The sequence below is a fragment of the Deinococcus terrestris genome, from assembly GCF_009377345.1.
Lineage (GTDB): Bacteria > Deinococcota > Deinococci > Deinococcales > Deinococcaceae > Deinococcus > Deinococcus terrestris.
On sequence record NZ_WBSL01000001.1, the window covers coordinates 551,052 to 605,979 of the forward strand.

Annotated in this window: 54 protein-coding genes and 1 other RNA gene (2 of these 55 only partly in view); 30 read left to right on the forward strand and 25 right to left on the reverse strand. The window is 69.7% G+C overall.

The window, feature by feature from the left end:
- On the forward strand, positions 1–475 hold the 3' end of the coding sequence (gene secA / locus F8S09_RS02765; RefSeq protein ID WP_152868722.1) for a preprotein translocase subunit SecA. The gene continues 2,141 nt to the left of window position 1, outside the view; only the last 475 of its 2,616 coding nucleotides appear in the window; its start codon lies off the left edge, out of view; it ends in the stop codon at positions 473–475.
- Between the two features lie 185 nt (positions 476–660).
- Here the strand turns inward: secA and F8S09_RS17565 are convergent, their stop codons facing one another.
- Both F8S09_RS17565 and F8S09_RS02770 read right to left on the reverse strand, forming a co-directional pair.
- On the reverse strand, positions 661–810 hold the full coding sequence (locus tag F8S09_RS17565; protein ID WP_194165190.1) for a hypothetical protein: 150 nt from the start codon (positions 808–810) through the stop codon (positions 661–663).
- A gap of 4 nt (positions 811–814) precedes the next feature.
- Entirely contained in the window at positions 815–1,132 is a 318-nt protein-coding gene (locus F8S09_RS02770) for a hypothetical protein (RefSeq protein ID WP_152868724.1), read from the reverse strand.
- Positions 1,133–1,322: 190 nt separating this feature from the next.
- Between F8S09_RS02770 and F8S09_RS02775 the strand changes: the two genes are divergently transcribed.
- The 3 genes from F8S09_RS02775 (at position 1,323) to F8S09_RS02785 (ending at position 4,417) form a co-directional block, all read left to right on the forward strand.
- Positions 1,323–2,570 carry an ABC transporter ATP-binding protein gene (locus F8S09_RS02775; RefSeq protein ID WP_152868727.1) on the forward strand — a complete coding sequence of 416 codons (1,248 nt, stop codon included), beginning with the start codon at positions 1,323–1,325 and terminating at the stop codon, positions 2,568–2,570.
- A gap of 151 nt (positions 2,571–2,721) precedes the next feature.
- A complete protein-coding gene (locus tag F8S09_RS02780) occupies positions 2,722–3,477 on the forward strand; it encodes an ABC transporter substrate-binding protein (protein WP_152868729.1) in 756 nt (251 codons plus the stop codon).
- 157 nt (positions 3,478–3,634) lie between these two features.
- Positions 3,635–4,417: an amino acid ABC transporter permease gene (locus F8S09_RS02785; protein WP_322618466.1), complete on the forward strand. Its 783-nt coding sequence runs from the start codon at positions 3,635–3,637 to the stop codon at positions 4,415–4,417.
- Between the two features lie 67 nt (positions 4,418–4,484).
- Here the strand turns inward: F8S09_RS02785 and F8S09_RS02790 are convergent, their stop codons facing one another.
- Complete coding sequence (locus tag F8S09_RS02790) at positions 4,485–6,647, reverse strand: TRAP transporter permease (RefSeq protein ID WP_194165191.1); 2,163 nt, start codon at positions 6,645–6,647, stop codon at positions 4,485–4,487.
- Between the two features lie 72 nt (positions 6,648–6,719).
- Positions 6,720–7,685, reverse strand: coding sequence for a TAXI family TRAP transporter solute-binding subunit (locus F8S09_RS02795; protein ID WP_152868734.1), 966 nt, complete (start codon positions 7,683–7,685; stop codon positions 6,720–6,722).
- Between the two features lie 225 nt (positions 7,686–7,910).
- Between F8S09_RS02795 and F8S09_RS02800 the strand changes: the two genes are divergently transcribed.
- Entirely contained in the window at positions 7,911–8,666 is a 756-nt protein-coding gene (locus F8S09_RS02800; RefSeq protein WP_152868736.1) for an amino acid ABC transporter ATP-binding protein, read from the forward strand.
- A gap of 71 nt (positions 8,667–8,737) precedes the next feature.
- On the opposite strand, the gene F8S09_RS02805 is transcribed toward F8S09_RS02800, so the two are convergent.
- The 5 genes from F8S09_RS02805 to F8S09_RS02825 all read right to left on the reverse strand — a co-directional run bounded on the left by F8S09_RS02805 (position 8,738) and on the right by F8S09_RS02825 (position 16,809).
- Positions 8,738–9,976: an MFS transporter gene (locus tag F8S09_RS02805; RefSeq protein ID WP_322618467.1), complete on the reverse strand. Its 1,239-nt coding sequence runs from the start codon at positions 9,974–9,976 to the stop codon at positions 8,738–8,740.
- An 81-nt stretch (positions 9,977–10,057) separates the two neighbouring features.
- Complete coding sequence (locus tag F8S09_RS02810; RefSeq protein ID WP_152868738.1) at positions 10,058–11,698, reverse strand: chloride channel protein; 1,641 nt, start codon at positions 11,696–11,698, stop codon at positions 10,058–10,060.
- A 58-nt stretch (positions 11,699–11,756) separates the two neighbouring features.
- Positions 11,757–13,208: an alpha-amylase family glycosyl hydrolase gene (locus tag F8S09_RS02815; protein WP_152868740.1), complete on the reverse strand. Its 1,452-nt coding sequence runs from the start codon at positions 13,206–13,208 to the stop codon at positions 11,757–11,759.
- Positions 13,209–13,535: 327 nt separating this feature from the next.
- Positions 13,536–16,016: a phosphoenolpyruvate carboxylase gene (locus F8S09_RS02820; RefSeq protein WP_152868742.1), complete on the reverse strand. Its 2,481-nt coding sequence runs from the start codon at positions 16,014–16,016 to the stop codon at positions 13,536–13,538.
- Between the two features lies 1 nt (position 16,017).
- On the reverse strand, positions 16,018–16,809 hold the full coding sequence (locus tag F8S09_RS02825; RefSeq protein ID WP_152868744.1) for a TIGR00282 family metallophosphoesterase: 792 nt from the start codon (positions 16,807–16,809) through the stop codon (positions 16,018–16,020).
- Between the two features lie 90 nt (positions 16,810–16,899).
- Here F8S09_RS02825 and F8S09_RS02830 point away from each other — a divergent pair, with 90 nt between their 5' ends.
- Positions 16,900–17,640, forward strand: coding sequence for an HD-GYP domain-containing protein (locus F8S09_RS02830; protein ID WP_152868746.1), 741 nt, complete (start codon positions 16,900–16,902; stop codon positions 17,638–17,640).
- Between the two features lie 46 nt (positions 17,641–17,686).
- Here F8S09_RS02830 and F8S09_RS02835 read toward each other — a convergent pair whose 3' ends face one another.
- A complete protein-coding gene (locus F8S09_RS02835; protein WP_152868748.1) occupies positions 17,687–18,319 on the reverse strand; it encodes a hypothetical protein in 633 nt (210 codons plus the stop codon).
- 113 nt (positions 18,320–18,432) lie between these two features.
- On the opposite strand from F8S09_RS02835, the gene F8S09_RS02840 reads away from it, so the two are divergent.
- The gene (locus tag F8S09_RS02840) at positions 18,433–19,548 is read left to right on the forward strand and encodes an N-acetylmuramoyl-L-alanine amidase family protein (RefSeq protein WP_322618468.1); all 1,116 of its coding nucleotides are present in this window, start codon (positions 18,433–18,435) and stop codon (positions 19,546–19,548) included.
- Between the two features lie 16 nt (positions 19,549–19,564).
- On the opposite strand, the gene F8S09_RS02845 is transcribed toward F8S09_RS02840, so the two are convergent.
- The 8 genes from F8S09_RS02845 to F8S09_RS02880 all read right to left on the reverse strand — a co-directional run bounded on the left by F8S09_RS02845 (position 19,565) and on the right by F8S09_RS02880 (position 27,147).
- Positions 19,565–20,119 (reverse strand): cob(I)yrinic acid a,c-diamide adenosyltransferase, encoded by a 555-nt coding sequence (locus F8S09_RS02845; protein ID WP_152868750.1) that lies wholly within the window; start codon positions 20,117–20,119, stop codon positions 19,565–19,567.
- Between the two features lie 64 nt (positions 20,120–20,183).
- Positions 20,184–21,692: a 4-alpha-glucanotransferase gene (malQ, locus tag F8S09_RS02850; RefSeq protein WP_152868752.1), complete on the reverse strand. Its 1,509-nt coding sequence runs from the start codon at positions 21,690–21,692 to the stop codon at positions 20,184–20,186.
- 143 nt (positions 21,693–21,835) lie between these two features.
- The gene (locus F8S09_RS02855) at positions 21,836–22,306 is read right to left on the reverse strand and encodes a transcription elongation factor GreA (RefSeq protein ID WP_152868754.1); all 471 of its coding nucleotides are present in this window, start codon (positions 22,304–22,306) and stop codon (positions 21,836–21,838) included.
- A gap of 44 nt (positions 22,307–22,350) precedes the next feature.
- Positions 22,351–23,427 (reverse strand): type IV pilus twitching motility protein PilT, encoded by a 1,077-nt coding sequence (locus tag F8S09_RS02860; RefSeq protein WP_152869992.1) that lies wholly within the window; start codon positions 23,425–23,427, stop codon positions 22,351–22,353.
- Positions 23,424–24,290, reverse strand: a complete 867-nt coding sequence (gene panC / locus F8S09_RS02865; protein WP_227978435.1) for a pantoate--beta-alanine ligase — start codon at positions 24,288–24,290, stop codon at positions 23,424–23,426. Before panC ends, F8S09_RS02860 begins: the two co-directional genes overlap by 4 nt.
- Positions 24,287–24,646: a phage holin family protein gene (locus F8S09_RS02870; protein WP_152868755.1), complete on the reverse strand. Its 360-nt coding sequence runs from the start codon at positions 24,644–24,646 to the stop codon at positions 24,287–24,289. The genes panC and F8S09_RS02870 overlap by 4 nt, the downstream gene beginning before the upstream one ends.
- A 98-nt stretch (positions 24,647–24,744) precedes the next feature.
- Positions 24,745–26,358 carry an alpha-amylase family glycosyl hydrolase gene (locus F8S09_RS02875; protein WP_152868756.1) on the reverse strand — a complete coding sequence of 538 codons (1,614 nt, stop codon included), beginning with the start codon at positions 26,356–26,358 and terminating at the stop codon, positions 24,745–24,747.
- Positions 26,359–26,538: 180 nt separating this feature from the next.
- The gene (locus F8S09_RS02880) at positions 26,539–27,147 is read right to left on the reverse strand and encodes a septum site-determining protein MinC (protein WP_152868757.1); all 609 of its coding nucleotides are present in this window, start codon (positions 27,145–27,147) and stop codon (positions 26,539–26,541) included.
- Between the two features lie 102 nt (positions 27,148–27,249).
- Between F8S09_RS02880 and F8S09_RS02885 the strand changes: the two genes are divergently transcribed.
- The 4 genes from F8S09_RS02885 to F8S09_RS02900 all read left to right on the forward strand — a co-directional run bounded on the left by F8S09_RS02885 (position 27,250) and on the right by F8S09_RS02900 (position 31,271).
- Positions 27,250–27,642: a S1 RNA-binding domain-containing protein gene (locus F8S09_RS02885; protein WP_152868758.1), complete on the forward strand. Its 393-nt coding sequence runs from the start codon at positions 27,250–27,252 to the stop codon at positions 27,640–27,642.
- Positions 27,643–27,728: 86 nt separating this feature from the next.
- Entirely contained in the window at positions 27,729–29,390 is a 1,662-nt protein-coding gene (locus tag F8S09_RS02890; RefSeq protein WP_322618469.1) for an FAD-binding dehydrogenase, read from the forward strand.
- 23 nt (positions 29,391–29,413) lie between these two features.
- Positions 29,414–29,959: a hypothetical protein gene (locus F8S09_RS02895; RefSeq protein ID WP_152868760.1), complete on the forward strand. Its 546-nt coding sequence runs from the start codon at positions 29,414–29,416 to the stop codon at positions 29,957–29,959.
- A 55-nt stretch (positions 29,960–30,014) separates the two neighbouring features.
- Positions 30,015–31,271: a S1C family serine protease gene (locus F8S09_RS02900; RefSeq protein ID WP_152868761.1), complete on the forward strand. Its 1,257-nt coding sequence runs from the start codon at positions 30,015–30,017 to the stop codon at positions 31,269–31,271.
- Positions 31,272–31,329: 58 nt separating this feature from the next.
- Here the strand turns inward: F8S09_RS02900 and F8S09_RS02905 are convergent, their stop codons facing one another.
- The gene (locus F8S09_RS02905; protein WP_152868762.1) at positions 31,330–32,007 is read right to left on the reverse strand and encodes an HAD family hydrolase; all 678 of its coding nucleotides are present in this window, start codon (positions 32,005–32,007) and stop codon (positions 31,330–31,332) included.
- A gap of 666 nt (positions 32,008–32,673) precedes the next feature.
- Between F8S09_RS02905 and F8S09_RS02910 the strand changes: the two genes are divergently transcribed.
- Together F8S09_RS02910 and F8S09_RS02915 are read left to right on the forward strand one after the other, a co-directional pair.
- Positions 32,674–34,245: a hypothetical protein gene (locus F8S09_RS02910; protein ID WP_152868763.1), complete on the forward strand. Its 1,572-nt coding sequence runs from the start codon at positions 32,674–32,676 to the stop codon at positions 34,243–34,245.
- Between the two features lie 166 nt (positions 34,246–34,411).
- Positions 34,412–34,636, forward strand: coding sequence for a hypothetical protein (locus F8S09_RS02915; protein WP_152868764.1), 225 nt, complete (start codon positions 34,412–34,414; stop codon positions 34,634–34,636).
- A gap of 283 nt (positions 34,637–34,919) precedes the next feature.
- On the opposite strand, the gene F8S09_RS02920 is transcribed toward F8S09_RS02915, so the two are convergent.
- Entirely contained in the window at positions 34,920–36,140 is a 1,221-nt protein-coding gene (locus F8S09_RS02920; protein WP_152868765.1) for a type II secretion system F family protein, read from the reverse strand.
- Between the two features lie 72 nt (positions 36,141–36,212).
- Between F8S09_RS02920 and F8S09_RS02925 the strand changes: the two genes are divergently transcribed.
- The 4 genes from F8S09_RS02925 (at position 36,213) to F8S09_RS02940 (ending at position 40,007) form a co-directional block, all read left to right on the forward strand.
- Entirely contained in the window at positions 36,213–36,836 is a 624-nt protein-coding gene (locus F8S09_RS02925; protein WP_152868766.1) for an L-threonylcarbamoyladenylate synthase, read from the forward strand.
- Positions 36,833–37,363 (forward strand): SMC-Scp complex subunit ScpB, encoded by a 531-nt coding sequence (gene scpB / locus F8S09_RS02930; RefSeq protein ID WP_322618470.1) that lies wholly within the window; start codon positions 36,833–36,835, stop codon positions 37,361–37,363. Before F8S09_RS02925 ends, scpB begins: the two co-directional genes overlap by 4 nt.
- Before the next feature lie 63 nt (positions 37,364–37,426).
- Positions 37,427–38,887, forward strand: a complete 1,461-nt coding sequence (gene gatA / locus F8S09_RS02935; RefSeq protein WP_152868767.1) for an Asp-tRNA(Asn)/Glu-tRNA(Gln) amidotransferase subunit GatA — start codon at positions 37,427–37,429, stop codon at positions 38,885–38,887.
- On the forward strand, positions 38,877–40,007 hold the full coding sequence (locus F8S09_RS02940) for a S41 family peptidase (RefSeq protein WP_152868768.1): 1,131 nt from the start codon (positions 38,877–38,879) through the stop codon (positions 40,005–40,007). The genes gatA and F8S09_RS02940 overlap by 11 nt, the downstream gene beginning before the upstream one ends.
- 4 nt (positions 40,008–40,011) lie before the next feature.
- Here the strand turns inward: F8S09_RS02940 and truB are convergent, their stop codons facing one another.
- Positions 40,012–40,944: a tRNA pseudouridine(55) synthase TruB gene (truB, locus tag F8S09_RS02945; protein ID WP_152868769.1), complete on the reverse strand. Its 933-nt coding sequence runs from the start codon at positions 40,942–40,944 to the stop codon at positions 40,012–40,014.
- A gap of 67 nt (positions 40,945–41,011) precedes the next feature.
- Between truB and F8S09_RS02950 the strand changes: the two genes are divergently transcribed.
- The 4 genes from F8S09_RS02950 to rnpB all read left to right on the forward strand — a co-directional run bounded on the left by F8S09_RS02950 (position 41,012) and on the right by rnpB (position 43,961).
- Positions 41,012–42,235, forward strand: coding sequence for an MFS transporter (locus F8S09_RS02950; protein WP_152868771.1), 1,224 nt, complete (start codon positions 41,012–41,014; stop codon positions 42,233–42,235).
- Between the two features lie 47 nt (positions 42,236–42,282).
- Positions 42,283–42,660: a hypothetical protein gene (locus tag F8S09_RS02955; protein WP_322618471.1), complete on the forward strand. Its 378-nt coding sequence runs from the start codon at positions 42,283–42,285 to the stop codon at positions 42,658–42,660.
- The gene (locus F8S09_RS02960) at positions 42,657–43,436 is read left to right on the forward strand and encodes a pseudouridine synthase (RefSeq protein WP_322618472.1); all 780 of its coding nucleotides are present in this window, start codon (positions 42,657–42,659) and stop codon (positions 43,434–43,436) included. The genes F8S09_RS02955 and F8S09_RS02960 overlap by 4 nt, the downstream gene beginning before the upstream one ends.
- Positions 43,437–43,536: 100 nt before the next feature.
- Positions 43,537–43,961: RNase P RNA component class A (rnpB, locus tag F8S09_RS02965), an RNA gene on the forward strand.
- Between the two features lie 40 nt (positions 43,962–44,001).
- Here the strand turns inward: rnpB and F8S09_RS02970 are convergent.
- Positions 44,002–44,352 carry a DUF423 domain-containing protein gene (locus F8S09_RS02970; RefSeq protein WP_152868777.1) on the reverse strand — a complete coding sequence of 117 codons (351 nt, stop codon included), beginning with the start codon at positions 44,350–44,352 and terminating at the stop codon, positions 44,002–44,004.
- 246 nt (positions 44,353–44,598) lie between these two features.
- On the opposite strand from F8S09_RS02970, the gene mraZ reads away from it, so the two are divergent.
- From mraZ to F8S09_RS03005, 7 genes are all read left to right on the forward strand, one after another.
- Positions 44,599–45,027, forward strand: a complete 429-nt coding sequence (gene mraZ, locus F8S09_RS02975; protein WP_152868780.1) for a division/cell wall cluster transcriptional repressor MraZ — start codon at positions 44,599–44,601, stop codon at positions 45,025–45,027.
- Positions 45,028–45,032: 5 nt separating this feature from the next.
- Positions 45,033–45,956, forward strand: coding sequence for a 16S rRNA (cytosine(1402)-N(4))-methyltransferase RsmH (gene rsmH / locus F8S09_RS02980; RefSeq protein WP_152868782.1), 924 nt, complete (start codon positions 45,033–45,035; stop codon positions 45,954–45,956).
- Positions 45,953–46,333 (forward strand): hypothetical protein, encoded by a 381-nt coding sequence (locus F8S09_RS02985; RefSeq protein ID WP_322618473.1) that lies wholly within the window; start codon positions 45,953–45,955, stop codon positions 46,331–46,333. The genes rsmH and F8S09_RS02985 overlap by 4 nt, the downstream gene beginning before the upstream one ends.
- Entirely contained in the window at positions 46,324–47,691 is a 1,368-nt protein-coding gene (locus F8S09_RS02990) for a peptidoglycan D,D-transpeptidase FtsI family protein (RefSeq protein WP_152868784.1), read from the forward strand. The genes F8S09_RS02985 and F8S09_RS02990 overlap by 10 nt, the downstream gene beginning before the upstream one ends.
- A gap of 413 nt (positions 47,692–48,104) precedes the next feature.
- Positions 48,105–48,695 (forward strand): 3D domain-containing protein, encoded by a 591-nt coding sequence (locus tag F8S09_RS02995; protein ID WP_152868786.1) that lies wholly within the window; start codon positions 48,105–48,107, stop codon positions 48,693–48,695.
- 141 nt (positions 48,696–48,836) lie between these two features.
- Positions 48,837–50,006, forward strand: coding sequence for an ABC transporter permease (locus tag F8S09_RS03000; RefSeq protein ID WP_152868788.1), 1,170 nt, complete (start codon positions 48,837–48,839; stop codon positions 50,004–50,006).
- 158 nt (positions 50,007–50,164) lie between these two features.
- Complete coding sequence (locus F8S09_RS03005) at positions 50,165–51,187, forward strand: PEGA domain-containing protein (protein ID WP_152868790.1); 1,023 nt, start codon at positions 50,165–50,167, stop codon at positions 51,185–51,187.
- Positions 51,188–51,244: 57 nt separating this feature from the next.
- Here the strand turns inward: F8S09_RS03005 and F8S09_RS03010 are convergent, their stop codons facing one another.
- Together F8S09_RS03010 and F8S09_RS03015 are read right to left on the reverse strand one after the other, a co-directional pair.
- A complete protein-coding gene (locus F8S09_RS03010; RefSeq protein ID WP_152868791.1) occupies positions 51,245–51,829 on the reverse strand; it encodes an NUDIX hydrolase in 585 nt (194 codons plus the stop codon).
- Positions 51,826–52,455 (reverse strand): MazG family protein, encoded by a 630-nt coding sequence (locus tag F8S09_RS03015; RefSeq protein WP_152868793.1) that lies wholly within the window; start codon positions 52,453–52,455, stop codon positions 51,826–51,828. The genes F8S09_RS03010 and F8S09_RS03015 overlap by 4 nt, the downstream gene beginning before the upstream one ends.
- A 138-nt stretch (positions 52,456–52,593) precedes the next feature.
- Between F8S09_RS03015 and F8S09_RS03020 the strand changes: the two genes are divergently transcribed.
- The gene (locus tag F8S09_RS03020) at positions 52,594–53,058 is read left to right on the forward strand and encodes a hypothetical protein (protein WP_227978436.1); all 465 of its coding nucleotides are present in this window, start codon (positions 52,594–52,596) and stop codon (positions 53,056–53,058) included.
- Between the two features lie 115 nt (positions 53,059–53,173).
- Here F8S09_RS03020 and F8S09_RS03025 read toward each other — a convergent pair whose 3' ends face one another.
- A complete protein-coding gene (locus tag F8S09_RS03025) occupies positions 53,174–54,526 on the reverse strand; it encodes an acyl-CoA dehydrogenase family protein (protein ID WP_152868795.1) in 1,353 nt (450 codons plus the stop codon).
- A gap of 115 nt (positions 54,527–54,641) precedes the next feature.
- Here F8S09_RS03025 and F8S09_RS03030 point away from each other — a divergent pair, with 115 nt between their 5' ends.
- Positions 54,642–54,928, forward strand: the 5' portion of a protein-coding gene (locus F8S09_RS03030; RefSeq protein WP_322618474.1) for a hypothetical protein. 226 nt of this gene lie beyond the right edge of the window; 287 of the gene's 513 nt are visible here — the first part of the coding sequence; its start codon is at positions 54,642–54,644; its stop codon lies off the right edge, out of view.

Below are 54,928 nucleotides of genomic sequence, written 5' to 3' on the forward strand. Positions count from 1 at the left end.
CATGATCGCCGACTTCGCGGACATGCAGCTCGCCTACTACGCGCCCCTCGATCAGGCGCCCGAAAGCTGGGACCTCGACACCCTGCGGACCAACATGGCCGACGCGGTGCCGCAACTGGAGACCTACGACTTCGAGGCCCTGCGCGGCATGAGCCCTGACGCGGCCCACGCGCACCTGATGGAAGCGGTGGCCGACGCCTTCGACGCCCGCAAGGACGAGCTGAGCCCGACCATGCTCAACAGCCTGAGCCGGTACGTGCTGCTGCAACTCGTGGACCAGCACTGGAAAGAGCACCTGCACGCGATGGACGTGCTGAGGCAGGGCATCGGCCTGCGCGGTTACGGTCAGCGCGACCCCTTCACCGAGTACAAGTTCGAGGCCACGAACATGTTCAACGACATGATCGACACCCTCAAGGGCGAGGTCACGAAGTACATCTTCCGGATGCAGTTCGGGCAGCAGGGCGCGGCGTAAGCGGAGCTTCAGCCGCAGCAGAGAGCACAGGGGAGAGGCAGGGGGCGGTCACCGGAAGCGGGTGGCCGCCCCTTTCCCCTAGCTCACCACCAGCCGAAGGCCAGCGCCGCCGGATCGGCCGTGGCGTACAGCAGCAGCAGACACGCTGCTGTCATGACCAGGGCCGGGAACCGCGACCCGGTACGCTAGAGTCCCCAGGCGTGGGCGGAGAAGTAGACCGTGATCAGCCCCGACATGAGGACCGAGCCTGGAAGCTGTGCCTGTGGGCTGGAGCGGGCGAAAGCGAAGGCGGCGAGAAGGGCAATCAGCCAGAGCCAGGGACGGGAGAGGGACACGGCGTCAGCCTCCCGCGCCGCGCCGCAGCAGCTCGGCCTGCCAGGCGTACCAGATGGCGGCCAGGAAGAAGAAGGTCGCCAGGCCGAACAGCCCCCAGAGAATGATGGCCAGGGCCGGGTGCTTCCTCCGCCGCCGGATGTTCCGGCCCGCTCCCCAGGTCATCAAACCCAGGCCCAGGATTTGACCCAACGGACCCCAAACATCCCAGACAAAGCCCGGCGATGTACTCAGAACGCTCGCCGCCAGATACAGCAGCGTCCCTGCGAGCGTGGTCCAGGCATCCGCCCACTGGTTTCCCGAGGTGTGGTGGGGCGGAGGCATGGCCCTGTCATACCGCATTTCATGACGCTCCTGTCACGATTTCGCCCCGCCCGGAGTACACTACCCGTGTCCGTTTCCGCGTCAGCGTTCACCCAGGTTCTAGGCGAACCCCGGTCGCCCGACCCGCTGCCCTGACCTACGGGCAGCACACTCACGGGTGAGAGCAGGGGCGTAAGGAGAAGAGAGCGTCATGGCAGAAGTCGTTCTGGAGAACATCAACAAGCGCTACGGCACCAAGCACCACGCGGTCAAGGACTTCAACCTGCACATCGAGGACCGCGAGCTGATGGTGTTCGTGGGGCCGTCGGGCTGCGGCAAGTCCACCACGCTGCGGATGATCGCGGGGCTCGAGGACATCAGCAGCGGCGTGCTGAGCATCGGCGGGCGCGTGGTCAACGACGTGCCGCCCAAGGACCGCGACATCGCGATGGTGTTTCAAAACTACGCGCTCTACCCGCATATGAACGTCTACGAGAACATGGCCTTCGGCCTCAAGCTCCGCAAGACGCCGCGCGACGAGATCGACCGCCGGGTGCGCGACGCGGCCCGCATTCTCCAGATTGAGCACCTGCTGGGGCGCAAGCCTAAGGAGCTCTCGGGCGGGCAGCGCCAGCGTGTGGCGATGGGCCGCGCCATCGTGCGCGAGCCGTCCGTGTTCCTGATGGACGAGCCGCTGTCCAACCTCGACGCCAAGCTGCGCGTGGAGATGCGCTCGCAAATCTCCCAGCTTCACCGCCGCCTGGGCGCGACCATCGTCTACGTGACCCACGACCAGGTCGAGGCGATGACGCTCGGCAACCGCATCGTGGTGATGCGCGACGGGTTGATCATGCAGGTCGACACGCCGATGAACCTCTACGACTTCCCGCAGAACAAGTTCGTGGCCGGGTTCATCGGCAGCCCCTCCATGAACTTCCTGACCGCGCGGGTGGAGGGCGGCGAGTTCGTGATCGGCGGCAGCCGGGTGGCCGCGATGGGCCGCCTCGCGCAGAGCCTGAAGGCCTACGAAGGCCGGGAGGTTCACCTGGGGATTCGGCCCGAGCATGTGGGCGTGATGGGCCACAGTGACCTGCCGCAAGGCCGGAACGTGCTGCGCGGGCAGGTCGTCGTCGTGGAGCCGCTGGGTGCCCAGACCGACCTCGTGATTGACGTGCAGGGCCAGCACCTGATCGCCAAGGTGGAAGGTCAAGCCCCCCTCGAAGTGGGCGACGACATCGACCTGCTGATCGACCAGACCCGACTGCACGCCTTCGACCAGGAGACCGAACTCGCCATCGACCGGGGCACCCCGACCGGCAAGCGCGGTCAGGCCGACACGCAGGGCCTGGGATACGAGTACCCGGTGACCGGGCAGGCCCCCATGGGCACGTCCATGCCCGCCGGCACCCAGGTCGCCCCCGGCCCCGCGACCGTCACTGTGATCTCCGCCGAGGATTGAGCCCTTCCAAACGCCGGACTGCTCTGCACCTTCCATCTGGGGGGTGTGCGGAGCAGTCTGGCTTTCAAATGGCTGAGACAGACCGCATTCTCTTCATAAAGAAACGCTAGAGTAGGCCACACCATTTTCGAGCTTCCCTGGAGGTCCACCCATGAAACGAGCCCTGCTGACCCTGACTGCCCTCGCCCTGCTCGCCGCCAACGCCGAGGCCCGCACCTGGGCCGAGATCAAGAAGTCCGGCACGGTCAAGATCGCCACCGAGGGGGCCTTTCCGCCCTTTAACGTCCTGAAGGGCAAGCAGCTCACGGGCTTCGAGGTCGAGCTGGCTGAGGCGCTGGCCAAGCAGCTGGGCCTGAAGGTGCAGTGGACCACCCAGCCCTTCGACAACCTTTTGATCGGGCTCAACCAGGACCGCTACGACTTCGTGATCGCCAGCCACGGCATCAACCCCGAGCGGGCCAAGGCCGTGGACTTCAGCACCCCGCATTACTGCACGGGCGGGGCCATCGTCGCCAAGCCGGGCGGCCCGATGACCGCCGCCGCGCTGAAGGGAAAGAGCGTGGCCGTGCAGGTGGGCACCACGTACCTCGAAAATGTTCGCAAGGTGCCCGGCGTGGGCGACGTGAAGACCTACCCCACCGACACGGCGGCGCAGGCCGCGCTGATGGCGGGCCGGGTGGACGCCTGGGTGGGCGACAAGTTCACCGGGATTGACCTCGTGAAGGCGCAGGGGGGCAAGGTCAAGCAGGGCGACTTGCTGTTCAACGAGCGGGTGGCGATGGCCGTGAAAAAGGGCAACAGCGGCCTGCTCAAGGAGCTGAACGCCGCCCTCGCCAAGGCGCAGGGCAACGGTACCTACGCCAAGCTCAGCCAGAAGTACTTCGGGCAGGACGTGCGCTGCCGCTGAATCTCGGGGTTGGTTGCGCGGGGGAGAGGGCCGGTCGGCTCGCCTCCCCCTTTCTGTGGATGGCTTCCGCCGCCAGCGGCTGTGGCATCATCGGCGTAATGCGACAAGTGTTTCATTCCCTGTCCGGCCCCTGGTCTGACCGCTGCCGGAGCGCCGCGTGACCGCTCCCGCCCGCAGACCCCTGGGGGGGCTGGCTCTGCTGGGGTGGGTGGTGGGGGCCGTCGCCGCCTTCTTGCTGCTCTTTTACGTCATCACCCTGATCCTGCGCCAGATGCCCGACCCCATCGGCCCCCGCGCCGACCTCTTTGTGGAGGGGGCGCGGGTCACGCTGCAACTCACGGTGGTGAGTGGTCTGATCGGCCTGCTGGTCGGCATCGTGGCGGGCATCATGCGGACGAGTGCCCTGTGGCTGGTGCGGGCGCCCGCCAGCCTCTTTATCTGGCTGATTCGCGGGACGCCGCTGCTGGTCCAGATCCTGTTCGTGTACAACGCGCTGCCGCTGATCTTGCAAGGCGTCGGCATCGACCTTGAACTCAACGAGTTCTGGTCGGCGGTGATCGCGCTGTCGCTCAATGTCGGGGCGTACAACGCGGAGGTGGTCCGCGCCGGGATTCTGGCGATTCCGCGCGGGCAAACAGAAGCCGCCCGGTCGCTGGGTCTCAGCGGCGCCCAGACGATGCAGACGGTCGTGCTGCCTCAGGCGATGCGGGTGGTCGTGCCGCCCCTGGTCAACAACCTCGTGGCCTTGCTCAAGGACTCGTCGCTGGCGTCCTCCATCGCGCTGCTGGAACTCACGCTGGCCGGAAACCGCGTCTCCAGCGAGACCTTCCAGCCTATCCCGGTGCTGACGACGGTGGCGTGCGTGTACCTCGCCCTGACCACTGTGATGACGCTGTTCACCGACCAACTGGAGAGGCGGGTGAAGATCGCGACGCGGTAGGGCGTCCACAGTCAGCAGCACAAAGCCCCCGGCGCACAGGCTGGGGGCTTTCTGCTAGACGACTCCTTTACGCCACCGCCACCCCCGGCGGCTCGTTGCGGCTCCCCGCCTTCTGCCAGAAGTACACCCCGGCCACCAGCGCGAGCGCGGCGAGGTTCCACACCAGCGCGGTGGGGATAATCAGAATCAGGGAGGCGGTCAGCAGCGCCAGCGTCTGCACGGGGTTGGTGCGGCGGTGCAGGTAGCGCAGGGTGGCGGCGCTGAAGGCGACCAGCCCCAGGAACGCGAAGAGGATCATCGGGACCGCCTCGGTCCAGGGCAGCCCGCCGATGCGGTTATTCGCGATCAGGAGCAGCGACGGATTGAAGAACATCATGTACGCCAGCAGCGCCGTCCGCAGCTCGTACTGAAAGGCCTGCACGCCCGTCGCCACCGGATTCCCGCCCGAGATCGCGGCGGCGGCGAAGGCGGCCAGCGCGACCGGGGGCGTCGAGTCCGCCATGATCCCGAAGTAGAAGACGAACATGTGGACCGGGAGCATCTGCGCCGGGTTGCTCGTATCCAGCCCCGCGATGCGGGCGATGATGGGCACGATCAGCGCACTCATCAGGATGTAGTTGGCGGTCGTGGGCAGGCCCATCCCCAGGATCAGCGCGATCAGTTGCGCCATCAGCAGCACGACGAGCATGGTCCCCACCGTCACCACCGAGGCCGTGTCCACGCCGGGCAGTAGCCCCCCCAGCGCCGTGAACAGCCCCCGGAACGCCCCGCTGACCGTCTCCACGATGTCGGCCAGCCCGAAGCCCAGCCCGGTGATGGTCACGATGCCCACGATGATCCCGGCGGCGGCGGTGGCGATGGCGATGCCGATCATGGACCGGGCACCGCCCTCCGCTGCCTCCACCAGCCGCCGCCCGCCGTCCAGCAGGCCGTGCCCGACCCCGCGCCCGTCCTGCCGCCCCCGCCACGCCTCCTGCACCAGCAGCATGGCGATCATCAGGAAGATGGTGTTCAGCGCAACCCGCTCGGGAGTGGCTTCCGGGTTAATGGTCAGTGTGCCGATCAGGTAGACCAGCGGAATGAGGTAATACCAACCTGCCCGCATGGTGCGGCGCACCGAGGGCAGTTCATTCTTCGGAAGGCCGCGCAGCCCCAGCTTGAGGGCCTCGATATGGGTGACCACCAGGAGCGCCCCGTAGCACAGGAAGGCGGGAATCGCCGCCGCGAGAATCAGCGTGCGGTACTCGATGTTGAGGTTGTTCGCCATGATGAAGGCCGCCGCGCCCATCACCGGGGGCATCAGTTGGCCGTTGCTGGAACTGGCGACCTCGATGGCCCCGGCTTTCTCGGCCGAGTAGCCCACCCGTTTCATCGTGCCGATGGTGATGTTGCCGCCCGTAACCACGTTGCTGACCGACGAGCCGCTGATGATGCCGTTCAGGGCGCTGCTCAGCACGCTGGCCTTGGCCGGGCCGCCCCGAAAGCCGCCCAGCAGCCCCTGCGCCACGTTCATGAACCACTCGCCCGCGCCCAGCTTGTCGAAGATCGCCCCGAACAGCACGAACAGGAAGACGATCTGCGCCGAGACGCCGATGGCGGTCCCGAAGATGCCCTCCGTGTTGGCGAACAGTTGCCCCACGACCTGCGGCCAGGTCTGCCCCGCGTGAAGCTGTAGCTGCGGCCCCAGGTCGCCCCGGATCAGGCCGCGTGGCCCGGTCAGGGCGTACAGCATGAACACGCTCGCCACGATGGGCATCGCGATCCCGACCGTGCGCCACGCCGCGAGCAGCAGCAGCACGATCAGGGCACTTCCTACCCACACGTCGGTGGGGTTGAGTGCTCCGCCCTGCACGTTGGCGATGGTGGGGTACTGGGTAATCAGGTAGACGGTCGTCGCCACCGCCCCCGTTCCCAGAATCCAGTCGTACCAGGGCACTCCCCGCTGCGCGTGCCCCGGCGTCTTGCGCGGGGTGAAGACCAGGTAGGCCAGCGCGAAGGCGAAGGCGAGGTGCGTGGCCCGCAGCAGCAGGGTGTCCATCGTGCCGACCTGCGCGGCGTACATCTGAAAGCCGCACCACGCCAGCGCGATCAGGGTCACCAGCAGGCGGGAGAAACCGAACAGTTGCCGCCCACCCGTCTCGTTCGCCTCCACGATCTCCAGGGCGCGGCGCTCGCCCTCCGTCATGTCTAGGGCCGGGTCCGTGGAAATCGGCCTTGTGGGGTCGCTCATAGTTTCCTCATTTCAAGGGGAAAAGAGAGGGCCAGCCGCGTCAGTTTGGGCGGCTGGCCCCAGGATCAGAGGTTAGCGGACGTTGACGCCCTTCTCGCGGAAGAAGCGCACGGCGCCGGGGTGCAGCGGGGCGGGCAGGCCCTTGACCGCCTTGGCGTAGGAGAAGTTCTGCGCCAGGGTGGGGTGCAGCGCCTTGAGAGCCTCCTCGTTGCCGAAGGCGGCCCGCATCGCCCGGTACACGGCGTCGGTGGACACGTCGGAGGTCGTCACCAGGGTGGCCTGCACCGCCACGCTGGGAACGGTGGCGCCTACGCCCTTGTAGGAGCGGGCAGGCACGTTGTAACGCACGTAGAAGGGGTACTTCTTGATCAGTGCGGCAGCCTGGTTGCCCGCGACGGGCACCATTTTGATGTCCACCGTCTGGGCGATCTGGCTTATGGCGCTCGCGCCCACGCCGACCGTGTAGAACAGCGCGTCGGCCCGCTTGTCCTGCATCAGCGTGATGCCCTGCGCGGGCGAGACGCGCAGCGCCTGCCCGAGGTCGTCGAAGGTCAGCCCGTAGGCTTCCAGCACCTGCCGCGCCGTCTGCTCGGTGCCCGAGCCGAGGTCCCCGATCACGACCCGCTTGCCCTTCAGGTCTGCGATGGAATTGATGCGGGCGTCCTTGCGGGCGACCACATGCAGCACCTCGGGGTAGAGGACCGCCATCGAGCGGATCTTGCTGTTGGCCTTGCCCTGGAAGGCTTGCAGGCCGGTGCCCCGGTAGGCGTAGTAGGCGACGTCGTTTTGCGTGACGGCGGCGTCGAGTTCCCCGGTGCCCAGCGCCGTCATGTTGAAGACGCTGCCGCCGGTCGAGCGGGCGTTGGCGCGGACGCCGGTGTTCGCGTCGGTGATCAGCTTCGCCATGCCGGTAGCGACCGGGAAATACACGCCGGTGGTGGCGCCCGACCCGATGGTCAGGAAGGTGGTGCCCTGCGCGGCGGCGAGGGCGGCGGTGCCGAGGACGGCGGCGGTCAGCAGTCGCTTGCGGTGCTTCATGGGGTCTCCTGTGGGGTCTGCGCTGCTGGAGGGCAGCCCGCTGTGAAAGGGGAATGTGCGGGCAGCTTATCTCAAATGGCGGCGCCTCCTGCGAATCCTCCTGGCGGGGCGAACACTAGACCGGGACGGGGGGACGGCGGTGGACGACCCTCTGGCTCCTTTCTGGCTCTCCGGGTGTGGACTCCGGGCACTCCCCCGGCCCGCCGTCCCCGCTACACTGCCCCCATGACCCAGCCCGCTTCCTCCCCCGAGCCGATCATCGTCGCGCAGGACGTGCACAAACATTTCGGCACCTTCCACGCCCTGCGCGGGGTCAGCGTGACCGTGCAGACCGGCGAGGTGGTCGTGGTGATCGGGCCGTCGGGCAGCGGCAAAAGCACTTTTATCCGCACGCTCAACGCGCTGGACCCCCACGACGGGGGCAACATCGTCGTGGACGGCATCCCCCTGCAAGGTGCACGCAACCTCGACGCGGTACGGCGCGAGGTCGGGATGGTGTTCCAGTCCTTCAACCTCTTTCCGCACCTCACCGTGCTGGACAACGTGACGCTGGCGCCCACCCGCGTGCGCCGGACGAGCAAGGCCGAGGCGCAGCAGCGTGCCCTGGACCTCCTGCGCCGGGTCGGGATCGAGGAGCAGGCCCACAAGTTTCCCGCCCAGCTTTCCGGCGGGCAGCAGCAGCGCGTTGCCATCGCCCGCGCCCTGGCGATGGACCCCCGCGTGATGCTCTTTGACGAGCCGACCTCGGCGCTCGACCCCGAGATGATTAAGGAAGTGCTCGACGTGATGAAGGAACTCGCCCGCTCGGGCATGACCATGCTCGTCGTAACCCACGAGATGGGTTTCGCCCGCGAGGTGGCCGACCGCATCCTCTTTTTCGACGCCGGGCAGATCGTGGAGGACACCACGCCGGAAGCCTTTTACACCAATCCCCAGCACGAGCGGGCGCGGGTGTTCCTGAGCAAGATTCTGGGGCATTAGGGGTCGCCAGTCGCCAGCAGCCAGTCGCCAGGGCCACCACGCTTTCTGGCGACTGGCTGCTGATGACTCCCCTACGCGTCCCGCCGCAGCCGCCCGCACGCCCACCATGCCACCGCGTACAGAACGGCGCTGAGCACGAAGACGGCCGGGTAGCCCGCCGCGTCCGCGAGCAGGCCGCCCGCAACCGGGGCGAAGAGGGCCGCGCCCACCAGCGTGTTGAGGGTGCCGATATAGCGGCTGCGCGACTCGGGCGGCGAGATGTTCAGCAGGTGGTTGGTGTGCCCGAGGTTGAAGCCTTGCAGGGCCACGCTGGAGAGCACGAACACCAGCAAGTACGCGAGGCTGGGCAGCCCCAGCGCCCCCACCGTGAGGGCCGTCAGCGGCGCGAGGCCCGCGCTGACGCTGGCGTAGCGGATGATGCGGCGCGACCCCTTGCGCTCGGCCACCCGGCGCCAGACCAGGTTGGAGAGGGGCGCGGCCCCGGTCAGCGCCATCACGAACGTCCCCAGAGTGGCCGCCGGGTAATTCAGGTCGCGCAGCGCGTAGACTGCGTAGAAGGGCTCGGCCATACTCGCCGCCGCCAGCAGCAGCCGCACCTGCAAGAAGGCCCGGAAATGGGCGTCCCCCAGTGTCTGTGGAATCGCCCGCAGCTCGTCCCGCAGGTTGCCGGGCGGGAGCGGCTCGTCCGGCGGCTCCTCCACCCGCCCGAAGACGCCGTAGCCCACCGTGAAGGCAACCGTCCCCAGCAAGAAGAGCAGCGCGTAGTTGTAGGGGAAGGCGAGGTCCGACCCCAGGATGCCGCGCACGGCCAGCCCCGCCCCGAAGGCGAGCAGCCCGCCCCACAGGTTGCGGGTGGCGAAAAAGCGCGGGCGGCGCTCGGAGGACACCGTCTTGCTGACGACCTCCAGAAAGGGGAGGCCTGCCACCCCCGACGCGAGCGCGTTCACCATCATCGCCAGCACGAACAGGGTCAGACACAGGGCGGGGCGGTCGGCCAGGGTCGCGGCGACCACCACCATCGCCAGGTAGGTCAGCAGCCGCACCAGCGCCGCCGAGCGGTAGACGGGCAGCTTGTATCGCAGGGGCCGCACCCGCGCGGCGACGAGGAGTTGCGGCAGCATCCACCCGCCCCCCGCGATGGCCGGAAGCAAGCCGATCACGAAATTGGGCGCTCCCAGCCGTGCCGCAAAACCCGCCACCACCACCGACACGCTCAGAAAGCCGTCGCCCACCGACACCAACCAGCCGTTAAGGATGCCGAGGCGTTCGTTGGGAGTCCAGGGAGCGCGGGAGGGGGGAGCGGCCGTCACCGGGGCATTATGGGGGAGCCCGCCCCGAACAGCGCTCCGCCAGATGGCTGAAGCCGGGGTGTCTGTCGTGGCGGCGGAAGCTCAGACCCCCGGCAGCCGGAGCACACCCTCCAGCGCCGCATACGCGTCGGGCCGGGCCAGGAAGACCAACTCGTCGTCGGCGGTCAGGCGCATCTGGGGGCGCGGCACCGTCACGGCGCCGCCCCGCACCACGCCCACAACCTCCACGCCGGGGGGCAGCGAGAGCACCGAGAGCCGGGCGCCCGCCCAACTGCGCGGCACCGGGCGGCGGTAAAGTTCCTGCTCGGACTCCAGCGGGGCCAGGCCTGTCTCCGGCTCTCCGGGCGGGGCGGCGTGCAGGGGCAGCAGGGGGGACGGAACGGCGGGAGCGCGGCGAATCGTGACCGGCCCCGCCCCCGGCAAGAGCACGGGCAGGGGTGCGGGGCTCTGTGCCCGCGAGCGCACCTGCGCGGGCAGCAGGCCCGTCTCGCCGCTGATGGCGTGGGCCAGCCCGGCGGTGACCAAGGCGGCGGGCAGCAGCGCGTCCCCACCCCAGGCCACCACCAGCAGTGCGGCGGCGAGGGGAGCGTTCAGCGTGACCGTCACGAAGGCGACGATGCCCACCAGCGCGGCCAGGCTGGGGTCGGCGCCCAGCACCGAGCCCAGCCCCACGCCCAGCAGTCCGCCCACCCCCACCGACGGCAGCACCCCACCCCCGAAGGCCAGCCGCGCCCCCAGCGCCAGCAGCAGCCAGCGCCACGCACCCTCACCCAACGCCGCCTCGTCGAGGAAGCCGGACAGGCCCACCTGTGCCCAGCCGGAGCCGTCGCCCAGCACGCCGGGGGTGCCCCACCACGCGATGGCTGCCGTGAGCAGCCCGAAGGCCCCACCCAGCGCCACCCGCCGGGAGCCCCGCGTCCAGGCGTCAGGGAAGACGCGGCAGATCAGCAGCGCCGCCCATCCCGCCAGCGTGACGGCCAGCGCTACCCCGACCAGCGGCCCCACCCCCGCCAGCGTGGGTACCCCCACCTCCGGCACGCTCAGCAGCGGCAGGAACCCGAAGGCCAATCCATACACCGCATACGCCGCAACCGAGGCGAGCACGCAGGGCATCAGCACCTCGAACTCGAACTCGAAGCGGCGGTAGAGCACCTCGGCCACGAGGACCGCTGCCGCCAGGGGCGCGTGCAGCACGGCTCCCAGGCCTGCCGCCGCCCCGGCCAGGGTCAGGCTGCGCGTCTCCACCGCGTCCAGCCGGGTGGCCCGCCCCAGCAGCCGCGCCCCCAGCCCGCCCAGCACGGTGTAGGGCGCGTCCCGGCCCACCAGCAGCCCCGCGCCGTGCCCCAGCAGCGTGGCAGCCAGCGTCCGCAGTTGCGTGGGCAGGGTGGGCGTGTCGCCCCGCGTATGGGCACCGCGCACGAGTTGGTTCAGGGGATCACCGTCCTCGCGCGGAATCAGCCAGACGTAGGCAGCCCCGATCAGCGGCAGCGCGAGCAGGCCCCAGGGCAGCGCCTCGCCAAAGGCCATCAGCAGGCCGCCCTCGCCGGGGGTGCCGGGGGGCGAGAAGCCGGTGAGCCAGGCGCCCAGTTCCAGCAAGCGTTCCAGCAGTAGCCGCAGCCCCACGCACAGCGCCCCCACCAGCCCGCCCAGCAGCACGCTCAGCACCACCAGCCGCCCGGTTTCCAGGCGGGTCAGGACGGCGCGGGGCAGGGGAGAACGCATCGCGCTGCATGGTAGTGCAGGGGACCGCGCTTAAGCGTTTGGACTTATGCCCGCCGCTTTACTTCAGCGCCAGCGTGAAGGCCGCCGCGTCCCGCCCCGGCAGGCTGAGGTGCAGCCACCCGCCGCTCACGCTGACCTTGGCGTCCTGCCCCGCGTACAGGCTGCGGGTCACGGCCTGGGTGCCTGTGCCCAGCCCCAGGGTAGTCAGGCGGATGGAGTACGTCTTGCGCTCGCGGCCCCCGTGCCAGGCGGCCAGGACGCGCTCACTGCCGCTCTGACGGGTCAGCAGCAGGAGGTCATCTTCCAGTCGGGCGGGCACGGGCAGCAGTTTCTGATCGCCCACGCTCAGTGCCCGGCTGGCCTTGCGGGCCGCGATCGCGCCCTGGGCGGCCCCGAACACCTCGCGCTCGGCGGCGGTCCACTCGTTCTCGAAGCGCATGGAGCGGCGGTTGTCGGGGTCGCCCGCGCCGCGCATGGCGATCTCGGTGCCCTGCCAGATCACCGGGACCCCTTTGAGGGTCATCAGCGCCCGCAGGCCGTAGCGGGTGCGGGCTTGCCCCTCGTCCTCGAACAGCGACCCCTGGGCAAAGCGCGGCACGTCGTGGTTGTCGAGGAACAGGGCCACCTCGCCGGGGCGTGGCAGCTCATCCTGCCGGGCCAGCACGTTCGCCACGTTCGTCAGGCTGCTGCTCCCCATCACGCTCTGGCGCATCGCCCCTTGCAGGCTGAAGAGAAAGAGGCTGTCGAAGCCCGCCTTCTGCCAGTCGGCCACCGTGCCCGTGTCGGCGTCGTACCACTCGCCCAGCGTCCATGTCCCGGCGGCGCGGTCGCGGGCCAGCAGGTCACGCAGGAATGGCCCCTCCACATGCTTGATCGCGTCGTAGCGGAAGGCGTCCACCCCCTGCCCCCGCCAGAAGTCGGCGTTCTCCAGCAGGAACTGCCGCACCTCCGGGTTGCTCTGGCGCAGGTCGGGCAGGCCGGACAGGGGGCAGTCCACGTCGCGGTTCTGGCTCGCCGCGCACTGCGCTTCCCCGTTGAACCACGCGGGCTGCTGGCGCACGGTCGGGGCCTCGTACCCGTAGTGGTTGATGACCTGATCGAGCACGACGCGCATTCCCGCCGCCTTCGCCGCCGCCGTGAATTTGCCGAAGTCGGCCAGGGTCCCGAAGTGGGGGTCCACGTCGCGGAAGTCGGCGGGCCAGTAGCCGTGGTAGGGGGCCGTGTCAAAGGAGTTGACCGTCTGCTGGCGGTAGACCGGCGTGAGCCACAGGGCCGTCGCGCCGAGCTTCTGGACATAGGGCAGCTTGGCGGTCAGGCCGGGCAGGTCGCCGCCGTGCCACGCGCGGAGGTTGGAGCGGTCCACGCCCGCGTTGTTGGTCTGGTCGCCGTCGAAAAAGCGGTCGGGCATGACCTGGTAGATGATCTGGCCCTCGAAAGTGGGGAGGGCGGGTGCAGTCTGGGCGGCGGCGGAGGCCAGCAGCAGGGCCGTGAGGGGGAGGAGGGGGCGCATGGGGGCAGGGTAACGTGTGGGGCCGCCTGGTTGGGTTGATGCTTTGGGGCAGGGCAGCTTGATTCGGTTTGCCCCCACCCCCAGCCCCTACCCCCAGAGGGGGCAGGGGAGCGGCGCTGCGCTAGGCAAAGGTCGTCCCTCCATCGTCCGGGCCCGCCTATCCCGTCCACGTGTCCCCCTCCACGCCATCCTGCCGCCCAAGGGAAAGGCCTCGGCGCGGACGCGCCGAACGGCTCGTCTGCCTGGAAAGTGGACTCGTTGGATGGGGACGTTGAGGGCGGCTGACACAGGGGAAAGATGGCTCTAGCAGCAGCAGGGGTTTACCCCTCACCCCGTGTTCCGCACCCCCGCCGCAATGCCCTGAAGGCTCAGCAGCAGCGGGCGCTCGAAGGTGGCCCCGCCCTCCGGCTCGGCCCGTGCGCGGCGCAACAACTCGGCCTGGATGCGGTGGATGGGGTCGATGTAGGGGTTTCGCAGGCGGATGCTCTCGCGCAGCCTCGGCTCGTTCGCCAGCAGCTCGGCGCCCACCGCCTCTTCGACCAGCCGCACCGTCTCCGCGTAGGCCTCTTTCAGCCGCGCGGCGAGCGGGCTGCCCCCGGTCAGCCGCAGGTATTCCTCGAAGATCAGGAGGTCCGTCTTGGCGAGGCTCATCTGCGCGTTGTCGAGCACCGAGCGGAAGAAGGGCCAGTCGGCGTACATGGTCCGGGCTAGCTCGGGGCCGATCTCGCGCAGGCCTTCAGCCAACCCGTACCAGCCGGGGAGGTTGGCGCGGTTTTGCGTCCAGCTCATGACCCAGGGAATCGCGCGGAGGTTTGAGAGGGTCGGTGCTCCGGGGCGCCGGACCGGGCGCGAGGCGATGTTCAGGCGCGAGATTTCGTGGATGGGGGTGACGGCCTCGAAGAAGGGGAGGAAGTCGGGGTCGTCCACGAGCGCCCGGTACGCGGCGGCGCTCGCCTCCGCCGCGCGGCCCAGCGCCCCGGTCCATTCGGCGGGCGGGTCGGCGGCGGGGCGGGCGGCGGCGAGGAGCATTCCGTAGAGGGCCTGTTCCAGATTGCGCCGCGCCAGCACGGGGTGGCTGTACTTGTCGGCCAGGGCCTCCCCCTGCTCGGTGAGCCGCAGCCCCGCGTCGATGGTCCCGGCGGGCTGTCCCAGGATCGCCCGCGACGCCGGGCCGCCCCCCCGCCCGATGGACGTGCCGCGCCCGTGGAAGAAGCGCCAGCGCACCCCCGCCCGGCGGCAGACCTCGCTGAGCTGCCGCTGCGCCTCGTGCAAGGCCCAGTTCGCCGCCAGGAATCCCGCGTCCTTGTTGGAGTCCGAGTAGCCCAGCATGATCTCCTGCACGTCGCTGCCCAGCACGGCCCGGTACTCGGGCAGGGCGAGCAGGTCGGAGACGATCTGCGGCGCCCCCTGCAGGTCGGCCAGCGTCTCGAAGAGGGGCACCGGCAGCACCCGCACCCCGACCTCCCGCGCCAGCAGCAGCGGCTCCAGCACGTCGCTGACGCTCTCGGCCATGCTGATGATGTAGCGGCCGAAGGCTCGGGGGCCGCTTGCCCGGATCGCCGCCTGAACCTCGCGCAGTGGGCCGACCGCCGTTTCCAGCTCGGGCGTGAGCGCCTCCCCGGCGGGCCACAGCGGGCGACGGGAGTGCAGTTCACGGGTCAGCACCTCCAGCCGCCCCTCCTCGGGCAGCGCCAGATAGTCGGCCTCTACCCCAGCGGCGGCCAGCAGCCGCGCGACCGCCGCCTCCGTCTGCCCGCTGTGCTCGCGGACATCCAGGCTCACGAGGTGGGTGCCGAAGACGCGGGCCACCGTCAGCAGGGGAGCGAGCAGCCGCTCGGCGCTGCGGCGCTGGCCCTGGGCGATCAGCCGTTCCCGCAGCGTCTCCAGCCGGGGCACGAGGTCAGGGGCGGTCCCACCCTGCACCTCCGCGTGCAGGGCCAGAATCTCGGTGCGGAAGGTGTCGCCGCTGTCCTCCAGCTCCTCCTGACTGAGGTCGGCGTAGGCGCGGCGCAGGGCGGGCAGCAGCAGCTCGCGTGCCCGCTCACGGTGTAGACCCAGGGCCTCGCGGGTGGCTTCCGGCGTCACGAAGGGATTGCCGTCGCGGTCGCCGCCCATCCACGAGGAAAAGGAGAGGGGTAGGCTCGCCGCCGTCTCCCGCCCGTACACCCGCTGAAAGGCCCTGGTGAGGTCGCGCTGCAACTCCGGCAAGGCCCGCGCGATGGAGCTGAGGTAGCTCAGCCCGCCCTTGACCTCGTCCTGCACAGTGGGCCGCAACCGCCGCAGTTCGGGGGTACCCCACAGCGCCTCGACATGCGCGGCGACCTCCTCCGGGGCGTCCTCGCCCTCCAGGTCCGGCAGGGCGCGGGCGATCTCGACGAGGTGGTGCCGCACCGTGCGCCGCCGCATCTCGGTGGGGTGGGCGGTGAAGGTCAGGCCGAGGTTCAGCCGCTCCAGCAGGGCTTCAGCCTCGTCTGCCGTGACCCCCTGGGCCTTCAGCTCGGTCAGTGCCCCCTCCAGGCTCTGGGGCCGCACCCCCCGCGTGCCCGACAGCACCCGCACCCGCTCGTACTCCTCGGCCAGATTGACAAGCTGGAAGTACCAGGTAAAGGCCCGCACGAGGTTGGCCGCCGTGCCCGCGTCCAGCCCTTCCAGCAGGGCGTGCAGGGCCGAGTCGTCACCCCCGGCCCGCACCTCGCGCACGAGGCGGCGCACCTCCTCCACCAGGTCGAAAAATTCCTCGCCTTCCTGTTCCTTCAGGATCTGCCCCAGCGTTCGGCCCAGCAGGTTCACGTCGTCATTCAGCGCCATGCTAGCCCTCCTCCACGTAACGGTAGCGCTCGGCGGAGAGGGCACGGTTGCTCTCCAGCTCCAGCCGCACCGCGTTGAGTTCGGCTGGGCCGCCTGCCACCGAGAAACGGTGAGGCCGCTCAGTCAGGAACTTCTGGATGGGTCCCTCGGGGTCGGCCCCGATGATGCTGCGGTGCGGCCCGGTAAAGCCCGCGTCGGTCTGAAAGGCGGTGCCGCCCGGCAGGATGCGGGTGTCGGCGGTGGGCACGTGGGTATGCGTGCCGATCACGGCGGCCACCCGCCCGTCCAGATGCCACGCGAGCGCCGCTTTCTCGCTCGTCGCCTCCGCGTGCAGGTCCACGAAGACGGTGCCGAGGTCGTCCCGCGCCAGCAGGTCGTCCATCGCCTGAAAGGGGTTGGCGACCGCCTCCATGAAGACGCGCCCCAGCAGATTCACGACCGTGAGCCGCTCGGTGCCCCCGCTCGCCGTCTTCACGTCGAAACTGCGCCAACCCACGCCCGGCGTGCCGGGGTCGGCGTAATTCAGGGGGCGGACGATCGGGAACTGCTGCTCGTCCAGCATCAGTGAAAACACGTCCTTGTGGTGCCAGGCGTGGTTGCCCAGCGTGATGCACCCCGCCCCTGCCGCCACGATCGCCGCCGCCGCCTCGCGGTGCAGGCCGAAGCCCCCGGCCGCGTTTTCGCCGTTCACGATGATGAAATCGAACTCGGGCCGCAACCCCGGCAGGTGCTGGCCCAGCAGCTTTCGCCCCGGCTGACCGTACACGTCCCCTACAAACAGCACACGCAACATGGCCCAACCTTAGAGGACGCGTGGCCTGGCGCCGTCCTCCCCGAAGGGACGATCACCTCTTCCTCACACCCGGACGTTTAACTTGCCTTCATGCTCATGCTCGCGCTGGCTTCCCCGACCTCTCCTGCGGTGCGCCCCGCCTGTCCCTGTGGGGTCCGGGATGACGGTGTGCGCCGGGGAGTGGGAGAGGTGCTGGCCCGCCTGGCCGAGTTGGGGGTGGAAACCGGGGCCGTCTGGGCGGCGGCGCACCGCCAGCCCGCCGCTCCGGAACTGGGCCTCGATGCCGCCGTAGAGTTACTGGCCTCGGTGCAGGGCGGAGGCCGGGGCCACGGACGACGGGTGGTGGCGCTGGCTGTCTCTCTGGCCGAGGCCGCTGGGCTCTCCGCCGAGCAGGTCCGGGCGGTGCGCTGGGGGGCAGCGCTGCACGACCTCGGCAAGGTGCGGGTGCCGCGTGAGGTGCTGGACAAGCCGGGGCCGCTGACCGGGGAGGAACGGGCGCTGGTGCAGGGCCACGCAGCGTGGGGCGCCGAACTGCTCGCGCCCCTGCCGCTCCCCGCTGCCTCAGTCGCCGCCGTGCGCCACCACCACGAACGCTGGGACGGGGGCGGCTATCCCCGTGGCCTGCGCTGCCGCCGCATCCCCCTCGCGGCCCGGATCGTCGCCATCGCGGACGTGTTCGACGCCCTGATCAGCGCCCGGCCCTACAAGCCTGCCTGGTGCGAGCGCGAGGCCGCCCGCGTGATTCTGCGGGGCGCGGGCAGTCAATTCGACCCCCGCCTCGCCCGCCTCTTCGTGCGCGAGGTGCTGGGCTTCCGCGACCTGTTGCCCTGAAGCGCACGGCGCAGGCGCGGCGCCGCGCCCCCGTTGCCACGTTATTTCATTTCAGGTAGGGCGCGAACCGCCTCAGCGTCCCCGCGTCCGGTTTCGCCGTGGCCCGCAGCAGCCGCTGGGCGCTGAAGGTCAGCAGCAGGTGCCCGCCCGTGCCTGCCTCCAGGGCGCTGCCATTCGCGCTCAGCCGGGCGGGACCGGCCAGCACGGTTTGCGCGGTGCGGCCATCGAAGGCGAGGGCGGCAGCGCTGAGCTGCGGGCTCTGGGCCTTGACGCTCCCGTGGGCGCTCACGAAGCCGGTCTTCACGTTCAGGACCATCCGCTCGGCGGTCAGGCCCTTCATGCGGGCGTCGCTGTAATTTGCCGTGCCCGTCGCGGTGACCACGCCGCCCTTCAGGTCATAGGTGAGGGTCGCGGCCCGCAGGGTGCCGCCCTGCTTGGTCGTCAGCGTGACCCCCTGGGCGCTGAGGCGCTCGCCGGGGTGCAGTTGCAGCCGCTCGGCGGTCAGGCGCACCCCGCCCTTGCTGTCGGTCACGGTGCCGCCCGAGGGAAACTCGGTCGCGCCCGTTTCGAGGTTGAGGTTCTGTGCCCCGCGCGGGGTCACGTTCAGTCCGCCGAAGGTAACGGCGCCCCCCGTGCCCAGCGTCAGGGCGGCGAGGAGGGGAAGGAGCAGGCGCTTCATCCCCTCACCCTAGCGGCCAGCCCCTGAGCCCGGTGAGCGGACGCGTCAGACGCGCTTCAGCCTGCCGGATTCTTCATCCTTTCTCAAAGAAAGGGGGATTACACTCGGAGGCAGTGAAGCGATTGATTCTCCTCGCGCCGCTGCTGCTTGCTCCCGGCGCCTCGGCGGCTCCCCGCGTGTGGGCGCACGACGGCTACACCCGCGCCGTTTTCGACCTGCCCCGCGTGACCACGGCGAGCAGCGCCGTGAAGGGCCAGACCGTGACGGTCAAGCTCGGCCTGAGCCTCCCAGCCGCCTCGGGCAAGCTCACGGTGACGGGCCTAAGTGCCTACAGCGTCAGCGGCAGCACGGTCACCCTCACCCTGACGCCGGGCTTCTCGGGGGCGCGGGTGGAGGTGCTGCCCGCTGGGGGAGGCCAGCCCGCACGGCTGGTGGTGGATGCCCTGCGGGCCTCGGCGGCAGTGACTCCGGCGCAGCCCGCTGCCACGCCGACACCCAAACCCGCTGCCGCCGTCACCCGCCCCGCGAGCACGGCGAAGGTCACGCGCCCCCGCGTGGTGCTGGACGCCGGGCACGGCGGGAACGACCCCGGCATGCAGAGCCGCTGGGTGAGGGAATCGTCGGTCAATCTGGACGTGGCCCTGCGGGTGCGCCGCGAGCTTCAGCAACATGGAGTGGACGTGGTGATGACCCGCGAGACCGACCGCCACCTCCACGCCAACAAGGCCACCGACCTCGACCTGCGTTCCAGGCTGGCGAAAAACGATGACACCGCCGCCTTTATCAGCATCCACGTGAACGCCTCGACCAATCCGGCCGCGCACGGGGTCGAAACCTACTACTTCGGGCAACCTATGCCGGGCCGCAGCCGCAGCCTCGCCATTCAGGAAAACGGCGGCGGCTCGGTGGGCCAGCAGCTCACCCAGCAGGCCACCAACAGCGCCCAGAGCCTGCTCGGCGACCTGCTCGTGCAGGCCAAGCTCGCCTTCTCGCGCCAGCTCGCCCAGAAGGTGCAGGCGAGTCTGGTCAAAGCAACGGGGGCCTTGAACCGGGGCGTCCTCACCGACGCCTTTTACGTCATCCGCAATCCCACCACGCCCGCCATCCTGATCGAGATCGGCTTCGGTTCCAATCCTGTCGAGGGCGCCAAGCTTTCCCAGGAGGCCTACCGCGAGCGCATCGCGGTGTCCATCGCGCGGGCGATTCTGGATTTTTTGAACACGAAGTAGCGCGTGATACCTGCCGCTACCGCCGCCCCTTGACCATCCAGGCGTGTTCGCCCACCCCCGCGGCCTGATTCGCGGCGCGGGCCATCACAAACAGCAGGTCGGAGACGCGGTTGAGGTAGATCTGCGCGTGCTCACCGATCTCCTCCTCATGGGCGAGGCGAATCACCTCGCGCTCGGCGCGGCGGGCGACCGTGCGGGCCACGTGCAGGGCGGCGGCGGCGGGCGTGCCCCCCGGATGCACGAAGCCGGTAAAGGGCGGGGCCTCCTCCTGATAGCGGTCGATCATCGCCTCCAGGTGGGCCACGTCCTGCGCGTCGATGCGGCTGAGTTTCTGGCCGTAAGGACTCTCCTGCCGGGTGGCGAGGTCGGCCCCGAGGTCGAACAGCGCGTTCTGGAGGTATTCCAGGTCGGGGTCCAGCGGCCCGGCCTCCAGCGCCCGCGCCAGTCCCACCGCCGAGTTGAGTTCGTCCACGGTGCCGTAGGCCTCGACCCGCACGTGCGCCTTGCTGACCCGGTCGGCGCCGTACAGCCCGGTGGAGCCGCCGTCGCCCGTCTTGGTGTAGAGCTTCATGGGGGACAGGATAGGGCGCGGGAGAGGTGACCCCCGGCCTGCGCCCGGCTCCCGCTGCCCGGTCTTACCCGGTCCGGCCCGTCCGCTCCGTCAGCTCGCGCACCCGCGCGGCCAGCTCGGGCGTGAGGTCGCCTTCCCCGAAGCGCCAGGTCCAGTTCTGCGGCCCGGTGGTGCCCGGCAGGTTCATGCGGGCCTCGGTGCCGAGGTTGAGCAGGTCTTGCAGCGGCACGACCGCGAGATTCGCCCGGCTGCCAAAGGCCAGCTCAGTGAGCTGCCACGCGAACGTCTCCTCGCGTGGATCGCTGCTGGTGTAGACCCGGAAGTTGTGCCGCTCCTGCTCGGCGGCGGCGGCCCACCACCCGCGCGAGGTGTCGTTGTCGTGGGTGCCGGTGTAGACGACCTGGTTTTCCCGCAGGTTGTGCGGCAGGAAGTCGTTTACCGAGAAGTCGCCGCCCCCGAAGGCGAATTGCAGCACCGCCATGCCCGGCAGCCCGAAGTCGTCGCGCAGCGCCTCCACGTCGGGGGTGATCACGCCGAGGTCCTCGGCGATGACGGGGAGGCTGCCCAGCGCCCCGCGCACCGCCTCCAGCATCTCGCGGCCCTGGGCGGGGACCCACTCGCCCTGAATCGCGGTTTCCGCCGGAAAGGGAATCTCCCACGAGGCCGCGAAGCCCCGGAAGTGGTCGATGCGAATCAGGTCGTACAGCTTCAGGCTGCCCTGAAAGCGGCGAATCCACCACGCGTAGCCTTCAGCGGCCATCGCGTCCCAGCGGTAGAGCGGATTGCCCCAGAGTTGCCCGGTCTCCGAGAAGTAGTCCGGCGGCACCCCCGCGACCACCGTGGGTTGCCCCCGGTCATCAAACTTGAAGCCGCCGCGCTCGGCCCATACGTCGCTGGAGTCGAGCGCCACGAAAATCGGGATGTCTCCGATCACCTGCACGCCCCTCGCGCGGGCGTACTCGCGCAGCGCCCCCCACTGCCGGAAGAACAGGAACTGCCCGAAGGCCACCCGCTCGGCGTCGGTCGCCAGCCGCTCGCGGGCCGCCGCCAGTGCCCCGGCCTCGCGGTCGCGCAGCTCAGGCGCCCACCCGGTCCAGGCCGCGCCGCCGTGCTCGGCCTTCAGCGCCATGAACAGGGCGTAGTCGTTCAGCCAGCCCGCTTCCTCCTGCTGAAAGGCGGCGAACTCAGCCCGCAGCCCCGGCACTTCCCCCGCCGCGAACCGGGCGTGGGCGCGGTCCAGCATCCGGTTGCGCCACACGTACTGGAGGCCGAAGTCCACCCGGCCAGGGTCGAAGGTAGGCTGGTCCGCGAAGTCGGCGTCCGCCAGTAGACCTTCTTCGCGCAGGGTGGCGAGGTCTACGAGATACGGATTTCCGGCAAAGGCGCTGAACGCCTGATACGGGCTGTCGCCGTAGCCGGTGGGACCCAGGGGCAACACCTGCCAGGACCGCTGCCCGGCTGCCGCGAGCCAGTCGATGAAGGCGCGGGCCGCTTGCCCCAGTTCCCCAATCCCGTGGGGACCGGGCAGGCTGGTGGGATGCAGCAGCACGCCGCTGGAACGTTGAAGAGTCATGGATGGAGCCTCCAGGGGTCGGGGGTGAAAACGGACTGGAAGTGATTCCAGTCTTGCGGGCCGCATTGTACCCATTCGTACCGGCTGGGGCGGCAGCAGGGGGCGGGAGCCGACGTTCAGCCCCCGCCCCCGTGACCTGCCGCTCAGCTGTAGGTGACTTCCAGGACCTCAAACTTGGCCGTGCCCTTGGGCAGCGGCACGGGCACCACGTCTCCCTCGCGGCGGCCCAGCAGCGCCTGACCGATGGGGCTGGCGTCGCTGATCTTGCCCTTCAGGACGTCGACCTCGTAGGTGCCCACGAGTTCGAACTGCCGCTCCTGGCCCTTCTCGTCGCGCACCCGCACGCGGGCGCCCAGGCCGATGCCGCCGGAGGAGTCCTCGGCCACGATCAGGGCGCGTTCGAGCTGGTCCTCAATCTCGACGATGCGCGATTCGTTCTCGCTCTGCTGCATGCGGGCCTCGTCGTAGGCGGCACTCTCGCGCAGGTCGCCGTCGGCGATGGCCGAGCCCATGTACTCGCTGATCTGCTCGCGCCGGGTGGTCTTGAGATGTTCGAGCGTCTCACGCAGCTTGTCGTAGCCGCGCTGGGTCATGGAAATGCGTTCTCTGGTCATAGCGGCCCAGTATAGGAAAAGCGGCGGGGGTGTGGGGCGCGGCTCTAGAACCCCGCTCCCGCCCGCGTCACCATCAAGCGGACCTCGTGCGGGCTGGTCGCCGCCGCGAGCGCCTCGTCCATGTGAATCAGCCCGTGCTGATAGAGCTGCACGAGGTGCTGGTCGAAGGTATGCATCCCCCGGATGTTGTCTTCCATCAGGGCACTCTTGATCAGCGGGGTCTTGTCCTCGTCCTTGATGTAGTCCTGAATCAGGGGGGTGTTGAGCAGGATTTCCGTGCCCACCACCCGCCCCGCCCCGTCGGCCCGCGAGAGCAGACGCTGGCTCACGATCCCGACGAGCGACTCCGCGAGCTGCACCCGCACCTGACCCCGCTCGTGCGGCGGAAAGAAGTCGATGATGCGGTTGACGCTGCGGATGGCGTCCTGGGTGTGGAGGGTGGAGAGCACGAGGTGCCCCGTCTGCGCCGCCGAGAGCGCGGCTTCTACCGTGTCCTTGTCGCGCATCTCGCCGATCATGATCACGTCGGGGTCCTGGCGCAGCGCGTACTTCAGCGCCGTGCGGAAGTCGCGCGTATCGGGGCCGATCTCGCGCTGCACCACGAGGCTCTTGCCGTGGCGGTGCAGGTACTCGATAGGGTCTTCGATGGTGATGATGTGCCGGGCGTGTGTGCGGTTGATGTGGTCGATCAGCGCCGCGAGCGTGGTGCTTTTGCCGCTGCCCGTCGGCCCGGTCACGAGGACGAGGCCACGCGGCATGTCGGCCAGCGAGCGCAGCACGTCGGCGGGCAGCCCCAGCGTGTCGAAGCTGGGGATATGTTCGTTCACCGTCCGCATCACGATGCCAATCACCCCGCGCTGCTTGAACACGTTGCAGCGGAAGCGGCCCAGCCCCGGCACGCTGTAGGCGAGGTCGATCTCCTGCCCGTAGCCCACGTCCTCCCACTGCTCCGGGGACAGGATGGCCTGCGCGAGCGCCGAGGTGTCGGCGGGCATCAGCACCTCCTCCCCGAAGGGAATCAGCCCCCCGTTCAGCCTTCCGACCGGGGGGCTGCCGACCTGAAGGTGAACGTCCGACGCCCGGCGGGAGACCATCTCGCGCAGCAGCTCGTCGAGGGTCAGCACGCGGGGGTCGCCTCCAGCTCGGGAAAGAGGGGCATGTTGTCGATCAGCCGGACGCCGAACAGCCGGGCGGCCACGAGCACGCGGGTCATGGAGTCATTCTCCACGGCGGGTCTTTCGCGCATGTCACCGTCCACGACCGCGAGGTAATCGACCGTGAGGTCCGGCTCCTCCGCCAGCACCGCCAGCCCCGATTGCCGCAGCGCCCCCGTGTCCCGCTCGCCCGAGGCCGCCGCCGCCTGCACCGCCCGCAGCGCCCGCGAGAGCACGCTGGCCCGCGCCCGCTGCTCCGGCGAGAGGTAGCTGTTGCGGCTGCTCAGGGCCAGCCCCGACGCCTCGCGCACGGTGGGTACGCCCACGATCTCGACGGGCACCGAGAGGTCGCGCACCATCCGCCGCACCACCGCGAGCTGCTGCCAGTCCTTTTCCCCGAAGTAGGCCCGGTCCGGCCCCACGAGGTTCAGCAGTTTGAGCACCACCGTCGCCACCCCGTCGAAGTGGCCGGGGCGCGACTCGCCCTCCAGTGGCCCGGCCACGCCCCCCACCCGCACGGTGGTCGCGTAGCCGGGGGGGTACATCGCCTCCGCCTCCGGGTGAAACAGCACGTCGGCCCCCGCCCCGCCTGCCAGCGCGAGGTCGCCCTCCAGATCACGGGGATAGCGCGACAGGTCCTCGCCCGGGCCGAACTGGGTGGGGTTCACGAACACGCTGACCACCACCATCTCGCACTCGGCGCGGGCACGGCGAATGAGTTCGGCGTGGCCCTCGTGCAGGTAGCCCATCGTGGGGACGAACCCCACCCGGCCCCGCCCGGCCAACGCTGAGCGCACCTCGGCGGGGTCGCGCAGCAGCGTGGGGGTCAATTGTCCAGCCCCAGGGCGCCCAGCACGAGGTCCAGCAGCCAGGAGATCACCGTCAAGATCAGCGCTCCCACGATGGCGGCTCCGAAGCCCGCCACGTTCAGCGCCGTCAGTCCCGCCACCAGCCATAGCACCACGCCGTTCACGACCAGGGTAAAGAGGCCCAGCGTCAGTACGTTGACGGGCAGGCTGAGCAGCAGCAGCACCGGGCGGATCAGCGCGTTCACGATGCCCAGCACCAGCGCAGCCAGGATGATGCTCACCACGTCCGCCCCCGGCGCGAAGCTGACCCCGCCGTACACCCGCGTCACGAGGTACAGCGCCAGCGCGTTGACCAGCAGCCGAATCAAGAAGCCCATGCCCGGAGCATAAACCGGACCTGGGCTGCGGGGGAGGGTGTGGGGGCAGGCGGTGGGAACGTCTCTGCCCGCGCCGGAGAGGCCGACCGGGACTGGGATCAGGCCAGCCGCACGATCCGCGCCTCATTTGAGCGCAGGTCTGCCCCTGCCTCCGGCCGATCCCCCAGGCTGCTCAGCAGCGTCTCGCCGGGGCCGACTTTCACTGCCCGCGCCTCCCCGCCAAAATTGAGCAGGACCGCCAGCCGTGCGCCCTCCAACGTGCGCTCGAAGGCGAACACGTCCGCGTGCCCGGTGTCCAGCGAGCGGTACTCGCCGCCCACCAGCGCCGGATGCTCGCGCCGTAGCCGGGTCAGCGCCCGGAAGTAGTGCAGGTCGCTCGCGGGGTCGGCCTCCTGCGCGGCGACGTTGACCTCGCGGAAGTTCTCCGCGACCGGCAGCCAGGGAGTCACCTCCTCCGGCGCGAAGCCCGCATTCGGCGAGGCGTCCCACTGCATCGGCGTGCGCTCGGGGTCGCGGCTGGCGCTGGGCACGTCGGGCTGCTGCAGGCCCGCCGGGTCCACCATCTGCTCGAAGGGGACGGGGACGTTCTCCATGCCGATCTCGTCGCCGTAGTAGACGGTGGGCGTGCCGCGCAGGGTGAGCAGCAGCGTCTGGGCGACGCGGTATTGATCGGCGCCCACCCGCGTCTTGAAACGGTGCTGGTCGTGGTTCCCCAGCACCCAGTTGGGCCACGAGTGCGCCTCCCGGCAGGCCGCGTCGTACCCGTCCACGAAGGCGCGAATCTCGCGGGCGTCCCAGGGCATCTGGATCAGGTGGAAGTTGAAGGGCAGGTGCGCGAGCGGTTCCTCCGGCGTGCCGCTGTAGCGCAGCAGCCGCTCGGTGGGGAGGTAGATCTCACCCACCATCATCCGGTCGCCAAACTCGTCGAGCACCTCGCGCATCCTCCGCACGTAGCGCAGGGTCTGGGGCTGGTCGTTGGTGTAGATGTGCAGCGTCTGCGCGTACTCGATCATGCCGGGGCGCCACTCGGGGTTGATCGGCTCGTCCAGAAAACGCTCGTCCTCGGCCAAGAGGTTCAGCACGTCCACCCGGAACCCGTCCACCCCCCGCCGCATCCAGAAGCGCAGCACCTCCAGCATGGCGGCCTGCACGTCAGGGTTACTCCAGTTGAGGTCCGGCTGCGAGGGCAGGAACTGGTGAAGGTAATACTGCCCGCTCGCTTCGTCCAGCGTCCACGCCGGGCCGCCGAAGTGCGACTTCCAGTTGTTCGGGGGGCCGCCGTCCGGGGCCGGGTCGCGCCAGACGTACCAATCGCGTTTTGCGCTTCCCCGCCCCGTCAGCGCCTCCCGGAACCACGCATGGTCGCTCGACGTGTGGTTGGGCACGTAGTCCAGCATGACCTTCAGGCCCAGGCGGTGCGCTTCCTCCACCAGCGCGTCGAAGTCTGAGAGCGTGCCGAACAGCGGGTCGATGTCGCAGTAGTCGGCCACGTCGTACCCGAAGTCGCGCATGGGCGACACGAAGATGGGGGAGAGCCACACCGCCTCCACCCCGAGCGAGGCGACATAGGGCAGCCGCCGGGTGATCCCGCGCAGGTCGCCCACCCCGTCGCCGGAATCGTCCTGAAAGGACCGGGGGTAGATCTGGTAGATGGTGCCGCGCTGCCACCACTTCAGTTCGCCGGGCTGCTGACTGGAGGAAGGCTGTGTCATGCTGCCCAGCGTAGTCCCGCCGGGGAGCCGGAACCTAGAGCCTCCGCTTATGCCCGTGCCGGGGGCAGGCGCGTGGACCGGCTGGGGGAGACGGGAACGATGCCGTTCTGCGAACGCTTTGCGCACAGGCGCACACCGGGCGGCCGCCCTTCCCCCGAGCCTCCAGCCCAGTGAACCGGCCTAACGGTGCGCCTCAATCACGATGGTGCCGCCCTGCAAGCGGGCCAGTTCTGCACCCTCGTTGCCCTCCAGCCGCTTCATGTTGCCCAGGCCGCCGCCTTCGGGGGCGCGGGCCACGGCGTCCCCGATGCGAATCTGCGCTGAGGCGATGGGCCGTGCCCACACGATGGCGCCCACGTTGCCGCCGTATCCGGCATGCACCACCCCTCGTAGCGCTCCCATCACGATCACGTCCCCGCCCGCGACGATCTCGGCGCCCGGATTCACGTCGCCCAGGATCACCACGCTGCCCCGGTACTCGCCCCGGAAGCCCGCGCGGACGCCGTGGGGCAAGATCACCGTTCGGGCGCTGCCCTCCTCCTCGCCCTCGGCGGTGGGGGCGGCCACGGTCACGCGGGGTGCCCGGACGCGGCCCGGCGTGCCCCCGGCCTCACGAATCGCGGCGAGCGCAGCTTCCAGGGCGGCGGGGTCAGCGTCTCCGGCCACCTCCAGGGTGACGTGGGCGGCGAGCAGTTCGGCGCGGGGGGCCAGGGCCTGCGCCACGGTCCCGGCGGTGTCGCCCGGTTCGAGAAGGAGGTTCATGCCGCCGAGCGTGCCGCGAAGCTTCATCGGCGCCCACTCTACTCGCCCGGATGCGGGAGCTTCACACTCGGCACATGGCGGGGCGGGCATGGTATAGAATGTGCCCCATGCTGATTTCGGAGGGCACCCTTGGTGCAGCTTGATCCCGGCGCGGTCGTCGAGGGCCGCGTCACGCGCGTGACCGATTTCGGGGCGTTTATCCAGTTCGAGAACGGTGAGACGGGCCTCGTCCACATCTCGCAGATTGCCCACTCCTTCGTCCGCAACATCCATGACCATGTCCGCGAGGGCGAGACGATCGAGGTCAAGGTGCTGGGCCGCGACGAGCGGGGCCGACTCGACCTCTCCATCAAGGAGCTGCTCGAAGAGCCCGAGGAGGTGCCGCGTCCCCGCGCCATCGGGCGCCAGAGCCCGCAGTTTGAGGCCAAGCTGCGGTCCTTCATGCGTGACGCCAAGGAGCGCACCACGAGCGGCGGTGGCGGCGGCAAGCGCGGCGCCACTCCCGGCAAGCGCAAGAAGTAAGCCCCCCGCCCTTTCATTCCCGTCTGGACACCCGCCCCGCCTCACCGCGTGCCGGGTGTTCTTCTTTGCCCACAGGAGGTGTCAAGGTGACCCAGGAGACGCAGGCAGACGTGATCGTGGTGGGCGCGGGCCTCGCCGGGCTGGTGGCCGCCGCTGAGATTGCCGACGCGGGACGGCGGGTGCTGCTGCTCGACCAGGAGGGCGAACAGAACCTCGGGGGGCAGGCCCACTGGTCCTTCGGGGGCCTCTTTCTGGTGGATTCGCCCGAGCAGCGGCGGCTGGGCATCCGCGACTCGCGCGAGCTGGCCTGGACCGACTGGCAGAACACGGCGGGCTTCGACCGCGCCGACGACCACTGGCCCAGGGCCTGGGCCGAGGCCTACGTGGACTTCGCGGCGGGCGAGAAGCGGAGCTGGCTGACGGACATGGGCCTGCGCTTCTTCCCGGCGGTGGGTTGGGCCGAGCGCGGGTTTCAGGGGGCGGGTGGCCCCGGCAACTCGGTGCCGCGCTTCCACATCACCTGGGGCACCGGGCCGGGCGTGCTGGAGCCCTTCGTGCGGCGGGTGCAGGAACACGCGGCGGCAGGACGTGTTCAGATGCGTTTCCGCCACCGCGTCCGTGGCCTGATTGAAGAGGGCGGCGCGGTTGTGGGCGTGTACGGCGACGTGCTGGAGGCCTCCGATGTAGGCCGGGGCGAGGCCAGTTCGCGCGTCGTCGTGGACGATTTCGCGCTGCGGGCGGGCGCGGTCGTCGTGACCTCGGGGGGGCTGGGGGGCAACCTCGCACGGGTGCGGCGCAACTGGCCTGCGGCGCGGATGGGACCGCCGCCCGCCTTCCTGCTCAGCGGGGTGCCCCAGCATGTGGACGGCGAGTTGCAGGCCCAGGTCGCCGCCCAGGGCGCCAGCCTGATTCACCCCGACCGCATGTGGCACTACACCGAGGGGCTGCGCAACTGGGACCCCATCTGGCCGCACCACGGCATCCGGGTGCTGCCGGGGCCGAGCAGCCTGTGGCTGGACCCGACCGGGCGGCGGCTGCCACACCCTCACTACCCCGGCGCGGACACGCTGGGCACGCTGTCGTACATCACGGGTCAGGGTTACCCTTACACCTGGTTCCTGCTCAACCGGGCGATCATCAAGAAGGAATTCGCCCTCTCCGGTTCCGAGCAGAACCCAGACCTGACGGGCCGCGACCTGCGGCGCACGCTGGGCCGGGTGGGGCGGGCGGTGCAGGCCCCCGTGCAAGCGTTCCTCGACCACGGCGAGGACTTCGTGACGGCCCCCGACCTGCCCGGCCTCATTGCGGGAATGAATCGCCTGACCGGAACGGACCTCGTGGACCTTGCCACCGTCGAGCGGGAGGTGCGGGAGCGGGACCTGCAAGTGCTCAACCGGGCGGGCAAAGACCCACAACTCGCGCTGGTGCGGGGAGCGCGGGCGCTCGTCGGTGAGCGGCTGATCCGGGTGGTGCCGCCCGCTCCACTCCTTGACCCCGCCCACAGCCCGCTGATCGCCGTTCGCATGAACATCCTGACCCGCAAGACGCTGGGCGGTCTGGAAACCGACCTCCAGGGCCGGGTGCTGCGGCCCGGCGGCGACCCCATCCCTGGCCTGTACGCGGCGGGCGAGGTCGCGGGCTTCGGCGGGGGCGGCATGCACGGCTACCGCTCGCTGGAGGGAACGTTCCTGGGAGGCTGCCTCTTTTCCGGGCAGGTGGCCGGGCGGGCGAGCGCGGGGGCGGTGTAGCGGCTGGCGGTGTAGGCTGGCCCATGCGTCCCCTGCTTCCCCTCGGCGGTGTGGCCCTCGCCCTCGTGCTGAGCGGCTGCGGCGAACCTGGCCTGGACCTCCGCACGCCCTCCGACGCCCGTGAGTACGTGCGGCTGTGCGCCCTGGGCCGACCGGACATCTATTGCAAGGCCATGCTTCCTACCTTGAGGGAGGTGCAGGGTCCGGTGAGCGTCATCCTCGGCGGAGGGACGGAGGGCCTGACCCGCTATCTGGCTGGGCGGGGCCTGACCGTGGCCGACTTTCAGCGCGACCCGGCCCTGCAAGCGGCATTTGCCCGCGCCAACATCTTCCCGGTGGGGCGGCTCAGCACGGGCACCCACCGAACACTGGACGGCAAGGCGCATGCGGTGAGGTGCTGGCCCGACATGGAGCCCCGCGCCGGGGAACCTCCCTACAGTGAGGACTGGTGCCAGATCGGCGAGTTCAGGGCCATCAACCGACTCCACCACTTCAAGGACGCGGTCGGCAGCATCTATAGCACCGTGCCTTCTGGGCCGGACGACTTTTCCTCCTTCTTCCCCTTCTAAAGTCGCCCTGGGCCGTTTTAACCCCCGCGTAACCGCCGGGCGGCAGACTCGTCCCATGAAGAAGAACCTCTCCCTGCTGGCCCTGACCGGGACGCTCGCGCTGGGCACCTTCGTGGGCTTCGAACTCTCCGAACGCACCAGCGCCCAGGTGACGGGGGCATTGCCCGCCACATCGGCGCCCGCAACTTCGGGCACCTCCACTACCAGCGACACTTCCGCCACCGCCGACGCCTCCCGCGCCCGCACCCAGTCCGAGACGAACACCGTACAGGTGGTCAAGGCCCGGCAGGACGGCGTGGTCTATGTCGAGGTCACGGACCGGGGCGGCGACAGCAGCCCGCAGGCGCAGCTCCGGCGAGACATGCAGGAACGCTTCGGTTTCGAGCTGCCCCAGCAGGGCCCCCAGGAGAGCGCGGGCAGCGGCTTTTTCGTGAACGCGCAGGGCGACATCCTGACGAACAACCACGTCGTGGAGGGCGCCGACGAGATCACCATCCGCCTGCACGGCAGCAACCAGTCGTATACGGCGAAGGTGGTGGGCCGCGCCCCCGACTTCGACCTCGCGCTGATCCGCGCCGAGGGCCTGCCGCGTGAGGCCATCCGGCCGATCCCGCTGGGGCAGGTCGAGGGGCTGGAGGTGGGCCTCAAGGCCATCGCGCTGGGCGCCCCCTTCGGGCTGGAATTCAGCGTGTCGGAGGGCATCATCTCCAGCCTGGAACGCACCGTGCCCGTGGGGGCCAAGGGCGTCGAGCAGAATGTGATCCAGACCGACGCGGCGATCAACCCCGGCAACTCGGGCGGGCCGCTGCTCGACTCGGCGGGGCAGGTCATCGGCGTGAACACCCAGATTCTGACCGGGGGCATCGGCCAGAGCGCGGGCGTGGGCTTCGCGGTCCCGGTGGACACCGTGCGCCGCCTTCTCCCGCAGCTTCAGCGCGGCGGCGAGGTCCAGACGCCCACCCTGGGCCTGGGCTTCCGGGACGTGACGAGTTTCACGGCCGAGGAGCGGCAGCAGGCGGGCCTGCCTGATCAGGGCGCGGTCGTCCTTCAGGTTTACCCCGGCAGCCCCGCCGAGCGGGCCGGACTGCGCGGCAGCACCGCCTCCACCGGGCAGGGGAACGAACCCGTGCAGGGCGGCGACGTGATCGTCGCGGTGGACGGTCAGCCGCTGGAAGACGCCTCCGACCTGCCCCGCGCGGTGATTGGCAAGCAGATCGGGGACACCCTGCGCCTCACCGTGCAGCGGGATGGGCAGCAGCGCGAGGTGACGGTGCCGCTGCAAGCCTTCGCCCTGCCCGAGAGCGGGGAATAACTGCAATCAGGGAGGGGGCCGGGGTGTCTGTTGCCCCGGCCCCCCTCCCTTGCCGCCCTCACTCCACCGGGAACTCCTCGTCCAGCGCGGCCAGCAGCGCCTGCGGATCGTCGTGGAGGGGGTCGTGCCCCTCCACCCCCGGATGGCCCCCGCAGCGCAGCAAAATACAGGGCACCCCGGCCTTGCGTGCCGCTTCCGCGTCGTAGGGGGTGTCGCCGACCATCAACGCGGCCCCGGCGGGCAGGGCCAGGGTGTGCAGCCCGGCCTTCACGAGGTCCGGGTCGGGCTTGCTGTTCTCCACGTCGCTGCTGCTGACGCGCTCCAGCTTCAGGTCGTCCAGCCCGATCTGCCGCAGCAGCGCGTCCACGATCTCGGCCTCGCCGCTGGTCGCCAGGACCACCCGCAGGCCGCGTGCCCGCAGTCCCTCGATCAGGGCGCGGGCACCGGGGGTGGAGCGCAGGTTGGAAATCAGGGTCCGGAAGTGCCGGACCCAGCCGTCCGTCAGGCGCTGGCCCTGCTCGCTCTCGGCATCCAGCCCGGTCAGCTCGGGCACCAGCTTGTCGCCGCCCATGCCGATCAGGGGAAAGACCTCCTCTGGGGTCTTTTCGAACCCCTCGTCGGCCAGCGCCGCTGACCACGCGCGAGCGTGCGCCAGATTGGAGTCGGCCAGGGTGCCGTCCACGTCGAGGAGAACGCCGCGCAGGCGTTCCGGGCTCAGCAGGTCACGTTGGGTCATCGCGCCAGCGTAGGGGCCAGGGGGGATGGGCCGCCTTGAGCGCCTCTTGAGCGACGTGGCCCGGCCTGCTGCTCTGGACCGCTGCTGTTTGTACAGGCTGGCAATTTCAGGATACCCCGCGTCTGGAACGGGCTCCGGCCGCTGCATAAGGCGGCCTGTCCGGGGGGACTGTCAAGCCGAGCCTGTCATCTTCCGGAGCGGCAGGGAGTCCTAGGAAGTGGTGGCACGCCCTCAGAACGCAAAAAAAGCCCCCCGAGACGAAGGGCTTGAGGGGGTGGGGACATGCTGGCTTTAAAATTGACATTCTCAGCCTAATTCGCCAAGTGTGTCTGTCGAGACGCCCCGGACATGTTACCTCCCGGGGCGACGAACACGGTGTTTTCTGGCTGCATAAAGGTGGATGTCATAGGCCTTGTGAAGCTGAGTTTGTCACAAGTTCTGACGGTTATGCAGCCGCCGCAGGCCTGCCCCTCAACACCCGCGCAGCACTACGCGTCAACTCAGAAACGCCCGGCGGGTCACCTCCACCTAAGCGACACGAACAGCCGACCGCTGTAAGGCACACGTCATAGATGAAGAACTACGCTCAAAACCTGAACCAGACTCTCATCTGGTAGCTCCGTCACGGGCATCACCGCGTGCTCTGAGATGGACTGAGGAGACCCGATGTTCAAGCGTTCCCCCCTGCTGCTGCTCTCCCTTCCCCTCCTGCTCGCCGCCTGTGGTGGCACCCAGAAAGCGCCCCAGAACCCCGGTGGGGAACTGGTGTCTCTCCAGATCGGGCTCGGTTCGGCCTCGACTTCAGCCGGGCTGATCTCCACCCAGGGCCTGCCCACCGGCGGCTTCGTCCCGGCCAGCGCCTTTGTCAAGGTCAAGGTGCGCAGCGAAGGGGGCGATCTAGTTACCTTCAACAAGGGCGTCTACGCGCCTAAGGGAGACGGCGACCAGTTCCTGACCCTGAACGTCACCAACAACTTCGGCCAGACCGTCCTGCTGCCCAAGGGCAAGTACACCTTCGAGAGCATCGTCAAGGACGGGCAGAGCGACCAGGCGACCCAGGGCACCCTGCTTGCCTATGGCCCCGCCAGGCTCACCGATGTGAACGCGCAGAGTGGTTCGGTGCGCCTGACCGTGCACGCGGTGATGAACCCCGCCGCCGCGGCCCTGCGCTTTGCGATGCCCACCGACGTGCTGTACACCGGCGACGTGTCGAGCCTGCGCCTGCAGGTGCCGACCCATACCGTCGGCGGCAAGAGCTTCGCCGTGCCCACGACTGACTACTCAGTGGGGGCCTACGTCGCCTCGCGCGGCAGCATCATCGAGCGCACCGCCAGCAAGCTGGGCGTCTCGTTCGCGGCCACCGGCAGCGCCGAAGATCCCAGCGTGCGCGTCTCGGTGCCGGTGACCGGCTGGGTCCAGACCGGGCCCGAGCGCGCCGAACAGACCACCTCCCCGGTGGAGTTCATGCACACCGTGAGCGCGAACGCGGTCACCCTCGACACCGAAGCGCCCCTGGCCAGCATCACCACCCAGAAGGTGGCGGCGGGCACCGTGGTTACGGTGAGCGGCACCGCGAGCGACCCCGGTGGGCGCCTGACCGAGGCCCGGCTGTACGACGGCACCACCCTGGTGGCCAGCAGCGCCGTGAACGAGCAGGGGAACGGAGTCGCAGCCCTGACCTTCGAGCCGGGCACCGACCGCTGGCAGGCGGGCTGGCAAAGCCCGGCGAGCGGCAGCGCCCGACTGACCCTGGTCGTCAACGACGACGCGGGCAACGAAACCAGCGCCGAGCAGGAGATCACGGTGGAGGGAGGCGCGACTGGCGGGACCATGCCGCTGACCCCGGTGGCAGACCCCGCGGCCTTGCGCTACGTGATGACCCCCGGCGAGACGAAGGTCTTCGTCTTCGACGTGCCTGAGGGCACCAACCCCTCCTTCGCCCAGATGATGATTGTCGACAGCCGCGACTGGACGGACTCTAGGGCGTGCAGGCCGGATCCCATGGAGCCCGGCATGGGGGGGGGAGAACGCCTGATAAAGGTGACCATCACCGACGCGCTCACTGGCGAGCCCGTGACCCCGACGATCGACTCGCCGTGCATGACTGGTCTCTCCTACACACGCACCGCCTGGGGATACATAGGCAGCCTCGACGCCCTGAAGGATCTGAAGTTCACCGTCACCAACCTGTCCGGCGCGTCCCTGGAGATCAACCCCAACTTCGACGTCGGCAACTGAAGCCCGGTGGGCTGGGCCTGAGCTCACGCCCCAACACCCATGGCCCTGGCGCACAGTCAGGGCCCTTCCCTTTGCCTCTTAATCTTCCCCCTGTGTCAGATGCAACATGGGGCAGGAGGTCCCCATGACCGGGAACCAAGTAGGCGTGTAGGGCCGCCAGCGAGACGTGCTGCATACCATCGCTGGCCTCGAGAACGTGGGCGAGCTGATCACCACCGCCCGCATCGCCGCCGAGCTCAGCCTGCCCCGCCAGAACATCCGGGGCTACCTCCTCGCCCTGCGTGAGCACGGCCTGGTCCACTGCCCCCACCGAGCGCCACACCACCCCCATCCGCCTCACCGACGCCGGGTGGCAGGAGCGCGGCGTGGCACGCGTCCACGGGGCAGCTAGCCTCGTGCTGGCCGAGGTTGAGCGCTCTTGGAGTTATAGGGACAACCCATCTTTATATGGCTTCTTTGCTGTGCTGAACAGGGTTTTTCGAAAGAGCCGGGCCATACGTGTAAAGCTAAGCATGTCCCTGTATCGGTTTATGCAGCCCTACGGGGTAAGCTGGCCGAAACGCATAAGGGCGTATGCACCTTCTACGACAACGAAAAAGCCCCCAGGGAGGGGACTTTATGCAGCAGGGACAAATTGACCTTTATAAGGACAAACTCGTTTTAACTTGTCAGTGTCACTGGCTGAGCTGACCGATGATCGAGAACATCGGCAGAAACATCCCCGCCACGATGGTGCCCACAATGGCCCCCAGAAAAACGATCATCAACGGTTCGATGGCGGCGGTCAGGCTCTCGACAGCCTCGTCCACCTCGCGGTCGTAGAAGTCGCCCACCTTGCCCAGCATGGAATCCAGGGCGCCGGTCTCCTCACCGATCGACACCATGCTGACGACCATCGGTGGGAAGACCTTGCTCGTCGCCAGGCTCGCGCTCATCGGCTCGCCCACCATCACGACGTTCTTGGCGTTCTCGATGGTCTCTTCCACGATGGCGTTATTGGCGGTGCCCTTGGTAATTTCCAGGCTCTCGATGATGTTCACGCCGCTGCTGATCAGGAGGCCGAAGGTGCGGGCGAAGGACGCGATGGCGCTCTTTTGCAGCAGGTTGCCGAACACCGGCAGCCGCAGCTTGATGTCGTCGATGGTGTGGCGGCCCTTGGGTGTCTTGTAGATGTAGCGGTACGCCACCACGATCACGGCGATTCCCAGGAAAATCAGCGGCCCCGAACTTTTCAGAAAGTCCGACACCGCCATCAGCATTCGGGTGATGAAGGGCAGCGGCGCGTTGAGCTGCGCCAGAATCCCCGCGAACTGCGGCACGATGGTGGTCAACAGGAAGTACGTGATGCCCAGCGCAAAGACCAGCACCATGACCGGGTAGGTCATCGCGCTCTTGATCTTGCCGCGCAGGGCGAGTTCCTTTTCCTGGAAGGCCGCGATGCGCTCCAGAATGGCGTCCAGCGTGCCGCTTGTCTCGCCCGCCCGCACGAGGTTGACATACAGGCGGTTAAAGACCTTGGGGTGCTTGACGATGGCCTCGCTGAGCGGCGTGCCGCCCTCTACGTCGGTGCGAATGCTCGCCACGATGCCCTGAAAGGTCTTGTGCTCGATCTGCTTTTGCAGGATGGCGAGTGACTGCACCAGCGGCACGCCCGCGTTGATCAGCGTGGCGAGCTGCTTGGAAAAGACTGCCACCTGCTTGAGGCCAGGGGGGCGGTCGCTCAGGCCCGGAATCTTGACGTCGGCGTTGAGGCCTGTCTTGGGGGGCTTGATCTCGACGATAAAGACGTTCTTGGCCCGCAGGGCGTCGCGGACCTGCCGCTCGGTCTCGGCCTCCATCTGGGACTTCAGGACCTTCCCGGAGCGGTCCCGGACGCGGTATTCGTAGACCGGCATGGCGGTGACTATAGTGGCGGGGGTCTTGCGTTCCCCTTACAACGGGCGCGGGCGCCCGGCCCTGAACCTCCCATGAACACACCCTTACCCAGCGGGGTCGTCCCCCAGATCACTCAGGCCGCCGCCGTCCTTACCGGGGGCGGCGTGGTCGGCTACCCCTCCGAGACGGTCTGGGGCCTCGCCGCGCACCCGGCCTCCCCCCAGGGGCTGACCGCCCTCTTCACCCTCAAGGGCCGCGACCCCGCCAAGCCCGTGCAGGTATCGTGCCTGGACGCGGCCCGCGCCCGTCCCCTGACCCGGACACCGGAGGTCGTGGACGCCCTCGCCGGACTGTGGCCGGGGCCGCTGACGCTGGTGCTGCCCGCCTCGGACGCCTGCCCGCCCCCCCTTGCCCCCGGCGGCTGGGTGGGGCTGCGGGTGCCCGACCATCCGGTCGCCTCGGCACTGCTCGCCGCCTGCGGGGGCCTGCTCGCCACGACCAGTCTCAACCCCGCCGGACTCCCCGCCGCCCGCACCCACGCCGAAGCGGAGGGCTACGGCCTGGGCATTTTTCTTCTGCCCGACGGCGGTGTGCCCGCGCGGGGCGAGGCGAGCACGGTGGTGCGGGTGGGGCCGGAGGGCGGGCTGAAGGTGCTGCGTGAGGGAGCGCTCCCGGTGGCCGAGGTGAGGGCGCGGTTGGAAGGCCGCCGCCCGTGACCCCGACCCCCGAGCAACTCGTCGGCGCGGCCCTGCTCGCCTCCGGACGCCCGGTGACCCGGCGCGAGGTGGCCGAACTGCTCGGCCTGCCCGAGGAAGCCGCCGCCCGGCTGCTGGACGCCTTCGCCGCCCGGCTGCGGGAGGCGGGGTTGGGCTTTGAAGTGGAGGCCGTCGCGGGGGGCTACCGCCTGGTGGTGCCCCCGGCCCTCTCGGCCCACCTCGCGCCGCTGCTGGCCCCGCCGCCGCTGCCCGCGCTGAGTGCCGCCGCGCTGGAGGTTCTGGCGATCATCGCCTACCGCCAGCCTGTCACCCGCGCCGAGATCGAGGCGATGCGCGGCGGCAGCGCGGGCACCGTGGTCACCTTGCAGGAACGCGAACTCGTGAAGGTGGTGGGCCGCTCGGACGCGGTGGGCCAGCCCCTGCTGTACGGCACCACCGACCGCTTTCTGCTGGAATTCGGCCTGACCGGGCTGGAGGAGTTGCCCCCGCTGGAGGGCGCCGAGTTCGCCGGGCTGCTGCGGGGGTAGGGGAGGGGTCAGCGGTCGGTGCCCGGTGAAGGCCGACCGCCCAAGGCTGATACCTTCTGTCCCATGCCCGCCCACCTGCCCACCGCCACCGACCTCGCCCGCGCCGTTCAGTCCGGTGACACCACCCCGCAGACCCTGTTGGAGGAAGCCCGCGCCCGCATCGAGGCGGCCCGCGACCTCAACGCGGTCGTCAGCCTGAACGTGGGGGCGGATGAGACGGCGGCGCAGGTGGCCGGGCGGGTGGCGGCGGGGGAGACATTGCCGCTCGCGGGGGTGCCGCTGGTCCTCAAGGACAACCTCAATGCTCGGGGCACGCCGACGACCTGCGGCAGCCGCATTCTGGCGAACTATGTCTCGCCCTACGACGCGACGGTGGTGGAGCGGCTGACGGCGGCGGGGGCCGTGATCGTCGGCAAGGCGAACATGGACGAGTTCGCCATGGGGTCCAGCACCGAGACGAGCGCCTGCGGCCCTACCCTCAACCCCTGGGACCGCTCGCGGGTGCCCGGCGGCAGCAGCGGCGGCAGCGCGGCGGCGGTGGCGGCGGGCCTCGTCCCGGTCAGTCTGGGAAGCGATACGGGCGGCTCGGTGCGGCAGCCTGCCGCGCTGACGGGCGTATACGGCCTCAAGCCCACCTACGGACGGGTCAGCCGCTACGGGCTGGTGGCCTACGCGAGCAGCCTGGATCAGATCGGCCCCTTCGCGCGGTCGGCGGCCGACCTCGCGCTCGTCATGAACGTGATCGCCGGGCACGACCCCCGCGACGCGACCAGCCTGGACGCGCCCCCGGCCTTCCGCACGGGCACCCCAGACGAACTCCGAGGCCTGCGGGTTGGCGTGATCCGTGAGAGCCTGGAGGGAAACACGGCGGGGGTGGAGGCAGCCTTAGACGGCATGCTCGCCGCCCTGCGCGGGGCCGGGGCCGAGGTGCGCGAGGTCAGCCTGCCCCACCTGCGGCACGCCATCGCCACCTATTACCTGATCGCCATGCCGGAGGCGAGCAGCAACCTCGCCCGCTATGACGGCATGGTCTACGGCGAGCGCGTCCCCGCCGGGGACGTGACCGGCAGCATGACGGCGACCCGCGAGCGCGGCTTCGGGGACGAGGTCAAGCGGCGCATCCTGATCGGCACCTATGCGCTGTCCAGCGGTTACTACGACGCCTACTACAGCCGGGCGATGCGGGTGCGCCGATTGATCGCCGACGACTTCGCGCGGGCGTTTGGCGACTTCGACTTGCTCGTCTCACCCACCAGCCCTTTCCCGGCGTTCCGGTTGGGCGAAAAGACCCAGGATTCCCTCAGCATGTACGCCGCCGACGTGGATACGGTGGCGGTCAACCTCGCCGGGCTGCCCGCGCTGAGCGTGCCCGCCGGATTCGAGACGGTGGACGGGGTGCGCCTGCCCGTCGGTGTGCAGTTCATCGCGCCTGCGCTGGCCGACGAGCGGCTGACGGCGCTGGCGGGCGCGTTAGAGGCGATGGGTGCGGTTCGGGTGGAAGTGGCGCCGGGCTATGCCGACTGATCCTGTCACCTCTCTGGAAGAGACCCTGGACCTCATCGAACAGGAAGCGTTGAACGCGGCGGAGGTGGATTGGACGCGGGTAAGGGCAGAGTGCCGTGCCCTGGCTGCGTCGGCACAGACGCCTGCCGACACCTACCCGGCCCTGCGGCACGCGCTGAGTGCCCTGAACGACCACCACAGCCATCTGCGCCTGCCCGACGCGGGCACCACCCACCGGGGGCTGCTGGGGGTGTACTACACGCGGGGAGTGGTGGCTTTCGTCTTTCCGGGAAGCCCGGCAGCTCTGTCGGATATTCGGCCCGGCGACCGAATCCAGCGTGTGCAGGGCAAGCCTGTGGGGGATGGGGTGAACGACGGCCTGCCGCCCAACCTCGTGGTGACCCTGGAAGTTGAGCGGGCTGGGAAGAGGCGCGTTCTGGCGCTCACGCGGACAGAGGTCCCCGTCGTGCCGCCGGAACCACAGGGTCACTTGGCTGCGCCGGGTGTGGGCCTGGTAACCCTGCCTGACTGCGATCTGGAGGGCCTGCTCGCGGACGGCACCCCATACGAGGAGCGGGTGCGGGGGCTGCTGCTGGACCTCGCCGCGCAGGGGGCAAACCGCTGGGTCGTGGACCTGCGGCGCAACCTCGGCGGCAACATGTGGCCCATGCTGGCCGGAATCGGGCCACTCACGGGCGAGGGGGAACTCGGAGCCTTCGTGGGCCGTGCGGAGCGCTGGTCCTGGCGCTATGAGGGGGGCGCGGCTCTGGTGGGCGAGGAGGTGATGCGGCGTGTGAATGGTCCGGTGCTGCCTGCCCTGTCGGGCGACCGGCCAGTGGCCGTCCTGACTTCGCCCCTCACGGCCAGTAGCGGTGAGATTCTGGCCCTGTCGTTCGTGGGGCGGCAGGGGACCCGGCTGTTTGGCGAGCCCACGCGCGGACTGACGACCTCCAATGCCCTCTACGACCTTCCTGGCGGCGCGGCCCTGCTTCTCACGACCGCCCAAGATGCCGACCGCACCGGCCAGGTGTATACCGGACCCATTCAGCCGAGCGTGACGCTCCTGACTGATTGGGCCGAGTTCCAGACGCCGCAGGACCCTGTGCTGAACGCTGCTCTGGCATGGTTGGCCGACTCCTGACCCCTCACGCCCACGCCCGCACCACCCGCAGCCGTTCGCCGTCGCCGTCCACCACGGCCACCAGCGACCCTTCCAGCGTGACCACATGCCGTCCCTGAGCAGGATGCGCCGGGCGCTTGCCCTGCCGCAGCTCGCGGGCGAGGCGCTCGTCGGCCTCAAGGGTGGGGAAGTCCAGCACGGCGAGGTCGGGCAAGCCTTCCGCGTCTGCCAGTCCGTCCATGTCTACCGCGTCCGCGAGGTCGTAACGGCCCACCCGCGTCCGCACCAGCCCGGCGAGGTGGGCGGGCACCCCCAGCGCCGCCCCCACGTCCCGTGCCAGCGAGCGCAGGTAGGTGCCGCTGCCCACGCGGGCACGGACGAGCAGGGTGGGAAAGTCGCCCAATGCGGGCGGGGGGGTGAAACTCCGCCCTGCCAGGTCCGGGGTCCACCCCTCCGCGCCCCGCGAAAAGGTCCGGGGGGCCTCGTTTACAGAGGAATAAAGGCCGAGCAACTCCAGCGCCTGAATCTCCACCGGACGCGCCTTCAACTCCAGCTCGCCCCCCGCCCGCGCTACCGCGTAGGCCCGCTGGCCGCCCACCTGAATGGCGGAATATTGCGGCGGCACCTGAAGCTGCGGCCCCAGGAATCCGTCCAGCACCTCGCGCACGCGGGTTTCGTCAGGCGGGGACACTTCGGTCTGCTCGGTGATGGGTCCCTCGGCGTCCAGCGTCGGTGTGCCCGCGCCGAGCGAAATCCAGGCGAGGTAGTCCTTGGAGTCGTGCTCCATGAACTGCACCAGTTTGGTGGAGTCGTCCACGCACAGCACCAGCACGCCGGTCGCCAGCGGGTCCAGCGTCCCGGTGTGGCCCACCCGCCGGGTGCCACGGGCACGGCGGGCGCGGTTCACCACGTCGTGAGAGGTCAGGCCGAGCGGTTTGTCCACGGCGATCACGGGCATAGGTCAGGCAGCGTAGCAGGGCCGGGAGTCAGGTGGCGGTGGCAGTGGCAGTGGCATACTCCGCCGAATGCCGCCCGCTTCCCTCTTCACCGTGCTGCGAACCCGACCCCTCTTCCGGCGGCTGTGGCTGGGCGCGATGGTCTCGGGCCTGGGCGACACGCTGAGCTGGCTCGCGCTGACGTGGTACGTGCTGGAGCGCACAGGCGGCGGCACGGCGGTGGGCGGCCTGCTGCTGTGCTTTGCCCTCCCCGCGGTGGTCACCGCTCCCCTCTGGGGCCGGGCGATGGACCGCTTTCAGCCCCGCCCCCTGATGCTGGCTGACAACGTGGCCCGCGCCGCCCTGGTCGCCTTGATTCCGCTGCTGGACGCGCTGGGAGGGCTGGAGCTGTGGCCCGTCTTCCTCGTTGCTGCCTTGATGGGGGCGCTGGCCCCCGCCACCCAGATCGGGGTGCGCCTCTACGTCCCCGCCCTGCTCCCCGACCACGAGCTGGAGGGAGGCAACGCCGCCTACGGCCTGACCACCCAGCTTCCCACCGTGTTCGGTCCGGCGCTCGCGGGCCTGCTTGTCGGGGCGTGGGGAGCGCCGAGGGCGCTTGGGCTGGACGCGCTGACCTTCCTGGCGATGGCGTGGGCACTGCTCGCGCTGCCCCTGCTGCCGCGTAGAAAGCGAGCCGCCGGAGAGGAGAGAACGCCCACGGGTGGGGGGTGGCCCCCCGCCGTCCTCGCGGTGCTGGGGCTGACCACCCTGTTCTATTTCGGGTATGGCCCACTGGAGGCCGCGCTGCCCGTCTTTGCCCGTGAGACGCTGGGGACGGGAGCGCAGGGTTACGGGGTGCTGTGGTCGGCGCTGGGGGTGGGAACCCTGGGGGGCACGCTGCTGGTGGGGGTGCTCGCGCGGAGCCTGCCCACACGCTTGGTGCTGGTCGGGATCATGGCGCTGTGGGGGCTGTGTATCGCCGCGCTGCCGCTGGTGCCGGGTTTTGGGACGGTGATGGCGATCATGTTCGTGGGCGGCGTGGTGTGGGGACCTTACACGGCGTTGGAAACCACCCTGCTGCACCGCAGCGTGCCCGCCGAGCGGCAGGGACGGCTGTTCGGCCTGCGGACCATGCTGCTGGGTCCCGCCGCGCCGCTGGGCACCGCGCTGGGCGGCCTGCTGCTGCTGGGGGTGGATGCGGGCGGGGTGATCGCCCTCTCCGGACTGGCCTGCGTGCTGGGGGCGTTGGTTGCCCTGCCGTGGTTGCGGCGCGGCACTCCACCGGAGGAGTCCGCTCCACTCGCCCCGCCTTGAGAACGGCCGAGCGAGTGGCCCCAGGCCCGGCGGCTACACTGCGGGACGTGTTGCGTGCTGCCCTGTGGCTGACCTCGCTGGTGTTCGTGCCGGTGGGCCTGTTTCTGTATTTCCTGCCGCCCGAGGTCGCCACGCTGCTGACCGTCTCGCCGCTGTGGCTGGCCCGCGTGAGCGGCGGGCTGGTGCTGGCCTGGGGCCTGCTGCTGCTCGCGGCCAGCAACCGGCCGGACGCGCTGGGGGCCGGGGCGCTCGCGGGGGGCAACCTCCTGCTCGTGGCGGCCCTGGTGCCCGCCGTGCTGAGGTTGGGTGACACGCTGCCCCCCGCCGTGCGCGGCGCGATGCTGGGGGCAGCGGCGCTGCTGACCGTGCTGGCGGTGATGGGCCTGCTGGCCTGGCCTTCCGCCAGCTCCCGGAGGGGCGCGTGACGGGCGGTGGCAGCGGTGCCCCCGAGCGCCTGCACAAGCGCCTCGCTCGGGCCGGAATCGCCTCGCGCCGCGCGGCGGAGGCCCTGATTGTGGCCGGGCGCATCACGGTGAACGGGGAAGCGGCCACGCTCGGCCGCACCGTGACCCCCACCGATGAAATCCGGGTGGACGGGCGGCTGATCGACGTGACAGCGGCGCCTGCGGTCACCTACGTCCTGCACAAGCCCGCCGGGTACGTCACCTCCGCCCGCGACGAGTACGGACGCCGCACCGTGCTGGACGCCATGCCCCCGGTGCCCGGCCTGCACCCGGTCGGGCGCCTGGACCGCGACTCGGAAGGACTGCTGCTGCTTACCACCGACGGCGACCTCACCCTGCGCCTGACCCATCCCCGCTACGGCCACGAGAAGGTCTACCGGGCCTGGACGGCTGGGGACGGTGACCCCACTCCATCTGAACTCGCCCGGCTGGAACGCGGCCTCCCGCTGGAGGACGGCCTCGCCCAGGCTCTCAGCGCCCGCCCCGCTCCCGGCGGTGCCCTCGTCACCCTGGGGGAGGGCCGCAACCGCCAGGTGCGCCGGATGTTGGAGGAGATCGGCCACCCGGTGGTCCGGCTCCTGCGCCTGCGAATGGGCGGCCTGTGGCTGGGCGACCTCGGCCCCGGCGAGTACCGTGAACTGGACAGCCGAGAATTGCACCACCTCCTGCATCCCGCTGAGGTGCCGCGCCGGGTCTGGGAGCGGCAGGAGGCAGAGACGCTGGAGCGCTGGGGATAGTCGTGTCGTCGGTGTCCTGCCTGTTGTGAAGCGGCCGGGGCTGGGGGCTGCCTGCCCCCTCCACATTCCCCCGTCCACCCGCCCTGCTACACTCCGGAACGCGGGGAGGCTCACGGCCGCGCCCTTGCTCAGAGCAGGGGTGAGGAAAGTCCGGGCACCGCAGGGCAGGATGCCAGCTAACGGCTGGTCGGCGAGTCAAGCGCCCCTCCGAGCGCCACGGCGGGGGGGAGGCGGCGAAGCCGAAGGACAGTGCCACAGAAACCAGACCGCCATCTCCAGACAGCCCCGGCGCGGGCGGGGATGGTCAGGGTGAAACGGTGCGGTAAGAGCGCACCAGGCCTCCGGGAGACCGGAAGCGCTGGTAAACCCCATCCGGTGCAAGACCCGACAGCGCGGGAGGAACGGCCCGTTCCGATGATCGCCAGGATGGTCGCTTGAGGCGCACGGCGACGTGCGTCCCAGAGAGATGGCCGTGCCCCACCCCCGGGTGGGAGACAGAACCCGGCTTACCGCCTCCCCGCTCCACCCCAGGCCCGCCGTTTCCCATCCGGGGCGGCGGGTCTGCCTATGCCTTCCGCGCTTGCCACGCCGCGACGAGTAGCCCAGCAATCATCAAGACGCCGCCGATGGGTGTGATCGCCCCCAGCCAGCGCGGCCCGGTCAGGACCAGCAGGTACAGACTCCCGCTGAAGATCACTGTCCCCGCCAGCAGCAGCGGCGCCCACGCCCCCCGCCGTCCGCCCGCCCCCAGCGCGAGCAGGGCCAGCGCCGCGTACATCTGGTAGCGCACGCCCGTTTCAAAGGTGGCGAGGTCCGCCGCCCTTAGCATCCCACGCAGGCTATGCGCCCCGAAGGCCCCCAGGCCTACCCCTAGGGCGGCGAGCAGGGTTCCAGCCACGGTCGGATTCAGTCTCATGCCCCGGAGGGTAGGGCGTGGTGGGCGGCAGAGGGGAGAGGCAGGTGCCCCAGCGGGGCGGGTGGGAAAAGAGGGAGTGCAGACCCACGAATCGGGGAGAGAGTGGGAATCGGTGGTAAAGCGTGGGGGGGGCTGTTACACTCCCGGTAGCAGCCTACAGTCGCGTCTGGTACGCCGCTGCACGGCTGCGCGTCGTGCGCCCCTGGCCGGAGCCTCCGGTGGGAGGTGCGTGGGAAGAGAGAAACGTTGCCGTTTGGAGAGTACCCCTACACCATCGACGACAAGGGCCGCCTGGTTATGCCTCCGGCTTTTCGGGACTTCGTGGAAGACGGGATGATCCTCACGCGCGGCATGGAAGGCTGCCTCTACGTCTTTCCGCTGGCAAGCTGGCGGCGGGTCGAGGAGCAACTGGAAGGCCTGCCCATCACAGACGCGGCCTCCCGCGCCTTCGTGCGGTTTTTCTATTCCGGTGCCAGCAAGGCGCGGCTGGACAACCAGAGCCGCGTCTCGGTGCCGCTGGCCCTGCGGAGTTTCGCAGGGTTAGGCAGCGACGTGATCGTGGCGGGTGCTCCCGGACGTCTGGAACTGTGGACCCCGGCCCGCTGGGAAGCGGCCATCGTGGCCGTGCAGCAGGACCCGCCCAACCCTGACCTTCTCGCCCATTTCGTGGCGTAACTGACATGACAACCCTGCCCCCTGACGACCTCACCCCCCTCACCCTCTCTCACATCCCGGTTCTGGCAGCCGAAGTTATAGAAGCCCTTGCCCCCGCTCCCGGCCGGGTCATCGTGGACGGCACCCTGGGCGGCGCCGGCCACACCAGGCTGCTGCTGGAAGCGGGCGCCTCCGTGATCGGCATTGACCAAGATCCCTATGCCCTGAACCGCGCCCGCGAGGCGGCCTTGCCCGGCCTGACGGTCGTGGAGGGCAATTACCGCGACCTGCCCGAACTACTGTCCAGCCTCGGCGTCCCGCAGGTCGACGGCGTGCTGCTCGATATCGGCGTGAGCAGCTTTCAGCTCGACGACAGTGGGCGCGGCTTTTCGTACCACACCGACGCTCCGCTCGACATGCGCATGAGCCAGTCGGGTCTCTCCGCCGCCGACGTGGTGAACACGCTGCCCGAGGAAGAACTTGCCGCGATCATCTACGAGTACGGCGAGGACCGTCACTCCCGCCGGATCGCCCGCGCCATCGTGCAGGCCCGCGAGAAGGCGCCTATCGAGACGACGGTGGCCCTCGCGGACCTCGTCAAGCGGGCCTATCCCGGCTTCTCGCGGGGCATCCATCCGGCCCGGCGCACCTTCCAGGCGCTGCGCGTCCACGTCAACGACGAACTCGGGGCCTTGCGCGACGGCCTGGCCGCCGCCGAGGCCGTGCTCGCGCCGGAGGGCCGCCTCGCCGTGATCTCCTTCCACTCGCTGGAAGACCGGATCGTCAAGCGCTTCTTGCGGGGGTCGGCGGGCCTCGAACCCCTCACCAAGCGTCCGGTCGAGGCGTCCGAGGAGGAGCAGATCCGCAACCCCCGCGCCCGCAGCGCCAAGCTCCGCGCGGCCCGCAAGCTCGGCCCCGACGAGGCGGCGGGCCGGGAGGTGGGCCGGTGACCGTCTGGAGACGTCTGCCCGACCTCTCGCGGCTGGACGTGAGCGTCGCCACCTGGCGGGCGCGGGCGGTGCGTTACCTCGCCATCTACCTCGCGCTCGCGCTGCTGCTGGTGGGGGCGCGGGCGCTGACCCAGGACGTGCGCCCCACCCTGCGGGCCGCGCAGGACCGTGAGGCGGCGCTCACCACCGAACGCGACGAATTGGAGTTGCGGGTGCAGACCCTGACCGGCTCGGCACGGGTGCGCGATTGGGCCTTCGCCAACGGGATGCGCCGCTTCGCCGGATCGACCACGACGACCGGGCGCTTCGGGGCCGTGCCGCTCCCAGACCCCCTGATTCCCCGGACCACGCTGGAGGTGCAGACCGAATGGAAGTGAAGATCCAGAAGCGTTCGCGCTGGATGCAACTGATCGCGCTGGCGCTGTTCATGACCCTGGTGTGGGCCTACGCGCAGCTCGAGTGGGGCGTGCCGCAGGGGGTCAAGCGTTCGGTGGTGCAGTCGCGCGGCACCATCGTGGCCCGCGACGGCACCGTGCTGGCCCGCAGCGTGGACGGCGAGCGGGTCTACCCCCAGGGCACCCTCGCCGGGCAGGTGCTGGGCATGATGGGCGCGACCGAGGGCCTGGAAGGCCTGGAAGCCGCCTACAACCGCAGCCTGGAGGCCGGTCAGCCTCTGCGCCTGACCCTCGACCCCGCCACTCAATCGGCCGCCGAGGCCGCCCTCGCCCGCTACGTCCCCGAGCACGAGGCGCAGTACGGCTCGGTGGTGGCCCTTGAAACACGCACTGGGCGCATTCTCGCCGCCGCGAGCTACCCGCCCTTCGATCCCAACAAGTGGCGGGTCTACTCGCCCGAGACCCGGCGCAACCGTCCCTTGCTGGACGTGTATGAGCCCGGCTCAACCATCAAGGCATTGGTGGTCGCGGCGGCACTGAACGAGGGCCTGACCACCCCCAACACGACCTATGACACGCCCATGCGCCGCTACGTGGGCGAGCGCTGGGGCAGCACCATCGGGGACAGCGTGGACCACCCGGCGCGGCTGACCACCCGCCAGATCCTGCGCTACAGCAGTAACGTGGGCATGAGCCACATCGTCGAGGAGTTTGAGCCGGAGCGGATGCGCAATTACCTCAGCGCTTACGGCTTCGGGGATTACGCCGAGCTGCCCACGGTCACCAGCAGCACCGGGCGCCTGCAACCCCTGGACAACTGGAACGATCTGGTGCGGGCCACCAACGCCTTCGGGCAGGGCATGAGCGGCACCACCTTGCAACTCGCCGCTGCCTACAACGTGCTCGCCAACGACGGCCGCTACGTGGCCCCCCGCCTCGTGGAGGGCGAGCCCGCCGGAGAGCGCCGCGACGTGCTGCGCCCGGCGACGGCCCGCACCATCCGCACCATCCTCAAGGAGGTCGTCAAGGAAGCCATCCCCACCCAGGCGGGCCTCAAGGGCTACGACCTGATGGGCAAGACGGGCACCTCGCAGGTGTCGCTGGGAGCACAGGGCTACTCCAGCAGCCTCTACGACTCGACCTTCGCCGGGATCGTCTCCTACCCCGCCGACACTCCCCGCGTCACCATCGCTGTGATGGCGCACGGGGCCAAGCGTGGGCACCACGGCTCGCAGCTTGCCGCGCCGATCTACCGCGACATCGCCTCCGACATCCTCTCCCGCTGGGGCGCCGCACCTACCCCCCCGCCTCCCGAGAAGGATGAAGAGGCCAAACCCTGAGCCTTTTCTGAGCTTTTGCAGCGCCCTTTCCGCCCAAGCGCCCGCCCACCGTAAGGTGGGTTCCTTTGCGCACTCAACGGAGTGAAAGGGGTTCCACGTTTGCCCCGTTCCTCCCTCCCTTCACCAGCAAGAATTCCCAGTGAAGGAGCAAAAACCCTGCAGCCTTCATGAGAAAATAGATGAGAGCATTAGAAGTTGACTCATCCTTGAAATACCGTTCCAGACAATCTATCTCGGGGAATTTCCGCTCCTTCAGACGCAGCAACCCTCTCTTAAATGAGAGAGAATCCTGTCAGCTCACAGAAGATTCCCATTCCTGGTCTTTAGGCTCAGCCCTGAAGAAAGCCCTTTCGCGGCTTGCCCTCTTCCAGAAATCATCCGGCCGCGCTGTACGTGCGGCCGCAGGAGAATGCATGCTGAAATCTGTTCGTTCGCTGCCGACGGCCCTGCTGGCCGCCCTCGCCACCGCCGCCGCGACCCCGGTGTTGCCTGCTCCAGCCCTGGCCGCGCAAGCTGTGCGCGAAGCCCTCGCGCCGGACGTTGCTCCGGCGGCCGTCGCGGCGCCGGTTGCCCGTCCCCAGCCCAGCCCGGTTCAGCCGACCGCTGCCCAGGCCGCCCAGACCCGTGCTCAGGCCATCGAGCGGGCGCAGACGGTGCTGGCGCAGGCGGCTCCCAAGGGCCGCAGCGTGGTCGCGCGGGCCACTGCCTACAACAGCCTCGCCGCGCAGACCGACTCCACACCGTTCATCACGGCGACGGGGACCCGCACCCGCCCCGGCGTGGTGGCGCTCAGCCGCGACCTGCTGCGCGTCTTTCCCTACGGCAGCCGGGTCACCATCGAGGATCTCAGCGGCAAATACAACCACCTGCTGAGGGGCCGGGTCTTCTACGTCGAGGACACCATGGCCGCCCGCAAGACCAACAGCATCGACATCTGGATGGCGACCCGCAGCCAGGCCATCCAGTTCGGGGCGCGGCAGGTCCGCATCACCGCTGTTCGCTGACCCCACCGGCTTCCCAGGGCGCGGCCGTCTTTCCAGAGACGCCGCGCCCTTCCGCTGTGCGGGAGCCACAGGAGCGGAGCTGCTATCGTCCCCAGACGTGAACCGGCCTGTCGCCCGCCCCTCCCTTGCGCCCCCCCCCGCATGAGCCGCGCCCCGAACCTGGCTTGGACGATCGCGCGGGCACACCTCACGCGGCGGCGCACCCAGAACGTCCTGACGGTCCTGGGTATCGCGGTGGGCGTGATGGTCCTGATCGCGGCCCTGAGCCTGACCAATGGGTTTACCCGTGCCCTGGTAGACGCGACCCTGCGGGCCAGCCCCCACCTCAGCCTGAACGCCTACGCGTCTTCGGGCCGCGACGCGGCGCTGGAAGCCGAGTTGCGCTCGGACCCCCGCGTGGCCGCCTGGGTGCCTTTCGTGGGCGACAAGGGGCTGCTGACCCGCCCCGCCGGGGAGGGCCGTGCGGCGGGAGTGGATTTCACCACCCTCTTCGGTGTGACCTCGGCGGCGGCCGAGGTGCTGGGGCTGCGGCCCGAGGAGGCGAGGCTGCTGCGCGGCCTGGGGCAAGGCGAGATCCTGCTGGGCGAGGCCCTGGCCCGCAGTGTGGGCGCCTTTCCGGGGGACGAGGTCCGGCTCCTGAACAGCACCCAGCGCCGGGCGTCGTTGCGGGTGGTGGGCGTGTTCAGCACCGGCAACTTTCTGATCGACTCGGGCTACGCCTTCACCAGCCTGGGGACCCTCCAGACCCTCCAGGGTACCGACAACATCACCGGCTACCAGCTCCGGCTGCGTGACCCCGCCCTCGCCCGCGAGGTGGGGCAGGACCTGACCCGGCTGCGGCCCTACGCCCCGTTGCCCTGGCAGGACCTCTACGGCACGCTGCTCGACCAACTTGCCCTGCAAAAGCGGGTGATCGCCTTCGTGGTCTTTCTCATCGTGATCGTGGCGGCCTTCGGCATTGCCAACGTGCTGACCCTGGCCGTCTTCGAAAAGACCCAGGAGATCGCCATCCTGCGGGCCATCGGGGCCACGCGGGGGCTGATCACGCGGGTTTTCCTGATTGAGGGAGCGGTGCTGGGGCTGGGCGGCCTCTTGCTGGGCAACCTGCTGGGGCTGGGCATCAGCCTGTATTTCACCGTGCGGCCCTTTCAGTTGCCGGGCGACCTCTATTTCATCACCGCGCTGCCGGTAGAGGTGCGCTGGACCGACCTGCTGTGGGTCAATGGGGTGGGCCTGGGCACCACCCTGCTCGCGGCCCTGATTCCGGCGCGGCGGGCGGCGGGCGTGGAGCCGGCCCGCATCATCCGCTGAGGGAAGAAGGCCAGCCGCAGCCTGATCCATTCTGAAAAGGTAGTTCCAGCTGCTCGGGCGCAAGCTGACCGTAGGCTGAAGCACCATTAAGTTTCGGGACGTGCCCGCTCATGGCCCGTCATGGAGGCCCCCGTAGCCTGCGTCTCGGAGGTACACCCATGAAGAAGCTCCTGATGATTCCCGCCGCGATGCTGGTCGGCACTGCGGCCGCGGCCCCCAAGATCAGCGCCCAGAGCATCATCGTCAACCCCACGCAGCCTGCACTGTCGGTCAGCGTGCGCGTAAACAAGGACACCAGCGGCAACGCCAACCCCACCTACCGCGTGGGCGAGAACATCTCCATCTCGACCAGCGTCAACCGCGACGCCTACGTCTACCTGTTCAACGTGGACGCCAACGGCGAGGTCACCCAGATTCTCCCCAACCGTCTGGGCGGCGACAACTTCGTCAAGGCGAACACCACCGTGACCTTTCCCCGTGCAGGCGCGAACTTCACCTTTACCGTCGGGGAAGACCTCGGCCTGAACAAGGTGCTGGCCCTCGCCAGCCTGACGCAGCTCAACCTCGATCAGCTCAGCACCTTCCGCAGCCAGCAGGACCAGTTCGCCACCGTGAACGCCCGCGGCCAGAACCAGCTCGCGCAGGCCCTGAGCATCGTGGTCAACCCCATTCCGCAAAACAGCTGGGTCACCGACACAGCCTTCTTCTCGGTCGTCGGCCAGACGCCCGTGCAGACGGGTAGCTTGTTCGTGGGCACCAATGTCGCCAACGCGACCGTGACCCTGAACGGCCAGCGCCTCGGCAGCGCCAACACCACCTTCAGCAACCTCCGTCCCGGCACCTACCCGGTGCGCGTGCAGGCCCCCGGCTTCCGGGACTACACCACCACCATCACGGTGCGTGCGGGCGTGACCACCAACCTGAACGTGGAATTCGCCCAGGCCGTGACCCCGGCTCCCGTGGTGAGCAACCAGTTCACACTCTCGATCCGCAGCAACGTGGCGAACGCCCGCGTGTTCGTGGACGGGCGCGAGGTGGGCACCATCCAGAACGGCGTCCTGAGCGTGTCCGTGCCGCGTGGCAGCCACGAGGTCGTGCTGATCGCCCCCGGCTACCGCACCTTCGTGAACACCTACAACGTCACCCGCAACAGCCAGATCACCATCACCCCCGCCCGCTGAGGCGCGAGGGACCAGCCCAGACCCCCACCCGCTGCGGTGGGGGTTTTGGTGTGCCGCCTATCCGGCTGCCGGTCCCTCGCCCAGCAGGTCGTGCAGCACCCGCGCGGTCATGCCCCAGATGTCGTGGCCGCGCCAGGGATAGCGGTAGAGGAGCACTGGCTCGCCGCCCGGCAGGGTGCGCGTCTCGCGGACGAGGGGGGCGGCCCGCAGCTCGCCCAGCGTGGGCAGCAGCAGCTCGGCGACCTCCGCGCTGAGGGTCAGCCTGGGCTCGGCTGGGAGGCGGGCCAGGATGGGGGTGACGTGGAAGCCGACCGGGGTGAACACGTCGTCGAGTTCGCCCAGCACAGTCACGTCAGCGGGGGAGAGGCCCACCTCCTCTTCCGCCTCGCGCAGGGCGGCCTGGATGGGCGTCTCGCCGGGGTCGAGGCTGCCGCCCGGAAAGCTGATCTGCCCCCGGTGGGTGGGTAGGTCCACCGAGCGCACCGTGAGGAGCACGCGGGGGTCGGGTTCGCGGGTCAGCCCGACCAGCACGGCGGCGCGGCGGAAGTCGGGCAGGTGCAAAGAGGCGCGGGTGCGCTGGCCCACCCAGAGCGCCCACGGGTCCTCCAGCACGGCATCGAGGGGATCGGGGGTGTCCGTCATCCCTCCTCCGGGTCGGGCAGGGCCAGCAGCCGGGCCTGGGTGTGCTCGCGCAGCGCGACCTCCGCGTCCACGCCCAGCGAGCGTGCCCAGGCGACTGTGGCGGCCAGCACCTCGGCCACCCCCCCGGCGGAGTCGGGCGCCCGGTCCAGGGCCGCCTGCACGCCCGCCCGGTCCCCCTTCGCGTCTCCAGCCAGTTTCTGCGCCCCCGTCTCGCGGGCCAGTGCCCCCAGCGCGGCGGGAACCTGATCGGCAGGGCGGCGGGGACGCCCCCCGCGCTCGGCAGCCTTGATCGCCTGCCAGTTGGCGATGACCTCATCCGCGTCTTCGACCTGCACGTCCCCGAAGACGTGCGGATGCCGCCGCACCAGCTTGTCCACGATGCCGCGCTCTACGTCCGCGTAGTCGAAGGTTCCTGCTTCCTGGGCGATCACCGAATGAAAGGCGACTTGCAGCAGCACGTCCCCCAGCTCGGCGGCGAGGGCCTGTGGACCCTCCGAGACGGCGTCCACGGCCTCGGCGGCCTCCTCCAGCAGGTACGGCCGCAGGGACGCGTGGGTCTGCTCGCGGTCCCAGGGACAGCCGTCCGGGGCACGCAACCGGCGCAGGGTGGTCAGCAGCTCTTGCATGGGGGCCATGCTAGGGCGAATCGCCCGCCGGGTTCTGTCGCCTGCGTTGGACCGTTCGGCGTTCTCCGGGGAACGTGACGGCGGCCCCCTCACTCCCGGTTCACCGTCGGTCAGGTGCGGCGTGCTGCACTGGGCGGGATGAAGAAAGTGTGCCTGCTCCTGGCCCTCATCCCGCTGGCCCTGTTTTGCGCCCCGGCGGGTGCTCAGGCCGCGACCTCCTGGAACGCCCGGACCCTCTCGACCGCCCGCTACGCGATTCTGGCCCCCCAGATTCAGGGCAACCCGAATCTGCTGAGCGCGGAGCAGCGGGCCGGAATCCTGGCCGCGATGGGCCGCGACTCGGCCGGGGCGATCAAGCGCCGCTATCCGGGGGCGACCATCGTCGCGGACCCGAATACGCCCGGTGTGATCAAGGTCAGCCCGGTCCTCGTGGCGCCCGGTGCGCTGGTGCCGTGGGCCAAGCTGACCGCCCGGCTGGACTTCGACCTCCCGGCGGGGCGGCGGGTGACCGTGCAGGACCAGTTCGGGCTGCTGACCCTCTGGCAGCACCAGCACGACGCGGCCAATTTCCTGTACGACCAGCTCGTGCAGCGCCTGCCCTGACCCTGGCGGGTGCTGGAGAGGTCAGGCACGGCGTCCCCTGCCTGACCTCGGCGAACGGATGAACGCAGGCGGCCTCCCCGTTCCTACGCCGGGAGGCCGCCTGCTGTAGAGGGCGCTACACGAACGCGCTGAACCCTGTGATCGCCCGGCCCACCACCAGCGTGTTGATCTCGTTGGTCCCCTCGTAGGAGTAGATCGCTTCCGTATCCGCGAAGTGCTTGGCGACGCCGTTTTGCAGCAGGATGCCGTTGCCGCCGAAGGTCTCGCGGGCCAGCGCGACCGTCTCGCGGCAGCGGGCCGCCGTGACCACCTTGGCGAGCGAGGCGTGCTCGTCCCCCATCTCGCCCGCGTCGGCCATGTCCGAGAGCCGCAGCACGAGGGCCAGCATGCTCGTCACGTTGCCCAGCATGTGGACGAGGTGGTTCTGGATCAGCTGGAACTCCCCGATGCGCTTGCCGAACTGCTCGCGGGTCTGCGCGTAGCCCAGCGCCAGCTCGTAAGCGCCCAGCGCACAGCCCACGCCCTGCCACGCCACGCCTGCCCGCGTGAGCCGCAGCACCTCGGCGGTCGTGCGCCAGCCGCGCGTGGCTTGCAGGCGGTCGGCCTCGGGCACCCGGCAGTCCTCCAGGAAGACGTGCCCGTTTTCCACGATCCGCAGGGCCGTCTTGCCCTCGATCTTCTCGACCCGGTAGCCCGCCGTCCCCGCCCGCACGATGAAGCCGCGAACCTCGTTCGTGTCCTCGTCCCGCGCCCACACTACCGTGAAGTCGCTGAAGGGCGAGTTACCGATCCAGTACTTCTCGCCGTTCAACACCCAACTGTCCCCGTCGCGGCGGCAGGTGGTCCGCATCCCCTGGCTAACCTGCGAGCCACCTTCCGGCTCGGTGAGGCCGAAGGCACCGACCGCCTCGAGGTCCAGCATCTTGGGCAGCCACTCGGCCTTCTGCTCCTCGCTGCCGCCCAGCGCGATGGACGCGAAGGCCAGCCCCGCGTGCACCCCGAAGAAGACAGCGGTGGATACGTCCACCCGGCAGGCTTCCAGGGTGATCAGGCCTTCGACGAGCGTGGCGTCGGGCTTGCGGGTGCCGTCCTCGTTCCAGACCCGGCGCACGAGGTCGAGCTTGCGCAGTTCGGGGATGAGTTGCTGGGGGAATTCGTCGCGGTTCCAGTACACGTTCATGATGGGCCGCACCTGATCAGTCATGAAGGTGCGGACCTGCGCCCGGACCTCCCGCTGTTCGGGGGTCAGGCGGTCCAACTGGCCGTAAAAGTCGCCGTCGGGCGCGGGCAGATCGGCCGTGCGGCCCCCGCCGCCGCCCAGGGTACGGGCGAGCTGCTTGAGCTGGCCGTCGTTGAGCTGCGAGACGCTGGAGAGCAGGCCCGGCAGGTCCACCTTCTGCCCCAGCCGCGTCAGGGCATCGAGGTCGAGTTGCGCGAGCATCGCCTGGAGAGTCGCTGGATTGGTCATGCCTCTTCTTGTACCCGGTGCAAGTTGTCCAGACTGGGGCCTTCCACCCCAGGCCCCGTTCACCCGGCCTTGAGACTCGGCCCCCCGGCGGCGGCGGGCGCGACAGCATGCGGGCGTGACCGCCCCCCTCCGGCCCACCCGCCCGCTCCCCACCCGGCCCACAGGCTATGTGGAACTGGCCCGCTACAGTAGCCTGGGCCGCTTCTGGACGTACCTGGCGAGCGCCGCGCGGGTGGGGCGCGAGGTAACCGGGGTGCGCGGCGACCTCCCCGAAACTTGCCGCCGCCGCATCAGCGGGTACGCCCTGCCGGGAGCCGCCCTGCTGCTCGACGTGCCCCGCGTGACCGAAGCGCTTGATGAGGGTTTTGTCGCCCACCCCGCTCTAATCGCCCTGCTCGCCGG

Excerpts from the sequence above, each read along its gene's own strand:
- F8S09_RS02770 (WP_152868724.1), bottom strand. The coding sequence starts at position 1,132 with ATGCCTCCGCCCCACCACACCTCGGGAAACCAGTGGGCGGATGCCTGG.
- F8S09_RS02775 (WP_152868727.1), top strand. The coding sequence starts at position 1,323 with ATGGCAGAAGTCGTTCTGGAGAACATCAACAAGCGCTACGGCACCAAG.
- F8S09_RS02780 (WP_152868729.1), top strand. The coding sequence starts at position 2,722 with ATGAAACGAGCCCTGCTGACCCTGACTGCCCTCGCCCTGCTCGCCGCC.
- F8S09_RS02790 (WP_194165191.1), bottom strand. The coding sequence starts at position 6,647 with ATGAGCGACCCCACAAGGCCGATTTCCACGGACCCGGCCCTAGACATG.
- F8S09_RS02795 (WP_152868734.1), bottom strand. The coding sequence starts at position 7,685 with ATGAAGCACCGCAAGCGACTGCTGACCGCCGCCGTCCTCGGCACCGCC.
- F8S09_RS02800 (WP_152868736.1), top strand. The coding sequence starts at position 7,911 with ATGACCCAGCCCGCTTCCTCCCCCGAGCCGATCATCGTCGCGCAGGAC.
- F8S09_RS02810 (WP_152868738.1), bottom strand. The coding sequence starts at position 11,698 with ATGCGTTCTCCCCTGCCCCGCGCCGTCCTGACCCGCCTGGAAACCGGG.
- F8S09_RS02815 (WP_152868740.1), bottom strand. The coding sequence starts at position 13,208 with ATGCGCCCCCTCCTCCCCCTCACGGCCCTGCTGCTGGCCTCCGCCGCC.
- F8S09_RS02820 (WP_152868742.1), bottom strand. The coding sequence starts at position 16,016 with ATGGCGCTGAATGACGACGTGAACCTGCTGGGCCGAACGCTGGGGCAG.
- F8S09_RS02825 (WP_152868744.1), bottom strand. The coding sequence starts at position 16,809 with ATGTTGCGTGTGCTGTTTGTAGGGGACGTGTACGGTCAGCCGGGGCGA.
- F8S09_RS02830 (WP_152868746.1), top strand. The coding sequence starts at position 16,900 with ATGCTCATGCTCGCGCTGGCTTCCCCGACCTCTCCTGCGGTGCGCCCC.
- F8S09_RS02835 (WP_152868748.1), bottom strand. The coding sequence starts at position 18,319 with ATGAAGCGCCTGCTCCTTCCCCTCCTCGCCGCCCTGACGCTGGGCACG.
- F8S09_RS02845 (WP_152868750.1), bottom strand. The coding sequence starts at position 20,119 with ATGAAGCTCTACACCAAGACGGGCGACGGCGGCTCCACCGGGCTGTAC.
- malQ (WP_152868752.1), bottom strand. The coding sequence starts at position 21,692 with ATGACTCTTCAACGTTCCAGCGGCGTGCTGCTGCATCCCACCAGCCTG.
- F8S09_RS02855 (WP_152868754.1), bottom strand. The coding sequence starts at position 22,306 with ATGACCAGAGAACGCATTTCCATGACCCAGCGCGGCTACGACAAGCTG.
- F8S09_RS02870 (WP_152868755.1), bottom strand. The coding sequence starts at position 24,646 with ATGGGCTTCTTGATTCGGCTGCTGGTCAACGCGCTGGCGCTGTACCTC.
- F8S09_RS02875 (WP_152868756.1), bottom strand. The coding sequence starts at position 26,358 with ATGACACAGCCTTCCTCCAGTCAGCAGCCCGGCGAACTGAAGTGGTGG.
- F8S09_RS02880 (WP_152868757.1), bottom strand. The coding sequence starts at position 27,147 with ATGAAGCTTCGCGGCACGCTCGGCGGCATGAACCTCCTTCTCGAACCG.
- F8S09_RS02895 (WP_152868760.1), top strand. The coding sequence starts at position 29,414 with ATGCGTCCCCTGCTTCCCCTCGGCGGTGTGGCCCTCGCCCTCGTGCTG.
- F8S09_RS02900 (WP_152868761.1), top strand. The coding sequence starts at position 30,015 with ATGAAGAAGAACCTCTCCCTGCTGGCCCTGACCGGGACGCTCGCGCTG.
- F8S09_RS02905 (WP_152868762.1), bottom strand. The coding sequence starts at position 32,007 with ATGACCCAACGTGACCTGCTGAGCCCGGAACGCCTGCGCGGCGTTCTC.
- F8S09_RS02910 (WP_152868763.1), top strand. The coding sequence starts at position 32,674 with ATGTTCAAGCGTTCCCCCCTGCTGCTGCTCTCCCTTCCCCTCCTGCTC.
- F8S09_RS02920 (WP_152868765.1), bottom strand. The coding sequence starts at position 36,140 with ATGCCGGTCTACGAATACCGCGTCCGGGACCGCTCCGGGAAGGTCCTG.
- F8S09_RS02925 (WP_152868766.1), top strand. The coding sequence starts at position 36,213 with ATGAACACACCCTTACCCAGCGGGGTCGTCCCCCAGATCACTCAGGCC.
- gatA (WP_152868767.1), top strand. The coding sequence starts at position 37,427 with ATGCCCGCCCACCTGCCCACCGCCACCGACCTCGCCCGCGCCGTTCAG.
- F8S09_RS02940 (WP_152868768.1), top strand. The coding sequence starts at position 38,877 with ATGCCGACTGATCCTGTCACCTCTCTGGAAGAGACCCTGGACCTCATC.
- truB (WP_152868769.1), bottom strand. The coding sequence starts at position 40,944 with ATGCCCGTGATCGCCGTGGACAAACCGCTCGGCCTGACCTCTCACGAC.
- F8S09_RS02950 (WP_152868771.1), top strand. The coding sequence starts at position 41,012 with ATGCCGCCCGCTTCCCTCTTCACCGTGCTGCGAACCCGACCCCTCTTC.
- F8S09_RS02970 (WP_152868777.1), bottom strand. The coding sequence starts at position 44,352 with ATGAGACTGAATCCGACCGTGGCTGGAACCCTGCTCGCCGCCCTAGGG.
- rsmH (WP_152868782.1), top strand. The coding sequence starts at position 45,033 with ATGACAACCCTGCCCCCTGACGACCTCACCCCCCTCACCCTCTCTCAC.
- F8S09_RS02990 (WP_152868784.1), top strand. The coding sequence starts at position 46,324 with ATGGAAGTGAAGATCCAGAAGCGTTCGCGCTGGATGCAACTGATCGCG.
- F8S09_RS02995 (WP_152868786.1), top strand. The coding sequence starts at position 48,105 with ATGCTGAAATCTGTTCGTTCGCTGCCGACGGCCCTGCTGGCCGCCCTC.
- F8S09_RS03000 (WP_152868788.1), top strand. The coding sequence starts at position 48,837 with ATGAGCCGCGCCCCGAACCTGGCTTGGACGATCGCGCGGGCACACCTC.
- F8S09_RS03005 (WP_152868790.1), top strand. The coding sequence starts at position 50,165 with ATGAAGAAGCTCCTGATGATTCCCGCCGCGATGCTGGTCGGCACTGCG.
- F8S09_RS03010 (WP_152868791.1), bottom strand. The coding sequence starts at position 51,829 with ATGACGGACACCCCCGATCCCCTCGATGCCGTGCTGGAGGACCCGTGG.
- F8S09_RS03015 (WP_152868793.1), bottom strand. The coding sequence starts at position 52,455 with ATGCAAGAGCTGCTGACCACCCTGCGCCGGTTGCGTGCCCCGGACGGC.
- F8S09_RS03020 (WP_227978436.1), top strand. The coding sequence starts at position 52,594 with ATGAAGAAAGTGTGCCTGCTCCTGGCCCTCATCCCGCTGGCCCTGTTT.
- F8S09_RS03025 (WP_152868795.1), bottom strand. The coding sequence starts at position 54,526 with ATGACCAATCCAGCGACTCTCCAGGCGATGCTCGCGCAACTCGACCTC.